We start from the raw sequence: 56016 nt of genomic DNA, 5'->3' as shown, positions 1-56016 counted from the left end.
ATCGCCTTGGTCTTTTGCAAAACCGGGGGCGGCGGCGGCGCACCTGCGGTCAGCACTTTGATGGCAGGCTCAAATACCCTCTCCGCCCCTGCCTCCGCCAGCATTTGCAGAACAATCGGCGCAGCTCCGAAATGGGTCACGCCATGGGTGCGTATGGCATCCAGGATCCGGTCCGCAGCAGGTGTTCTGGTGAACACCATGGTGCCGCCCAGCATGGCCACTGCCCAAGGGTGCCCCCAGCCGTTGCAATGAAACATCGGCACCACAGACAGGTAGACCGGGTAATGCGGCATCTGCCAGGCGGCCACCGTTCCCAGCGCCATAAGATAGGCGCCGCGGTGGTGATAGACGACCCCCTTGGGCCGTCCGGAGGTGCCCGATGTGTAGTTCAGCGCAATGGCATCCCATTCATCCTCCGGCAGGCCATGCGCAGCCGTCTCCGCGCCCTGTTCCAGCAAGTCTTCGTAAGACATGCCGCCAAGCGTTTCCGTGCATCCGGCCTCAGGGTCGGCAATTTCGATGACCGGTATCGAACGCCCCAGCAGCTTAAAAGCATTGGCCAGCAGCGGGATCAGCTCCCGGTCGGCGATCACAAGCCTGCTGTCGGCATGATCCAGAATGTAGGCAATCGTCTCTGCTTCCAGACGGGTGTTCAGCGTGTTGATCACAGCCCCGGTCAGCGGCAATGCAAAATGAAGCTCAAACAATTCCGGGATGTTCGGGCACAGCACCGACACCGTGTCGCCCTTGCCGATCCCCTGCGCCGCCAGGCCGCTGGCTATGCGCCGCACCCGGGCCGCGACGTCCGACCAGCTGCGCCGCAGCCCGCCATAGATCACCGCAGTCCGGCTTCCGTGCAGGCTTTCTGCCCGGTTCAGAAACGACACCGGTGACAAGGGCACATAGTTGGCGGCTGTCTTTTCAAGGCGGGCATAGAGCTCTTGCATGGTCTTCCCCATTCGATGAATGCGCGGCTTTTGAAATTCAATAGTTCGCCTTCATGCTTTGGGGTATAAGGAAAAAATCACTGCATGGATTGAATTTTTCAATGACAGAAACTCTGCCGCCCCTGAAAGCCCTGCGCGCGTTCGAAGAGGCATTCGCGCGCCGGAGCTACACCGCCGCCGCCAAGGCGCTGAATGTGCAGCAGCCCGCCGTCAGCTATCAGATCAAGCGCCTGGAAGAGGATCTGGGCACAGCGCTGTTCACCAAGGAGCGCGGCCGCCTGGAGCCAACGGCAGCAGCCAATGAATTGTTTGATACCCTCTCGCAGTCCTTCGATGCCATCCGCCGAACATCCGACAGGCTGCGGCAAACGGCTTCGGCATCTCCGGTGACCATCGCGACCTACCCGGGCATCGGCGCCTACTGGCTGTCCTCCCGGCTGCCGGAGCTGTCCGGCGCCCTGGGTGTCCCGGCAAGGGTGGTCACGCTGGTCAAGGATGCCGATCTGCTGCGCGAAGACGCTGATTGCCGGATCATCTTCGGCAAGGGCGATTGGCCCGGCCAGGATGCCCGGCTGCTGTTTCGCGAACAGGTCTGCGCGGTGGCTGCGCCTGCCCAGGCTGAGAGGGTCCGGCGCGCACCGCAAGGGGAATTCCCGGCGGATCTGCCGGTGATTGAACAGGAAGACCCGGAACACCGCTGGATCGGCTGGGACGACTGGCTGCGCCAGACCGAATCCGGCCTTGCCCTGCCGGCCGGGCGCACTGCTGTCAACGACCACGGGCTGGCTCTGCACATGGCCCTGTCCGGCGCTGGCATCGCGCTCGCCTGGCTTGGCGTGGTTGAGGACCTGCTGGCCGGCGGCAGCCTGGTGCGGCTGTCGGAAGACACCGCTGTCTCTGAAGCAGGCTATTGGCTGACCGGCCGCCCCGGTTTCTTTGAAACGCGAAGAGGGCGGACGATCCTGAAGGTTCTGACCGGGCCGCAGCCCGGCAGCGGCCGGACCTAGCTGTTGGGCCGGACCCGCGCCGCGGTTTTATTGGCAAAAGCCTCCAGCCGTTCGCGTGCGGCAGGCTGGGTGTTCACCACCCCGGCCACCACCGCCTCGGCATAGGCTGCATCCATTCCCGACATATTGTTCAGATGGCTGATCGCCGAACAGATGGCGTAATTGGTCAGCGGCAGGTTCTGAGCGACCTTGTCCGCCAGTTCCAGCGCCTTGTCAAAGCTTGAGCCTTCGGTGATGTATTGCGCCAGGCCCAGGTCAACGGCCTCCTGCCCCTGATAGACCCGGCCTGTCAGGATCATGTCGATCATCCGGTATTTGCCGATCATGTCAGAGACCCGGATGGTGGCGCCACCGCCGGTGAAGATGCCGCGCTGGCCTTCGGGCAGGGCAAAATAGGTGGTCTGGTCCATCACCCGGACATGCGCTGCACTGGCCAGCTCCAGCCCGCCGCCGACAACTGCGCCTTTCAGCGCTGCAATCACCGGAACCCCGCCGTACTCCATCTTGTTGAACGCCTCGTGCCAGCGCAGGCAGACATGCATGAAATCATCGGGGCTGCGGTCTTCTTTCCAATGCTCCACCAGATCGAGCCCGGCGCAGAAGTGATCGCCCTCGCCTGCCAGCACCACGGCCTTGACGCCGCCTTGATGGGCGTTGCTGAAAAAACGGACCAGTTCCTCGATCGTGGCCACGTCCAGCGCATTGCGTTTGGAAGGACGGTTCAGGGTGACGACATAGACACCGTTATCGCGCACCTCGATAGCGAGGTTTTCATAAGTCTTGGGGTCGGTTGCGTGGGACATGGGTCAGGCCTTTGCAGTGTTTGGAAGGCACTCGGCGTGCCGGTGTCTTTTGTGGGTCAGATCTCGAAATCAGCGTTCAGAACACTGGCGCTGCCGTTGATGATCCGGGAGCGTTCAGTGGCGCATTCCGCCAGGATGTGCTGGGCGAAAAACAGCGCGGTTGCGGTTTTGCGGGCCATGAACTCCCTGTCTTCGCCCTGCGCCAGCCTGGCGTCCGCCGCCAGCGCTGCGCGGCCCAGCTGCCAGCCCGCCGCGAGGGTGCCGGTCAGCATCAGGAAAGGCACGCTGCCTGCAAAACCCGCGTTGGGATCTTTCGGCGTGGCGTCCAGCAGCCAGGCAAGGCTGGCCTCGAAATGGCCGCGGGCCTCCGCCAGGCAGTCGGCGATGGCTTGCCCCGCAGCGCTGCCGCTGCGCAGGGCCGTTTCGGTTTCTGCAATCATGCCTGCAAACCTGCAGGCGGTTTCGCCGCCGTCCCGCAGCACCTGGCGGCCCAGAAGGTCATTGGCCTGGATGGCCGTGGTGCCCTCGTAGATCGGCAGAATCCGGGCGTCGCGGTAGAACTGCGCCACCCCCGTCTCTTCGATAAAGCCCATGCCGCCATGCACCTGCACCCCCAGGGACGCGGTCTCCACCGCCCGCTCGGTGCAGAAGCCCTTGACCAGCGGCACCAGGAATTCGGCCATTGCAGTGGCATCCCGCTCACCGCCGCCATGGTGTGCGAGGTCAAGCCAGCCGGCGGTTGCCATGGCCAGAGAGCGGCCGCCTTCGGTCAGCGCCCGCATCCGCAGAAGCATACGCCGCACATCCGGGTGCCCGATGATCGCAGCGGCCTCTTTGGAGCTGCCGTCCACCGGGCGGCTCTGGACCCGCTCGCGGGCATAGGCCACGGCGTGCTGGTAGGCGCGCTCGGCAACGGCAACCCCCTGCATGCCCACCGCAAACCGGGCAGCCCGCATCATCACGAACATATACTCCAGCCCGCGGTTCTCTTCCCCGACCAGGAAGCCGGTGGCCCCATCGTATTCCAGCACCGCAGTCGGGCTGGCGCGGACACCCAGCTTGTGCTCGATGCTGACGCAGTTGACCGCATTGCGGGCGCCCAGCGCGCCGTCATCGTCCACCAGGACCTTCGGCACAATGAACAGGCTCAGCCCCTTGGGTCCCGCCGGCGCTCCCGGCGTGCGCGCCAGAACCAGGTGAATGATGTTCTCGGTCAGGCTGTGCTCGCCATAGGTGATGAAGATCTTGGTGCCGGACACCGCATAGGTGCCGTCCGCAGCCGGTTCCGCCTTGCATCGCACCCGGCCCAGGTCGCTGCCCGCCTGCGGTTCGGTCAGATTCATGGTGCCGGACCAGCGGCCCGCAATCAGCGGCTCAAGATAGCGCGCCTTCTGCGCATCCGACCCGGTCAGCAGCAGCGCTTCCACCGCCCCGTCCGTCAGCAGCGGGCAGAGGCCGAAGCTCAGGTCTGCCGCGTTCAGCATCTCGGTTGCGGCGGCTCCGACGGCCTTCGGCAGGCCCATGCCGCCGAACTCCGCCGGGTGCGGCAGGCTCTGCCAGCCCATTTCAAGAAACTGCTGGTACGCCGCGCCATAGGCCTCCGGCAGCACAACATCTGTACCGTCAAAGCGTGCCCCGGTTTCGTCGCCCACGGCAGACAGCGGCGCAATCACCTCAGTGCAAAACCGCCCCAAGCCTTCCAGCGCCGCCTGCGCATCTGATGCGTCGATCCCGGCGAAGGCATCCAAAGCTGTGACATCCGGCCAGGCCGACAGGTGCTCAATGTTGAACATGACATCGCGAACCGGCGCCTGGTAGGTCATTTCCGCTGCTCCAGAAGAATTGTTTCTTCACGCCAAATACATGTTACCCTCCAGCAAATCCACGTCCATACTGGACAAGGTCCTTTCCAAAAGTGACAAACGGCAGCTCTACACGCAGCAATGGCAGTATCAGGCTCTTCAAATCTCGCCACCGTCTCATCGCAGTTTGCAGAAGACTGGATCACGGCGCTGCGGAGCTGCTGCAGCGCAAGCCAGCTCGCTTCGATCCTGCAACGCGCCGGGCTGAACCCGGAACCAGGCGGCCTGGCGCACCGCGTCACCCTCGACCAGATCGTCCGTCTCTACCAAATTGCAGCCGTCGAAACCGGCGACGAAATGACCGGGCTGTGGAGCCGCCCGGTGCGGTCCAGGGCCCTGCAGCATCTGCTGACAACGGTCAGCGCGGCCACTTCGCTGCCGTCTGCCCTGCATAGGTTTTCAACCTTCTGGAACCTGCTGCTGGATGACTACCAGCTCCATCTCAACCGCCGGAACGGCTGCATTGTCTTGCAGCTGATGCCTTGCGCCGATCTGCCGCCGCAGCGGTTTGGCCATATGCTGCTCCTAAAGCTGGCGCATGGGCTGCTGTCCTGGCTGGCAGGATATGAGGTGCCGGTCCGCGCTGTTCAGTTTGCTTTTGAACGCCCCGGATTTGCAGAGGACTACTCGGTGATCTTCCCCGCCCAGACCAATTTTCAGGCCCCCTGCTCGGCAATTGCCTTTGACACTGCAAAACTGGGACCGCCCGGCGCCCGCAGCAGTGCAGAGCTGAAAGCCTTTCTTGACCGGGCGCCGCGGGACTGGATCTTCACCAGTTTCCACGAGCACACCCAGTCGCTGCAGATCCGCGAGTTTCTTTACCGGAACAGCTGGGAGGCCTGCCATCTGGCCGGGGCCGCCCAGGCGCTGAAACTCACCCCCAGAACGCTGATACGGCGGCTGGAGGCCGAAAATACTTCCTTTCAGGCGATCAAGGACGGGCTGCGCCGGGATATTGCCATTCAGGACTTGCAGGCCGGGCAAAAAAGCATCGAGGAGATTTCACAGGACGTTGGATTTTCGTCTTCCGCGAATTTCCACCGGGCCTTTCGCCGATGGACAGGCGCAACGCCAAGTTCCTACCGGAAGCTGAAGGGGTGAAACCCGCCCCGCCGCCAGGACTGGGACGCCATGTGCGCCCCGCAGAACGCTGCCATGTCCGTTTGGGGGATCATTACCCCGCACTCATAACGCAAAGTTATATAACTCTGTTTGCTTTGAATGCTCCCGGGAATGGCAGCCGGTTAACATCCCGAAAAACATGACCCGCGCTTTGCGGGCGTGTGCATCCCTCCCGGCTTGCAGAGCAGGCTGGCTGCCCCGGGGGCAAACATCCGCCTTGGCAGCTGCCTCCTTCCGGTGCGTGATACACTGAAGCGGCGGAGCAGGCGGCGGCTTGCATTGGCGCAGCCAGCAGCAGGGCAAACACGCGCCAACCCAATGACGAACCTTAGGAGCAACCGAAGTGAGCAATTTCCTTAGCGAAGAGAATTCGGCAGAGACCGTGAACGCCCGAATGGGTGACAGCACAGATCCGCGGATGCGCCAGGTGATGACGTCTCTGGTCGAGCATCTGCACGCCTTCGTCAAAGATGTGGAACTCACCGAGCAGGAATGGGCCGCCGCGATCGGTTTCCTGACCCGGACCGGCCAGATCTGCAGCGCAACCCGGCAGGAGTTCATCCTGCTTTCCGATGTTCTGGGCCTGTCAATGCTAGTGGACGCAATCCACCACCGCCGCCCTAGCGGCGCCACTGAAAACACCGTGCTTGGCCCCTTCCATGTTGCCGGCGCGCCCGAGCGCGGGATGGGGGAAACGATCAGCCTGGACGGAGTGGGTGAAAGCTGCCTCTACCAGGGGCGGGTTCTGGATCTGGATGGCAATCCGGTTGCCAATGCCGTCATCGACGTGTGGTCGGACAATGCCGACGGCTACTACGACGTGCAGCAGCCGGACATTCAGCCGCCCATGAACAACCGCGGGGTTTTCCGCACCGGCGCGGACGGAACCTTCAGTTTCCGCGGCATCAAACCCGTCTCATACCCCATTCCGGATGATGGCCCGGTGGGGCAGCTGCTGGAACAGGTTGGACGCCACCCCTACCGGCCCGCCCATATCCATTTCCTTGTTAGCGCAGAGGGGTACGAGGGCATTACCACCCATATGTTTGTTGCCGGCGACCCCTATCTGGACTCGGATTCCGTGTTCGGCGTGAAACAGTCGCTGATTGCCGCGTTTGAAAAGCGCGCCGGCGCGGACACAGAATGGCAGGCCGCGTTTGATTTTGTCTTGAAAAAGGCCGAATAGGATTCCGCACGGCGGTCCCTGCGCTCCGTTTGCGCCAGTTCCAGCAAGGGGCTGAACCAGCTCCGGTTCTATTGGCCCCTGCCCTCCATCAGAGCTTTCTCCGCATGCAGAACAGTTGAGGCAAATTCTGAAAACGCCGCCTGAATGCTGCGGGTGAAGTTCCCCAGCACAGGCGGCTCATCAGCCGCCTTGAGCTTCAGAAGGCCCAGATTGCGCTTGGGGTGCTGCAGTTCAATCCTCAGCGGGACAACATTGAATGTCCGCCGCATGGAAAACACGACGGAAAACGGCAGCACGGTCAGCGCATCCGATTCCAGGATCATATTGAGCACCGACGTCAGCGAACCGCCGGAGAAACTGATCTTGACCTCGGTCTTGCCAAGCCCGTGCAAGGCATCCTGCAGGTCGCGGAACAAAGGGCTGCCTGCAGGCGGTGCAATCCAGGAGCAATCGCCGATATCCGCGATGGACAAGGACTTTTTCCGCGCCAGCGGATGCCCTTCCCGGCAGGCAATCACATTGCGGCCCGGCAGCAGAACCTGAAAGCCGAACTCGGGCTCTATGCTTTCGGGCTGCATCGGGCAGATGGCGACATCCAGCGTCCCGTTGCGCAAGTGCCGCTGCAATTCCGGAGAATAGGCATAGACCTGCTCCACCTGGACATCCGGAAATTCCGATTGGAAGCGTGCAATCCGCGATGCGATCACCGCATCCATGAAGAACGGCGCGCCCCCGACACGCAGAGTTCCGGACCTGCCGCTTTTGCGCCGGTCCAGCACCTTGCCGGCCGCCTGGGTTGCCTCCAGCACCTGACGCCCGTGCGCGGCCAGCAATTGGCCAAGCTCCGTTGCCTGCAACGGCCGCCTGCCGGGTACAAACAGCGGCTCCCCGACCCGCGCCTCAAGATTGCTGATGGTTCGCGACAAGCTCGGCTGCGATTTCCCAAGGGCCTCGGCACCTTCGGTCACACCTCCGCTGTCAACAACAGCAGCCAGGATTTCCAAATGGCGCGGATCCAGTTTCATAACCCGGTGATATATTGGAAAGACCGCTTTCTATCAAGCGGCCGGGCCGCTCGGGATATCCTTCCGGCAACCAAACCGGAAAGACAGCACGATGTTTCAAAACAGTTTTCAGGCCCGCACGACGGCCGTCAAGGTCCGCTTCGGCGCCGGCAGCCGGACCAGCGCTGCAGATGAAATCAGGGAGCTCGGCTGCAGCCGGGCCCTGATCCTGTCCACCCCGCATCAAAGCGGCGACGCAATGCAAATGGCGGAACTCATCGGCGATCTGGCCGGCGGCATCTACACCAAGGCAACGATGCACACGCCGGTCTCCGTCACCGAAGACGCCTTGCAGCATGTGGACAGCATTCAGGCCGATTGCCTGGTCTCTCTGGGCGGCGGCTCAACAATCGGGCTGGGCAAGGCGATCGCCTATCGCACCGGCTTGCCTCAGGTCGTCATCCCCACAACCTACGCCGGGTCAGAGGCGACCCCGATCCTGGGCCAGACCGAAAACGGCGTTAAGACCACGGTCTCGCATCCCTCCATTCAGCCGGAAGTGATCATTTACGATGCAGAACTGGTCAGCACCCTGCCAGTGCCGATGACCGTGACAAGCGCCTTGAACGCCATGGCGCATGCAGCTGAGGCGCTGTACTCCCAGACCCGGAACCCGATTTCCACGATGCTGGCGGCCGAGGGGCTGAAAGCGTTCAAGAATGCCCTGCCCCGGGTCTTGGAAACTCCCGATGACCTCGATGCCCGGGGGGAGACGCTGTACGGCGCCTGGCTGTGCGGCACGGTCCTGGGCCAGGTGGGCATGGCGCTGCATCACAAGCTCTGCCACACGCTGGGCGGAACGCTGGACCTGCCGCATGCGGAAACCCATTCGATCATCCTGCCGCATGCCATTGCTTTCAACGCGCGCGCGGTGCCGGAACAATTGCAGCCGGTCTGCGATATTTTTGGCGGCACGGATGCGGGCCAGGCGCTCTATGATTTTGCGCTATCCCTCAATGCCCCAACCGCCTTGAAAGATCTTGGCGTTTCCGAGGCTGATCTGGACCGGGCTGCAGAGCTGGCGGCAACGAACCCCTATTGGAACCCGCAACCAGTCGAAGAGGCGGCGATCCGGGCCCTGCTGCAGACCGCCTGGGCCGGGTCGCCTCCGCTTCGGTAACAGCTGTTAGGGACTGTCAGCTTCCGGTCCAGGCCATGGACCAGAGCGCTTTCAGTTCCAAAGCCGGGTCAAGTCCGTCCCTGTTCCCATCCAGCGGCCGCGCCTCTGCAAGGCTTCCGTTCTGTTCAAAGCTGAACACGCCGCCAAAGAAGGAGGTCACCGGCCGCGTCACAACCCCGAACCGCATGTCCGTCAGGACAACATCCTGCCCCCCGTCCGACGTTTCAAACACCTGCGGCCACAGCAGCCCCGTTGAAAACCAGCGGAGGATCTCCCCCTGCTCACTGCTGAGCGCCTGATCAACCAGGCTGCTTTGCTCGCTTTCATAGGGAATGAACTCAATCGGCGTCCGGGCAATTGCGCTATGGAAGCCAACCGCAAAATTCCCATCAGCGTCTTTGGCAACGATGCGCCACACAATATTGTTCGTCAGTGTCGGAATGGCCCGCAGATCAACCGGGTCAAACTGCTCTGCGGCCAATTGCCGGGATGCGGCCTCCTTTGCCTGCCAGCCGTTGAACAGGCCCAATCCCAGGTAGAGGCTGGAAAGGACAAGTGCGCCGCGTGCCCAGCGCTGATGCCCGCGCGTATTCCCCGGCCTGATCAGGCAGTAGAGCACGGCCGCCAAAAGCGGGACCGTATAGGCAGGGTCAATGATCGCAACGCCATCCAGCGCAAAGCGTTTGTTGCTGAAGGGGGCCAATATCTGTGTGCCAAAGGTCGTGAACATGTCGAGCAGCGGGTGGGTGATCAACGCCAGGAAACACAGCTGATACCACAGCCACAATTGGCTGGCAGGTGTCTCTGGCACCCCTCCTGCCGTCTTTCGCTGCCCGGCCAGTTTCATGGACAGCCAAGCCACCGGCAGTGCCGCAAAGGGCAGAACCAGCAGCGAATGGCTCCACCCCCGGTGCGTGAGCAGATAGGCGAATTCGTCCTGCCCGGCACTGAGAAGAAAGTCGAAATCCGGCAGCAGGCCGCAGACGGCCCCGACTATGAGAGACCTTCGGCCCAGACGGCTGCTAAAGCCCGCCTGCGCGATACAAGCACCAAGGGCGGCTTGGGTAATGGTATCCATGAAATGTCCTATTCGCGCGTTATCTGAAAAGCCCGAACAGGCCGGACCAGTTTTCTTACCGTTTCATGTATCTACAGGTTCGGCGCTATCAAGACTTCCATCTGCTCCCACAAGGCTGCGGATTTCCGGGCATCGAGCGCTGCGTCTGTTTCCGGCAGTTCCATCACACCGCAGGCATTATGCCAATAGCTGCCGTTCGGCAGACCCTGAGTTGCAGCAATCAGTGCAGCCTGCGCCCCCTGCCCTTCCGTGATCAGCAGCTTGGATCTGAGCCAATGGCTGACCCCTTGGCGGTCTCCGCCGGCGAAACCGCTATTCACAACACCGGGGTGCACGGCATAGGCCCGCAAATTGGGATAGCGCCTGGCCAATTCACGGGCTTGCCACAGATTGCCCAGTTTGCTGCCTGCATAGGCAAGGTTCGGACGGTAGTCCTGCGGGAAAGGCTTGCAGTGCTTCGCGATCACATAAGCATCGCCTGTGGTCATGACGATGCGTGCAGCCCCCGCAAGCTGGCCGCGCTCAATCAGCAAGCGGTAAAGAAGATGATGCCCAAGAACATTGACCGCAAAGGTTCTCTCAATCCCGTCGGGGGTCACTTCATGCACCCTTGAGACAATTCCGGAATTGCAGACAACGATATCAAACGTCCGGCCGTCCAGGCTGTTGACCGCTGCAACGATCGAGTCCGCATCTGCCAGATCGCATTTCACCGCCTCAGCACCCGGCGGCATCTCCGTGCCTTTCGAAACCCCGCGGGAAAGCGAAACCACCGCAGCGCCGCGCTCCGCCAAACCGCGCGAGACAAATTCTCCGACACCTGCCATCCCGCCGGTGACCAAAGCGGTTTTGCCCTCCAGGCGCGGCAAGTCAGGACAGGCGCGGGTCCGCGATCTTTGACGGTACAGGCATCTGAAAAGCCGTGCGGCACTTCCCTTTGCGGCCCGGTGGGCAATCATATCAAATGGCATGATGGTCTTTCAGGTTCTTCTTGCACTTTCGCGCGCCCTCGCCCCGGCACTTTGACGTCGCCGGACTGCGGCTTCTTCGTTCAGTACAGGAGCCCGGGCAGCCACAGCGCGATGACGGGGAACAGGATCAGCAGCGAGATGCTGGCCAGATGCGCCATCAGGAACGGCAGGATGCCCTTGTAGATTGCCGGCAGGGTGATGTCGGGCGCCTGCGCCCGGATCACGAAGAGGTTCATCCCCACCGGCGGCGTGATCAGGCCGATCTCGGCCACGATCACCAGCAGCACGCCGAACCAGATCCCCGAATAGCCAATGGTCTCTGCGATTGGCAGGAACACGGGAACCGTGATCAGGATCATTGAAATCGCGTCCAGAAAGCAGCCCAGCACCAGATAGACGAGGACAAAAAACAGGATGACGGCAACCGGCGGCAGGTTCTGCGCAATGATCCAATCCCCCAGCGTTGCAGGTATCCGGGACTGCACCATGAAGGCGGCAAACATGAAGGCGCCAAGGATGATGAAGAACAGCGACCCCGTGGACGTCAGCGTCTCGCCAAAGCTGTCCTTGAGCAGGCCGAAGGTCACCTCGCGGGAGGCAATGCCGATCACAATGGTCAGCAGCGCGCCAACGGCAGCCGCTTCGGTTGGAGAAAACCAGCCGGTGTAGATCCCGCCGACAACAACCGAAAAGATCAGCCCCATCTTCCAGAACCCCAGCAGCGCTTTTACCCGCTCGGCCATGGGCATTGCTTCGACAAGGGGCATATCGTCCTTGCTGCGCCAGCCCAGAAACAGGATCACAACGATATGGAGCACCGCCATCATCAGGCCGGGCAGCAAAGCCGCTGCAAACAGCTTGGGCACGCTTTCCTGGGCGATGATCGCGTAGATCACCAGAATGATCGATGGCGGGATCAAAATGCCAAGGGTTCCGCCTGAGGCCACAACGCCAGAGGTGATCGAGTCCGCATAGCCATGGCGGCGCATTTCCGGAACGGCCACCTGCGTCATGGTAGAGGCGGTGGCCAGAGACGAGCCGCAAATCGCGCCAAAGCCTGCGCAAGCTCCGACAGTGGCCATCGCAAGCCCGCCGCGCAGGCCGCTGAAAATGGCGTTTGCAGCCCGGAACAGGTCTCCGGCCATGGTTGTTTTGGCCGCGATGATCCCCATCAGAAGAAACAGCGGCACCACCGAAAGGGAATAGGCTTGCGCAAAGTTGAAGGGGATTTCGCCCAGGGTCAGCAAAGCGGTCCGGGCGCCGTCCACGGCGGCATAACCAATGACACCGATCAGCAGCAGCGCGGCCCCGATCGGGACGCGCAAAAAGACCAGGACGATCAGAATGAAAATCCCGGAAACACCATAGAATTGGGGGGTCATACGTCTTTCCAGAACCAGTTCAGGATATTGAGGAAAGCTGCAATGCAGCACAGGGCGGTGCCAATCCAGACCGGCACCCAGTAGTGGAACTTCAGGATCGCCAGATCCAAGGTGCGCTCCTGCCATTCCAGCGTATCCAGCGCCGGGCGGATGACCTGGCTGGCAAGCAGGGAAAAGATCGCAAGGGTCAGCAGCATCCCGATGAGCTTGAAGATCCGTTTACGGTCGGCACCGTCGATCAGGTCGACGGAAATCACCCGCTGCTGGAGGATTGCAACCGGGATTGCCAGGAACAGCAGCCAGTCCAGCGACAGCTCCACATAGTCGAGCACACCAAAGATGCGCCAGTTCGGGTTCAGCGACCGCAGCACCACATCTGCCACGGTCACCGCCAGCATGAAGGCCAGGCAAAGCGATCCCAATACCGAGATCACCTTGACCAGAAACTGCCGGAAGGAGGCCAGGGATTGCGTCATTGGCAGCCAGGCCCGACCGGCCCAACCTGCTCGATCAGTTCATGCATCATGGCCAGCACTTCGTTGCCGGGCAAACCCACGCCGTCCAGTTCGGCCACGTAGTTCGCGGTCAGCGTGTTGCCGATTGCCTTTGCCTTTGTCAGTTCGGCCTCAGGCAGCTCATTGATCGGCACGCCCGCGTCGGTCAGCACCTTCTTGCCCGAGGCGTTCATGGAATCCCAAACGTTCCCCACATCCCCTTCGATGCCGGTGATGCTATCGGTGATCATCTCCTGAAGATCCTGCGGCAGCCCGGCATAGGTATCCGGGTTCATCACCAGCGAAAAGCTGATCGAGTAGAGGTCCAGTTCGGTGACGCTTTCCAGAAACGGCGTCAGCTGGAACGCATAGGCTGCGCCTGAATAGTCGACAAAGGCCCCTTCGATGACGCCCTTTTGCAGCGACTCGGCAATTGAGGTCGGCGGCAGCCCCACCGATTTCCCGCCAAGCTCGGAAATCATCAGGCCAATCGCGCGGGAGGCCGGGCGGATGGCCTTGCCCTGGAAATCCTCGACAGTCCTGATCTCGCCCTTTGCCATGAAGGCCTGCCCGGGGGGCGAGCTGAACTGCAGCAGAACCTTCACGCCGCGGTGCTCGGGGTCCAGGTAGGTTTGGCGCAGTTTCGGGTGGTTCAGCACCCGGGTCGCCTGTTCGGAGGAGCAGAACAGGAAAGGCATGTTGGAGATTTCCGTCAGCCGGAACCGGCCGGGCGTTGCCCCGTGCAGGACCCAGGTCACATCTGCCTGCCCGTTGCGCGCCAGGTCATAATACTTTGGCGGCGGCCCCATCTGGGCGCCGTGCAGCACTTCGAATTTCAGGCGCCCGCCGGATTTTTCCTCCAGTCCGGCGGCCCAGTCCGTCAGCCATTGCGACATGCCGTGGCGCGGGGATACGAAGCCTGCCAGCTTCAGCTCATAAGTCTCCTGCGCCGCCGCGGCACCGGCCGTGCCGAACAAGGCCACTGCCATTGCCATCAGTGATTTACGCATGTTTTCCTCCCAGTTCGCAGACAGGCAAAGAAGGCTACCGGCCCGCAGTCTTTCAAAGTCATCAAAGCGCCGGACAGCCGCGAAGCAGCACCTGCAGCTGTCCGGTAATTGTAGGCTGAATCCGGTCTCAGGCCTGCATTGCCGCCAGGATTTTCTCCGGGCGCAGCGGCATGTCCCGAACCCGGGCCCCTGTTGCGTCAAAGATGGCATTGGCCAGTGCCGAGGCCGTCGGGCCCTGCGAGGCCTCGCCAGCGCCGACCGGCGGCATATCCGGCCGGTCGATCAGACGGATATCAACTTCAGGCGCCTGCGCCACACTCAGGATCGGATAGCTCGACCAATCCGTGCTGGTGATCCCGGCCCCGTCATAGGCCACCTCTTCCATCATCGTCCAGCTGAGCGACTGGATGATGCCGCCCTCGATCTGATTGATCACCCCGTCCGGGTTGATCACCTGGCCGACATCAACAGCCGCCGCGACCTTGGGAATGGCCACCTCGCCGCTGTCCAGATCGACATTGACGTCCACCACGATGGCAAAGATGCCTGAGCGGTTCTTGTAGCGGCCAAAGGAGAAGCCGCGGCCATATCCCTTGCGGGTTGAACGGCCGGTCCAGTTTGCCGCCTCTGCCGCTCTCTCGACAACCGCGCGGTAGCGCGGATCGCTCAGATGGCGCAGCCGGAACTCCACCGGGTCGGCATCAATGCCAAAGGCGACTTCGTCAATGAAGCTTTCCATCGCAAAGTGGTTGGCATAGGCGCCAAGCCCGCGCATCGCAGACACCCGCAAGGGCATCTTGCTCAGCAAGTACTTGGTCAGTTTCCGGTTCGGAATGTCATAGATCGGCTCACCGTTGCGCTCGGCGCCGCCGCCGAACATGGGCGGAATGTCCCGCGGGGCATACGCCTCAACGCCGTCCCCGGTCGACCAGATCGGCATGAAGCCGCTGCCTTCCTTCTCCTGCATGTAGAACTGGAAGCCCGGACGCGCCCCATGCACGCCTGACCAAACCGTGTGGTCATAGGAGCGCAGCTTGGCATCGGCGCCCAGTTCGGCGCTGATCTCGATCCGCATTGCAGATCCGAAAGGCGAATGGGCCAGCTCATCCTGGCGCGACCACATCACCCGCACCGGGCGGCCGGTGGCCCGCGCCAGCAGCGCCGCGTCCATGGCGACATCATCGGCACCGTTGTGGCCAAAGCAGCCGGCGCCATGGGCATGGATGACCCGGACGTTCTCTTCCGGCATCGACAGCGCATTTGCCATGTCCCGGCGTGCCGGGAAAACGCCCTGGGTATGCGACCAGACTGTCAGCGTTTCCCCTTCGAACTGCGCCAGAGCACAGGACGGCGAGACCGCGGCATGGGCGTGGAACGGGCGGAAATAGGCGGCTTCAAAGCGCTGGCCGCCAGCGGGGCTGACGTCCCCCTCGTTTACAAAGACTTCTTCCGTGGACGGCAGAGATTTGATCTGCTCCGGCAGATCCTCCATCGAAGGTTCGATTTTCGGAATGTCCCATTCCGCTGCCTCTGCCAAAGCCTCAGCCGCGGCCACTGCCTGATCCTCGCGCTCGGCCACTACGCCCAGGAAGCTGCCGTTGCGGACAACCGAGATGACACCTTCCATCGCCTCGACGCTGCCGGATGCAACGCTGGTCAATGAGAACACCGGCGCCGGCGGGCGCACCACCCGGCCATGAACCATGCCCGGCAAACGGATATCGCTGATGTAGGACGCTTCGCCGGTAAACTTGGCAGGCAGGTCAATGCGCGGCTGCGGCTTGCCCACAAGCTGGAATTCAGACGGCGCCTTGGGAGCAACCTCCCCGGTGATATCAAAGTTGATTTCCTGACCTTCAACCAGCGACCAATAGGTCGTGCGCACGCCATTGGACGCGGTCAGCTCTCCGTTTTCCGCACGGATGCCGGATTTTTCGACACCGGCTTTTTCCGCTGCCATGCCAACAAGATAGTCCCGGATTTCAGCGCTGGCATGGCGCAGCGCCATGCCGCTGGTTTCAATCGAGGTGCTGCCCGCGGTATAGAACTCCTCCGGCGACACACCGGTATCCGGGTCCACCATGCGGACCAGTTCCACCGGGAGGTCCAGCTCTTCGGCAACGATCTGAGTGATCGCGGTCTGAATGCCCTGGCCCAGCTCAGCCTTGCCCGAGAACACATGAACAATCCCTTCAGGGTCGATCCGGATCCAGGCATCCACGGTGGGATAGCGGCTGACGATAAAGGGGAGCTTTGTCTGCGCCGCAACCGGGCGGACCGAAACGGGCAGTGCAAAGAATGCGGTGAGGCCGGCAATGCCTTTCAGCACCGAGCGGCGGGAAAGAGTGGTTTCTTTCGAGTGGGTCATCGTCTTCTCCCGCGATTACAGCTGCGACTGGGCGCGCTTGATTGCCTTTAGAACGCGTGCCTGGGCGCCGCAGCGGCACAGCACCCCGTCCATGCCGTCGCGGATTTCCGCATCGCTGGCTGCAGGATTGGCGGACAAAAGCTCAACCGCCCGCATGATCATGCCGTTGCTGCAGTAGCCGCACTGGGCGGCCTGCTCGTCCAGAAAGGCCTGCTGGACCGCGTGCAGCGTGCCGCCCGCCGAGAGCCCCTCAAGCGACACAACTTCACTGCCCGCGGCAGCAGACAGCGGCGTTACACAGGACTGAACGGCCTGCCCGTCCACCAGCACGGTGCAGGCGCCGCATTGGCCGGAACCGCATCCGAACTTGGGTCCGTTAAGAGAGAACTCCTCGCGCAAAGCGAAAAGCAGGGGCACATCTTCGCCCGTGCCGGACGAGACCGCTTTCCCATTAAGCTGAAACTCTACCATTGCAGCACCCCTCCTTTGCTGGCGTCACGCTGACTCATTTCGACCTCCCTTAGTAACTCATGCGTTTTAAACGTTGTCAACGACTATTGATGTAAACGTATATATGCACGCAGGACGTGCAGATACATCCGGCGGCCGGTGATCAGAACCGGCCGGCCCGCAGCCGGCGGCGCATTGCGTCAGATCGCAAATGCTCCCGCCTGGCAGTGTCCCTTTCCTTTGAAACCAGCCGCGCCGCCGCGCATCCGGCTGCCGGGTACATGCCCGGACAGATCCGGCTTACCTAAGCATGCCGCCGAGCCCGAAAAGCGCTTCAGCATTCAACCGGCCGATTTTCCGCCGGTCCGCCTCGCTGATGGCCGCGGCATCAAACCAGCCGACTGCATGATCCACGTTCTCAAACGGCCAGTCCGTAGAGAACATGATCCTGTCCGGCCCGATTTCGAGCATGGCATTGATCAGCGCCTGGGTCCGGAAGTTGCCTGACGTTGTGATGTGGAAGTTGTTCTGGAAGTAATGGGCGATCTTGTGCTTGGCTTTGTGTTTGGCGGGCGCCTTGACCCAGGCATTGCAGTTGTCGATGCGCCACATGCTGTAGGGCAGACCTTCGCCCAGATGCCCCAGCACGATGTTGAGGCGCGGGTATTTGTCAAACAGCCCCGACCCCATCAGCCGCAGCGCATGCACCGCTGTCTCATGCCCGAAGGCCCAGGCCGGCCCGAGCAGCCACTCATGGCCTTCATAGATTTTTGCGTGTTCCGGCAACGGGTTGCGCGGGTGCAGATAGAACGGCATGTTCAGCTCGTGGGCCACTTCCCAGAACGGCCAGTATTCGCTCTGGTCGTAGTACCTCATAGCGCCTTCACCGCTGCCGTTGGAAAACCCGTTGACCAGCGCCCCGCAGAATCCCAGGTCTTTCTTGCAGCGCTCAAGCTCCAGTGCCGCCGCCTCCGGATCCTGCATCGGAAGGGCTGCGAAGCCTTGAAACCTGTCCGGCCGCTTGCCGATTTGCTCCGCCAGGAAATCATTGGCCCGGCGCGCCACATCAATCGCCCTGGAGACGTCAGGAATTGCCTGGACTGCCGGAGCGTTCAGCGACAGCAGCATCATCCCGATCCCGTGTTCATCCATCTGGCGGAGACGGATGTCATGGATGTCCAAAATCCTGGAGCGCAGCTCCGGCCAATGGTCGTCAGGCATGAAAACAGCCGAATCCATTACGGTATCTTCGGTGGCAAAGTGCTCTTCCAGAGCAATCTTGTCTCTCATTTGCGAACCTTCTCACTTCCTCGGTCCAGGAAAGCCTTGCAGACAAAACGCCGCTGACCAGCGCGTGACGGCCCCTCCTGGCGCAGCGATGACGCACTTGCTTCTGCAACCGCTCAGCCACCCTGCTGTCGGGGAGGAAGCTATTTGGCCAATTATACGTTGTCAACATATATCGTCATAAACGTATTTCAGATGAAACAGGCGCCCTTGGCCAAGCTGGGACGCAAACAGCTTTGAACGCCCCAAGGGATGAACCCCTAAGACGTTAATTATTATAGGATTTTTGGCACTTCCACACGCCGAAAGCCAGGTTCAGCGGGCGCTTTCACCACGTGCTTTTTTGATGAGAGTGATCAGGATTTCGATTTCAGTGTCCGCCAGGTGCCCCAGCTGCTCCCGGTGTTTCGAAATCACCGGCTCATCCAGCTGCTTGAGCAGTGCTGCCCCTTTGGCTGTCAGCGTAGCGCGGACAGCCCTGCGGTCTTCCGGATCTGTATGGCGGGATACCAGCTCCTCGCGGACAAGCCTGTCGACGAGCCGGGTGACATCCGCCTGCCTGTCTGCCATCTGAGCGCCAATCTGCGAGACCTTTACACCCTCAGGCTCACCACGGCGAATGGCGCGCAACACGTTGTATTGCTTGAAAGTCAGCCCATGTTCCGCAAGCAAATCGCTGAACGTTGATTGCAGGTACTCAGCAGTTCTCACGATATCGAGAAAGGCTTGCTGCTCAAGAATGTAATTTCCAGTTTCCTGGACCACCAATTCCGGCGTCATAAAACGACCAATCGATTGCGGCTTTGGCATTTCGTCCAAACTAGAGCCTTCAGTCAACATTAAGGTGCTAAAGGAGTAGCATTGATTGGACGCGCTGCACAATATCTGTTTTAGACAAATTTCTATGCAACACGTCAGCCCTGCCCGCATCCGCAACAGGCCTTCGAGGCAGCCAGAATGCTGTCAAAGTGCTAGGGCAGCAGCGCCAGCCGCTTGAGGAACAGCGACTTCACCGCACCCGCATCCACGGTCATGCAGACCTTGACAGGATCACGGCTGCTGTCCGGTGCGGCCAGCGTCGCGCCGGATGTTTCGCCCTCGCAGGACACCTGCAGCGGCACCTCCCGCATTCCGAACAGCTCTGGATTGGTGCAGGCGATCACCGCCGCCGGGTCATGCAGCGAGCAGCCGTTGAGGCCGGCGACCTCCAAGTAGAACTTGATATAGAAATGCGACATCTCCTGCAGCATGCCGCCCAGCTCAGGCGACTGCGCGGCGATGGCTTCGAAATCCTCGGGCAGGCAGAGGATGCGGTGGGTGACGTCCAGCCCGACAAACACCACCTTGGCACCGCCCTGGCAGACGATGTCCGCCGCATGCGGGTCGTGGTAGATATTCGCCTCGGCATGCGGGGTGATATTGCCGCCTTCCTCCAGCGAGCCGCCCATGATGACGATGGATTTCACGTTCCTGACGAAGTCCGGGTCGCGCTGCATCGCCAGCGCGATATTGGTCAGCGGCCCGATCGGGCAGACCACCAGCTCGCCCTTGTGCTCGCGCGCCATGCGGCAGAGGAAGTCTGCGGCGTCTTCTTCCAGCGGCTTGCCCTTGGGAACCGCAGCCGGGATGTCGCCGAACCCTTCTTCGCCATGCACATGGGCCGACGGTGTGAACGGAGGCAGCACCAGGGGCGCCGCAGCGCCTGCCGCCACCGGCACATCCAGCTCCGCCGCCTCCAGCAGCCGCAAGGCATTGCGGGTGGCGGTCGCGGTGGTCACATTGCCGAAGATCGTGGTCAGTCCCAGAAGATCAATATCCGGCGCCGCGGCGGCATAGAAGATCGCCATCGCATCGTCGATGCCCGGATCGGTATCGATTATCAGTTTCACCATCTGGCGGCCTCCTGGCTTGTTTGACTCTGCGCTTACTTGAATTTGTCGAGCAGTTTTTCCATCGCCGAGCGGGTGTCCGGCGCGGGATCTTCCTTGGCAGGTTTGGCAGCCTGGTCCTGCTTCGGCTTGGTGGTGGAGCTGCGCGGCGGCGCCACCCGCAGGGCAACCGCATTCATGAACTTGCCGCCATCGCCGCGGGCCAGCTCCGCCGCCCCGTCCGAGATGCCGCTCATCAGGTCGTCCAGCCAGCCCTCATCCGCCTTGGGGAAATCGCGCAGCACATAACCCGCCACCGCGTCCTTGTGGCCGGGATGGCCGATCCCCAGCCGCACCCGGGCGTACTCGGCGCCGATATGCGAATGGATCGAGCGCAAGCCATTATGGCCGGCATGGCCGCCGCCCTGTTTCACCCGTGCCTTGCCCGGCGCAAGGTCCAGTTCGTCATGCAGCACCACCACATCGGCAGGCGTCAGCTTGTAGAACCGCATCGCCTCGCCCACCGATTGGCCGGAGAGGTTCATGAAGGTCTGCGGCTTCAAGAGCAGCACCTTTTCGCTGCCCAGCTTGCCCTCGCTCAGCAGCGCCTGGAACTTGGACTTCCACGGGGAAAACCCATGGTCGGCCGCGATCTGGTCCAGCGCCATGAAGCCGATGTTATGGCGGTTGCGCTCATATTTCGGGCCGGGGTTGCCAAGGCCGACAAAGAGTTTCATGCGATCTGCCCGCTTGCGTTTCTACAGACCCCGAGTGATGCCTCATTTAGCCGCCGGAATCCAGAGGCCGGCAGGATCAGGCATAGCTCCGGTCTGCAGCAAAAGGCGCCAGGTCGATATTGGGCTGCCGCCCTTCGGCCAGATCGGTGATCAGCCGTCCGGTGATGCCGCCCAGGGTCAGGCCGATGTGCTGATGGCCAAAGGCATAAAGCACCCGGTCAGACTGCGGGCTTGGCCCGATCACCGGCAGCGAGTCCGGCAGGGTCGGGCGGAACCCCAGCCAATCGCTGGCAGGTTCCGGCAGCGGCCCCAGCATCTCTGCCCCCTTGCGGGCGATATGATCCAGGCGGCTGCGGTTCACCGGCGCGTCCAGCGCCGCGATCTCCACCGTTCCGGTCAGCCTCAGGCCTTTTGCGTGCGGCACCGCATAGAACCCCGCCTCGCCCCAGCCGACAGGCCGCGTCACCCGCTGCGCCTCGCCGTCAAACATCAGGTGATAGCCGCGTTCGGTGCCAAGCGGCAGCCTCTCAGTCCCAGCCCCTTCGATCCGCTTTGAGAACGCGCCGCTGGCGATCACCGCGCGGCCTGCCGTCAGGCTCTGCCCTCCGGCCTGCAATTCCACGCCCGTTTCCGAGGCCCGTACCGCCTCTACCGGCGCAGCCAAGGTGGTGCCGCCCAGGTCCGCAAAAGCCTTGTGCATCCGGGTGATGAACTCCAGCGGGTCCCGCAGGCTGCGGGCGGCATGGAAATGCACTGCACGCTCAACCGGCAGCCGCAGGCCGGGTTCCATTTCATACGCCTCATCCGGGTCCACTTCGCGCCATGGCACGCCCAAGGCACGGCGGCGCTCCAAGCCGGCAGTAGCCGCGCCGGCCGCCCCGCGTGTCGACCAGACCGACAGCTGGCCGCGCTCGACCACCAGGTCCTGGGCGCCCGCGGCCTCGATCAGCGGGTTGATCCCAGCGTCCGCATGGGCCAGCAGATCCGCCAGATGGGTGGCAATCCGTTGCGACGGTACGCTGCGGCAATTGGCCAGGAACGACAGCATCCAGCGCGGGTTCTTCAGCGCATGGGCATACGACAGCGACAGCGGGCTGTCCTTGGAGAACATCAGACTGGGCAGCGACCGCAGAACCGAGGGGTCATTCACCGGCAGGCAGGCGTAGGTCGCCAAAGTGCAGGCGTTGCCATAGCTGGTGCCCGAGCCCGGCGGCTCGGGGTCCAGCAGCAGCACCCGGTGCCCGCGCATCTGCGCCCAAAGCGCACAGCTCATCCCGACCGCGCCTGCGCCCGCAATGGCAATGTCGTAATCCGCCATGGCTGCCTCCCCTGCCCTTGCGGGAAATGGGGCAGCCAAGCGGCGGAAAGTCAAACGAAAAACGGGGCCCCGAAGGACCCCGTTTCCATCCAAGCCCGAAAGGGCGGAGGATTTATGCTTCAGCGGCTTCCGCTGCTTCGCCTTCTTCGCCTTCGCCCTCTTCGTCATCGGAGGAGCCAAGGCCGGCCGGCGCTGCGATGTTCGCAATCACGAAGTCGCGGTCGATGGTCGGCTTGGAGCCTTTCGGCAGATCCACGGACGAGATGGTGACAACATCGCCGATGTTCAGGCCGGTGATGTCCACGGTGATTTTTTCCGGGATGTCGCCTGCGGTCACGTTCAGTTCCACCTCGGGGCGGACAACGGTCAGCATGCCGCCTTTTTTGATGCCGGGAGCTGCTTCTTCGCCCACGAATTCAACCGGGATGAACAGGTTGATTTTCGAGGTGCGGCGCAGGCGCATCAGGTCCAGGTGGGTCGGCAGGTCTTTGACAACGTCGCGCTGAACGTCGCGGCAGATCACGCGCACGTCGTCCTGGCCTTCCACTTTCAGGTTCCACAGGGTGGACTTGAACTGGCCGGCTTTCAGCTTTTTCAGCAGCTCGTTGAACGGGATCTGGATTGCCAGCGGCTCAACGTCGCCACCGTAAACCACACCCGGAACCATGCCTGCGCGGCGCGCAGCGCGAGCGGCGCCCTTGCCCGTCCCCGCACGTTCCTGGGCTACGAGATCAGGAATCTCTTTTGCCATCTTAATTCTCCAATATGACTATCGGGGTGCCTCCAAGGCTGTCACCCCGCGTGAAGCCGTGCCTATAGACCGGTTGACGGGTTTTGGGAAGGGGCAAACACCCCTGCCTGGCCCGGTGGCAGCACTATTCCTGCCAGCGGCCTCCGAAATCCTCGGGGATCAGCAAATTATGGCGCCCCAAGGCCTCTACCGAGCGTTCGCCGCACAGTGCCATGGTGGTGTCCAGCTCCTTGCGAATCACCTCCAGCGCCTCGGTGACGCCCTTTTGGCCGCGCGCGCCCAGCCCGTAGACAAAGGCCCGGCCGATCATCGTGCCCTTGGCGCCCAGCGCCAGTGCCTTCAGCACGTCCTGGCCGGAACGGATGCCGCTGTCCAGATGCACTTCGACATCATTGCCCACTGCGTCCATGATCTCCGGCAGCATCCGGATCGAGCTTAAGGCCCCGTCCAGCTGCCGTCCGCCGTGGTTCGACACCACAATGGCGTCCGCGCCCAGTTTGGCCGCCATCTTCGCATCGTCGGCGTCCAGGATCCCTTTCAGGATCACCTTGCCGCCCCACATCTCCATCAGCTTTTCGATCTTGCCCCAGTCAAGCGACGGGTCGAACTGCTCTGCCGTCCAGGCGCCCAGCTGCGAGGTATCCGAGACCCCATGCACGTGCCCAACGATATTGCCGAAGTTGCGCCGCTTGGCACCCAGCATTTCGATGCCCCAAGCCCATTTGGTCATCAGGTTGGCAATGGTGGCCGGTGTCAGCTTCGGCGGCGCCGACAGCCCGTTTTTCAGATCCTTGTGGCGCTGCCCCAGGATCTGCAGGTCCAGCGTAATCACCAGCGCCGAGCATTTGGCATCCTTCGCCCGCTGGATCAGGCGGCGGATATAGTCCTCGTCCCGCATGGTATAGAGCTGGAACCAGAACGGCTTGTCCGTGGCCTCCGCCACCTCCTCGATCGAGTTGATCGACATGGTCGACAGAGTGAAGGGCACACCGAATTCCTCGGCTGCCTTCGCCGCTTTGATCTCGCCATCGGCGTGCTGCATCCCTGTCAGCCCCACCGGCGCCAGGGCCACCGGCATCGCCACGTCCTGGCCGATCATCTGGCTCGCAGTTGTCCGCCCCGCCATATCCACCGCCACCCGCTGCCGCAGGCGGATCTGCTCAAAGTCCGAGGTGTTCTCGCGGAAGGTCTGCTCGGTCCAGCTGCCGCTTTCGGCATAGTCAAAGAACATCCGCGGAACACGGCGTTCATAGATGCGCTTCAGGTCGTTGATATTGGTGATAACCGGCACCGGACTCTCTCCCGCTTCAATCTGGTAAAGTTTCCTTACCAATTTTAAACACACCATGCAATGCCGCCGTTGCCGCACCCTCAGCCCGGCTTTCCCGCCCTCCACCGCATGCCAAACTGCAGCTTCATCAAATCAAGCTTCAGGCATAGGGTTAGGGAGAAACACACGGCCAAAGCGTGCGGGAGAACCAGGATGGATCGGCAAGCAATCATTCCCAGCGGCATGCAGGGGATTTATCAGGAGTGGAAAATGGCGCCTGGCCATCTGTCAGGTGGCCACATCTTCCTCACGGGGTTTACAGGCGTGAACCCCGATGGCTCCATTTCAGATGATCCGGAAGCCCAGATGCGCAGTGCATTTGATCAGATTGGCAGCGTGCTGAGCGAGGCCGGCCTGGACTTCGGCGCTCTGGTTGAGATGACAAGCTATCATATTGGCCTGCGCGATCACCTCGAGCTGTTTAAGTCGGTGCGCGCGGAATATGTCAAGGAACCCTATCCGGCCTGGACTGCGATTGAGGTCGCAGGCTTTGCAAGCGAAGGCGTGACCATCGAGATCCGCGCAATTGCCCGCGCTGGCTGACACCCTCTCTCCGGCAACAAAACACCAGCCAGCAAAAAGGCTGCATCCGCGGATGCAGCCCCAGGACAAATTTTGGCAATGGGTACCGGCGGCACTCAGCCCTTGTGGGCGCCGTCCGCCAGCGATTTCACAAAGGCGAGCACCTCTGCCGGGGATTTGCCCGCGCCGATCTGGCTGACGATGGCGCTGCCAACCACCGCGCCGTCAGAGATCGAGGCGATGTTCTGCGCCTTCTCCGGCGTGTTGATGCCAAAGCCGACGATGACCGGAAGATCGGTGGCTGCCTTGATGCGGGCGACCTCGGGGCCGACATCGCCTGCCTGCGCCTCAGCCGCGCCGGTGATGCCGGTGATCGACACGTAATAGACAAAGCCCGAGGTGTTCTGCAGCACCTTCGGCAGGCGCGCGTCGTCGGTGGTGGGGGTCGCCAGGCGAATGAAGTTCAGCCCCGCCTTCTGCGCCGGGATGCACAGCTCGTCATCTTCTTCCGGCGGCAGGTCAACCACGATCAGCCCGTCGATACCGGCGGCCTTGGCGTCTTCCAGGAAGGTGTCCACGCCGCGGTTGTAGATCGGGTTGTAGTAGCCCATCAGCACGATCGGGGTGGTGTCGTCCTCTTTGCGGAAGTCCGCCGCCAGCTGCAGGGTCTTCTCCAGCGTCATGCCGCCGTCCAGCGCCCGCTGGCCGGCCAGCTGAATGGTCGGGCCATCCGCCATGGGATCGGTAAAGGGCAGGCCCAGCTCGATGATGTCAACGCCCGCGCCCGGCAGCCCTTTGACCACCTCCAGAGAGGTCTCGTAATCCGGATCGCCCGCCATCACATAGGTGACAAAGGCTTTCTTTCCGGCAGCGTTCAGTTCAGCGAATTTGGCATCGATACGGGTCATGGGCGGGCCTTTTGAAATATGTCCGCCCCGGTGTGCCGAATGTTGCCGGGGAAATCAATCCCGGGCCGCGCCTTGGCCCGGGAATGCGCCGGTCAGCCGCCCAGCGGAATATGCCAGCGCAGGGTCACCGAGTTCACACCCGGGTTCTCATCCGCGGTGGAAGCGTTTGACTTGTGGCTGAAGGCCAGCGAAACCGCCCGGCCGTTGGCAAAGCGCTTACCCAGCGCGATCAGGGTGCGGATCTCAAAGGCCGAGCCAAGATCGTTCCCGGCCGAGCTTTCGTGGTAGGCTCCCGGCATCACGCTGTTCTCGATGAACCAGTCGTTGTTCAGGTCGATCATCGCACTGATGCCGACGCCGGCAAACACGTCCCCGGTTTCCTGAGCTTCCAGTGTCGCGCCGAACCGCGCCGACAGGCGGCCCTTCTCGTGGAACGGCGAATGCAGGTAATCGATGGCAAACTGCGCCCCGTCCTCTGCGCTTTCCCGGTGATAGTCGGAATAGCCCACACCCAGGGTCACCTCCTGGGCAACGGCAGGCATGGCCATGGCAGCTGAGGCCGCAGCCGCCAGCAAAACTGTGTGTTTCATTCTAGCCCCTCGCAAAATTATATATTTCGCACCAAGATATTTTTTTGCGCTGGTTTTCCAAGACACCTCACGAAGATTCAATATGAGGGCTTACTGTGCGGCGGTGCACAAAGGGTAAATGTGGCCCTTTTGCCAGACATAGGCGGCTTGCGCGCACGCCCAATGCTGCCTAGAAGCAGCTCCCAAGTGGCATCAGGAGGCCGAAATGGGCTTTAAAATGGGAATCGTCGGCCTGCCGAATGTTGGCAAATCGACACTGTTCAACGCGCTGACCAAAACCGCCTCGGCGCAGGCGGCCAACTTTCCGTTCTGCACCATCGAGCCCAACGTGGGTGAAGTGGGCGTGCCGGACGCCCGGCTGGACAAGCTGGCGGCGATTGCGCAGTCCAAGCAGATCATCCCGACCCGGATGACTTTTGTCGACATTGCGGGCCTGGTGAAAGGCGCCTCCAAAGGTGAAGGCCTGGGCAACCAGTTCCTCGCCAATATCCGCGAAACCGATGCAATTGCCCATGTTCTGCGCTGCTTTGAAGACGGCGACGTGACCCATGTGGACGGCCATGTGAACCCGGTCGCCGATGCCGAGGTGATCGAGACCGAGCTGATGCTCGCGGACCTCGAAAGCATCGAAAAGCGCCGCGCCAACCTGGTGCGCAAGCTCAAGGGCAACGACAAGGAAGCCCAGCAGCAGGACCGCCTGCTGGCCGAAGCCCAGGCAATGCTGGAAGACGGCAAGCCCGCCCGTCTGGTCGAGGTCGACGCCGAAGACGCCAAAGCCTGGAAGATGCTGCAGCTCTTGACCACCAAGCCGGTGCTTTATGTCTGCAACGTCGGCGAGTCGGAATCGGTTGAAGGCAACGAGCACTCCGCCAAGGTGGCTGAAATGGCTGCGGCGCAGGGCAACTCCCACGTGATCATCTCAGCCCAGATCGAGGAAGAGATCAGCCAGCTGGACGCCGATGAGGCGCAGATGTTCCTCGAGGAGATGGGCCTGGCCGAAGCCGGTTTGGACCGCTTGATCCGCGCCGGTTACGAACTGCTGCACTTGGAAACCTACTTTACCGTCGGCCCCAAGGAAGCACGCGCCTGGACCATCCGCACCGGCACCGCAGCCCCGCAGGCAGCAGGCGTCATTCACGGCGATTTTGAGAAGGGGTTCATCCGCGCCGAGACCATCGCCTATGACGACTTCATCGCCTGCAACGGCGAGCAGGGCGCCAAGGAAGCCGGCAAGATGCGCGCCGAGGGCAAGAGCTACATCGTCAAGGACGGCGATGTGCTGCACTTCCTGTTCAACACCTGATCTCCGGGCACCCCGGAATTCCTGCCGCCCGCCATCCCCTTGGCGGGCGGTTGTTTTTTGACCTATTGCGGGATTGACCCGGGCAGCGGGATCGCGAACATGGGCAGCACCGGCTCCGGATTTCCCGGGACCGCCGGCGCAATCGCACTACCATTACCCCGGAACGCATTCAGGACAGCCCCCAATGGAAAAAGACGACAGCATCAATGTTCTGGGCGGCCCGCTTACGCCCTGCTCCACTGCGCCGCTGACCGGCTTTTTCCGCGACGGCCATTGCAATACCTGCGCCGAGGATCACGGCAGCCATACCGTCTGCGTGGTGATGACCGCCGAGTTTCTGGCGTTTTCCAAATATGTCGGCAACGACCTGTCAACGCCGCGTCCGGAGTTCAACTTTACCGGCCTGCAGCCCGGCGACCGCTGGTGCCTGTGCGCGGCGCGTTTCCTGCAGGCCGCCGACGAAGGCTGCGCGCCCAAGGTGCATCTGGAAGCCACCCACAGCCGTGCGCTAGAGGTCGTGCCGCTGAGCATTCTGCAAAGCTATGCCGCCGACCCGGCCTGAGCGGGCGCATTGACCTGCAGGCGGCAGTCCCGTAATTGCAGCGTTAAGCCAGCCCGCCGGACCCTCGCCGCTGCCAGCCTCCCTGTATTCCGCTACAAGATGAGGAGGCTCGCTGATGAGCTTTATTGCCATGAACCGCTTCAAGATCCGCCCGGGCCGCGAAGCTGATTTCGAGAACATCTGGAAAGAGCGTGAAAACCGCCTGAAAGAGCTGAAGGGCTTCCGCGAATTCCGCCTGCTGAAAGGCCCGGCCACCGAAGAGCACTGCCTGTACTCCAGCCATGTGATCTGGGACAGCCGCACGGACTTTGAAGCCTGGACCAAATCGCAGCAGTTCCGCGACGCGCATAAAAACGCGGGCAAACGCGACGGTGAAAGCCCGATCCTGGGCCATCCGCAGTTCGAAGGCTTCGAGACCGTCCTGTTTGAGGCTTGAACCATAGGCCGCCGGGAAAGATGCCGGCCGCAGCCCCGGCCGACATTTCCTGAAACACAAAAAAAGCGGCAGCGCCCATGCAGGCCTGCCGCTTTTCCAAATCATTTCCGGAGCTTACTGCTCCTCGAAGGTGCGGCCTTCTTCGGTGTCGGACATGTCGAAACCGAGGTGCTTGGCGACGGTGAACACGTCCTTGTCGCCGCGGCCGCACATGTTCATCACGATGATGTGGTCCTTAGGCAGATTGGGCGCGATCTTGGTGACATGGGCCAGCGCATGGCTGGGCTCCAGCGCCGGGATGATGCCCTCGGTGCGGCAGCTGAGCTGGAAGGCTTCCAAAGCTTCCTTGTCGGTAATCGAGACATACTCGGCGCGGCCGGTTTCATGCAGCCAGGAGTGTTCCGGGCCGATGCCCGGATAGTCCAGGCCTGCAGAGATCGAATAGCCGTCCATGATCTGGCCGTCAGGATCCTGCAGCAGGTAGGTGCGGTTGCCATGCAGCACGCCAGGGCGGCCGCCGGTCAGAGAGGCGCAGTGCTGGATCCGGTCGTCCACCCCCTTGCCGCCGGCCTCAACGCCGATGATTTTGACCGAGGGATCATCCAGGAACGGGTGGAACAGGCCGATGGCATTGGAGCCGCCGCCGATGGCTGCAATCACCGTGTCCGGCAGGCGGCCTTCGCCTTCCTGCTCGGCCAGCTGCCAGCGGACTTCCTTGCCGATGATCGACTGGAAATCGCGCACCATCGCCGGATAGGGGTGCGGGCCGGCCGCGGTGCCAATGCAATAGAAGGTGTCGTTCACATTGGTCACCCAGTCGCGCAGCGCGTCATTCATCGCGTCCTTCAGAGTGCCGCGGCCCGACTGGACCGGCACCACTTCGGCACCCAGCAGGCGCATGCGGAAGACGTTCGGAGCCTGGCGCTGAACGTCATGGGCGCCCATGTAGACGATGCACTTGAGGCCGAACTTGGCGCAGACGGTGGCAGTGGCCACGCCATGCTGGCCGGCACCGGTTTCGGCGATGATGCGGGTCTTGCCCATGCGCCGCGCCAGCAGGATCTGGCCCAGCACGTTGTTCACCTTATGCGCGCCGGTGTGGTTCAGCTCATCGCGCTTCATGTAGATCTTGGCGCCGCCCAGTTCAGCCGTCAGGCGCTCGGCATGATAGAGCGGGCTGGGGCGGCCGACATAGTGCTTCCACAGATCGTCCATCTCGGCCCAGAAGGAGGGGTCGTCCTTGGCTTTGTTGTATTCTTCCTCAAGGCTCAGGATCAGCGGCATCAGGGTTTCGGAGACGAAACGCCCGCCAAAGATACCAAAGCGGCCCTGTTCATCCGGACCGTTCATGAAGCTGTTGAAAAGATCGTCGGCCATGGTTGTTCCCTCACTTTCGCAGCGCCCGCAATGACTATAGCGCGGCGGTGGCTTGGTAAAGGGGGCATGGCACAAGCGGCTGCGGCCGGCCGGGGGCTCTGCCCTGCCGGTTTGCTTTTGCTGGCTGCTTGCTGCCGGTCCTGATCGTCAGGAGGCTTAAGATGGCGGCGCCGCCAAAAAGGCGGAGATGGGCAGGCATATCCGCCCGCGTGCTAAACGTTGTCTCTGCACGTCCCCTGCCAAGGGGCCCGGTTCCAAAGATGCCGGGGGTGTCAGGCCCGGCGGCAATCGCGATCGGGGACAGTATCCTTGATCCGGATTAACTTGGCGTCAGGACAGCGTACGCAGGTTGCGCAACACCTTGAACGGCATGGCTGCGGCGGCTGTCATGCAATGAGTCTTTGGACAAAGAAAAAGAGACGGGATTCGTGCTTCTTCTTTGTCTAAATACTCAAATCCTGCCGGTGCCGCATAGAAGAAGCAAACGGCAGCGGCGGAACCTCAGCCGCGGGCGGCCAAGGCTGCCTTGGTGAAACTTTCGATTAGGGAGGCATCCTTTTCGCCCGGAGCGCTCTCGACGCCTGAGGAGACGTCAACCTGGCGGGCGCCGGTCATGCGGATCGCCTCGGCCACATTGTCCGGGGTCAGTCCGCCGGCCAGCATCCAGGGTTTCTGCCAGTATTTGCGGCCTGCCAGCAGACGCCAGTCGAAGGCCAGCCCGTTGCCGCCGGGCAGTTCCGCTTCCTTGGGCGGTTTGGCATCGATCAGCAGCTGGTCCGCCACCTGCTCATACAGCGCGATCTGCGGGATATCAGAAGCATCGGCGATGCCCACAGCCTTCATTACCGGCAGCCCGTAACGGGCGCGCACCTCGGCCACGCGTTCCGGCGTTTCCTTGCCATGAAGCTGCAGCATGTCGAGCGGCACGGCGTCGTTAATGGCATCCAGTTCCGCATCCGTTGCATTCACCGTCAGCGCCACTTTGCACAGGCCGAAGGGCGCCTCCGCCGCCAGCGCCGCCGCCTGCTCCAGGCTGACATTGCGCGGGGACTTGGGGAAAAACACAAAACCAGCATAGGCCGCCCCGGCCTCAGCTGCGGCAGCGATATGCTGCGGGGTTTTCAGCCCGCAGATCTTGACCCGGATGTCAGTCATGGCACGTTACCGTCCGCGGCGTCAGCTGGCGTCTTCCAGAAGCGCCAGGACCTCGTCCTTGCCTTCGTTCTTCTGCTTCTTGAGCCGGGTCACTTCGCGGTTCAGCTTGCGGACTTCGCGCGCCTTGGCGCCCGCCTCGCTGCGGTGCTTGTGCTCGCGCAGCCACTCCCACAGGAACCCGATCACCAGACCGGCGCCAACGCCGCCCAGCACCACCGCAAACAGCGGCAGCGAGATACCGTAGTTGAAGCCGGCAAGTTCTGCAAAGGCGTCAGGCATCAATTTCAGCTCAACAGCGGCGCTGTTGGCCAAAGACACCGACACCAGCACAGCAGCCAGCACAAAAAGAACCGCGTAGCGAATGTAACGCATCAGGCTTTCCCGTTCAGGCGGTCCCTCAAGAGTTTACCCGTCTTGAAGAACGGCACATGTTTTTCCTCGACTTCGACCGTCTCGCCGGTGCGCGGGTTGCGGCCGGTGCGCGCGTCCCGTTTCTTGACCGAGAAAGCCCCGAAACCGCGCAGCTCGACCCGGTCGCCGCGGGCCATAGCATCGGTCACTTCCTCAAACACCGTGTTCACGATCCTCTCTACGTCCCGCTGATACAGGTGCGGGTTTTCGTCTGCAATCTTCTGAATCAACTCAGAGCGGATCATGATCTTTTTCCTCCCAGGGAACCGGCATGTTTTAGCTATTATTCTGAGAGTATAGGAAAATTTCCCGCCTTGGGGAAAGAAATCTGGCATCCGGGCAAGGGAAATTGAAGCCCCCTGCCCCGGTTTCCCGCCTGCCGCGGCGAATTTCCGCACCCGCAGCAGGTGCCGCGGCGCAGCAAGCGGGCGCGGGCCCCTGCGGCCCGGCCAATTGATTCGCCCGTCAGGACCGCCCGGCCAGCGCCATCAGCGAGCCGAAACCGACAAACGCCCCGCCGGTGAGACGGCGCAGCCACTTGACCCGCGGCGGCGATTGCAGAAAGCCGCGCAGCCAGCTGCCGCAGAAGGCGATCAGCACATGGTTCAACGCGCAAAGGGCGCCATAGCTGGCGGCCAGGATCAGCACCTGCTGCAGCGCGGGCCGCCCCGGGTCCAGAAACGGCGGAAACAGGGCCGCGATAGCGACCATCGCCTTGGGATTGGTGAGCGAGATGGCCAGCGCCTGCGCCGACAGCCGCCGCAGCGGCGCGGCCTGCGTGCTTTGGCCTGCGCTGACCGAAAACGCATTGCGGTCGCGCCAGATCTTGACGCCCAGCCAGACCAGATAGGCAGCTCCCGCGAGCTTGAGGATCAGGAAAGCCAGCATCGAGGCCTGCATCAGCGCGCCCAGTCCCAGCCCGACCAGGAGCCCAAGCGCTGCGATCCCCGCGCCGTTGATCAGCCCCACCAGGATGGTGACCCGGACGCCGTAGCGCAGCGCATTGGTGATCGCAAACAGCACCCCCGGCCCCGGGCTGATCACCGGAACAATGCTGACCGCGAGGAAGAGGAGCCAGGTTTCAAAGGCCATGCAGCCGGTCCTTTCGGAAAACGTCTGCGGCTTCCCCGGAAGGCGCAGCGCGGCAATCGTGAAAGCCGGGCACGGGCAGCGTTACAGCCCTGCGCCCGGGTCTGAAAAATGCTGGCCGGTCAGGTAAGTTCCTTGGACACCGCCGTGAAGCCTTGCTCGATGGCCGAGGCGGCCTTGACCAGGTTCTCCCCGCCCGACGCGATGCTGGTCACCGCGGTCGACAGGCCCAGGCTGCCAATCCAGATCGCCCATTTGGTCCAGACCGGATCCTTGTGGCGCAGCGCATCCACTGCTTTTTGCGCGTCATCGCGGAACTTCTCGGCCGGCTTGATGGAGACGTGATAGGCCTCGATGCTCTTGATCAGTTTGGCGGTCTCTTTGCGGGTGGCCTCCATGGCGGCAAACAGCCCATCGAGCTTCTTGCTCTTGTAGCCGCGGTCCTTGGCCATCTTGCCGAGCTTCTTCTCGATCTCCTTGTCGAGCTTGCTCTGCTTATCCAGGAGCTTGTTCAGCTCCTTGCCAAGACCAGCGATCTCCAGATCGATGTTCTTAAGCTTGGCCTTGTAGGTCTCCAGATGCTTGTCGACCCGGTTGAAGCCGGCGGTTTCGATCATCAGAAAGTCGGCGAGGAATTCCTTGCCGATCTCCTTGGCTTTCACCTTGGCTTTGGACTGTTTCTCATAAGCCGTGACCAGTTCCTTCAGCGCTTTTTCCAGCTGCCCGTGGACCTTGACGATGTCCGAGGTCACCTTTTGCACCGCGCGGGCGACTGAGACGATGCTTTGGGCAATGCCGTAGATGCTGGCGGCAATGGAGACGCCGCCCGTCACCGCGCCTGCTGCCAGCGAGGCGGTGGAGCCGATGGCTGCGGCACTGCCCAGCACAATCGCGCCGACCACCTTGATGCGGTATTTCTTGCGGTCCTTGTTGGCCTGTTTCCACTTGTCGAAATGCTTGTTCGTGACCTGCTCGATCGACTTCTGGTACTTGGCAAAGATCTTCTGGATGTCGGCGTCCAGCTCTTTGCACTCCTTATCGGAGAGCGGCATCACCGAGCCGAGATCATTGGCCTGGCTCACACGCAGGCTGCATTCGTTCACCAGCTTTTTGTATTCCTTGGTGGCGTCGTCATAGAGCTTGGCGACGAAACGCGCGTCGGTATCCAGCTCTTTGGCAGCGCTCTTGTCGACCTCGACGGTGGCAGTAAAGTTCATGTTTCCGAGCTGCACGAACTTGGGTTTCACCTTCTTGGTGACCTCGTTTTTCACGTCCGCCTTGATGATGGTGAGTTTCTCGGTCGCCATAATGCTCTCTCTTTTTGCCTGTCGCGGTTTGCCGGCGGGCTGAAACGGGTACTGAAATGCGGCATCCGGGGACGCCGGGAAACTGAAATAACGGGGCCAGCCCTGTGGAGGATACTTTAGCGGATGCGGCTTCGAAAGGAAGGGGGAGGTTATGCAGCCTTTTCCCAAACCCGGTCCCAGCCGGAGGCAGCTGGTCTGCTGCGTAAGGTTTTCACAAGACTTCCTTGCTACCCCGTCTATTGACGAGAGGATGTCCATGCCGAACTTTTTCCTGTTTCTCGCTGCCGCGGCCGCAGTTGTCTGTGCGCCCGCATTTGTGCTGCTGGCACAAACGCCGCCAGAGGCCGGGGAAATTGCTTTGGTGGTCGGCGCGCCCTGGGGCCCGGCTGCGGCCGACGTCGCCGCGCGTGCCGGAGTGCAGGAAATCGCACCGGGCCGGGCGCCACTGGGCGTTCTGGTGCAACTGGATAACCCTCAAAGCACAGACCGGCTTTACCGTCAGGGTGCGTGGCTGGTTCTCAACGGAAGAAAGGTTCTAGAGCTATGCGCAAATTGATTGGGGTCCGGCAACAGAGCAGCGGGAGTCTCACTGGCGCCACCGAACGGCGGATTCAGCAGGTGTCCAGCTGGATCCTGATGCCGCTCCCGGCCCTTGCGTCCTATTTCCTGAATGACACCGGCATCTGGTGGCTGCTAGCCGGACTAAGCCTGATCCTGGGCGGGCTTGCGTTCATCTCGCAGAAACTGGCGGACTCAACCCGCGACTACTTGCTGAGTTTCTGCTTTGTCGGGCACTGCATTCTGTTTGCGGCCTCTCTCAGCGGGCATCCCTGGCAGCTGGACGCCCATATGCTGTTCTTCGCCGCGCTTGCCATTGTATCGACGCTGTCCAACCCCCGGGCCCTGATCTTTGCAACAGTGCTGGTTGCCCTGCACCACCTGTCCTTCAGCCTTCTGCTGCCCAGCCTGGTCTATCCCGGCGGCAGCCTGACCGAGAATCTGCAGCGCACAATCCTGCATGCGGCCATTGTTTTGCTGGAAACGGGCGTTCTGCTGCTCAGCCAACGCAAGAGCCTGGCTGCGGATGCCGAGTTGAAACTGCAGCAGCAGGCAGCCAGGGATCAGGCCGAAGCCGCCGAACAGGCTGAAGCCAGAGCAACCCAAAGCCGGAAAGATGCCGAACGGGTGGTCGAAGTGCTGGGAGAGCATCTGGGTGAGCTGGCGGACGGCAGGCTCGACTGCCGCATAGAAGACACCTTCCCCGCTGAATACGAACGCCTGCACGTGAATTTCAACTCAACGGTCCAGACGCTGAAAGGCACCATCGATCAGGTGCTGGGCGCCACCGGCAGTATCAGCAACGGCGCAACAGAAATCAGCCGCGCCTCCGACGATCTGTCGAACCGCACCGAAAGCCAGGCGGCAACGCTGGAGGAAACCGCTGCTGCACTGGAGCAACTGACTGCTTCGGTCAAATCCGCGGCTGATGGCGCCAAAAGTGTCGAGAGCACGATGGATGAGGCGCGGCAGGAAGCCCAGAACAGCGGTGAGATCGTAAAGGAGGCGGTGTCGGCGATGAGCGCAATCGAGGATTCCTCCTCTCAGATCGCACGTATCATCAGCGTTATCGATGACATCGCCTTTCAGACCAACCTGCTGGCCCTGAATGCCGGCGTCGAGGCTGCCCGTGCCGGGGAGGCCGGCAAGGGTTTTGCAGTGGTGGCGTCGGAAGTGCGGGCGCTCGCGCAGCGCTCAGCCGATGCGGCGACAGAAATCAAAAACCTGATCGGCGAAAGTTCGCAGCATGTGGAGCATGGTGTCGAACTGGTCGGCCAGGCCGGCGAGGCCATCCAGACCATCGTCGAACGGGTGAACCACATATCCGGGCTTGTCTCCAATATCGCCGAGGGTGCGATGGAGCAGGCAACAGGGCTGAGCGAGATCAACACCGGGGTCAGCCAACTGGACAGTGTCACCCAGCAAAACGCGGCAATGGTGGAAGAAGCCACTGCAGCAGGCCATATGCTGCAGTCCGATGCCCAGCGCCTGGCCGAACTGATGGCCCGGTTTGAAACCGGCAGCAACTCCACAGCCCCCGCGCCAGCTGCATTTTCGGCTCATGGAGACGGGTTTCAGGGCGCGGCCTGAGGGGCGCCCGCCGCCGCAGCGCTGGAAGGCGAAAACGAAAAAGCCCCGCAGTTTCCTGCGGGGCTTTCTGTTTTCTGCCGTGAGGCCGGGGACGATTAGTCGCCCGACTTCAGTGCGGCGCCCAGGATGTCGCCCAGCGATGCGCCGGAGTCCGAGGAGCCGTACTGTTCCACTGCTTCTTTCTCTTCCGCGATCTCGCGCGCCTTGATGGACAGGCCCAGGCGGCGGGTCTTGGAGTCGACGTTGGTGACGCGCACGTCGACCTTGTCGCCAACCGAGAAACGCTCGGGGCGCTGGTCGGCACGGTCGCGGGACAGGTCGGAGCGGCGGATGAAGGACTTCATGCCTTCGTATTCCACTTCGATGCCGCCGTCTTCGATGGCGGTAACTTCGACGGTCACGATCGAGCCGCGCTTCACGCCGCCAACCGCTTCGGCGAACTTGTCGCCGCCCAGAGCTTTGATCGACAGCGAGATACGCTCTTTGTCGACGTCCACTTCGGAGACAACGGCCGAAACCATGTCGCCTTTGCGGTAGTTCTGGATCGCGTCTTCACCGCGCTCGTCCCAGCTGAGGTCGGACAGGTGAACCATGCCGTCGATGTCGCCGTCCAGGCCAATGAACAGACCGAATTCGGTGATGTTCTTGACTTCGCCTTCGACCTGAGTGCCCTCGGGGTTGTTCTCGGAGAACACTTCCCACGGGTTGCGCATGGTCTGCTTGAGGCCCAGGGACACGCGGCGCTTGGCACCGTCGATTTCCAGAACCATGACGTCGACTTCCTGGGAAGTGGAGACGATTTTGCCCGGGTGGACGTTTTTCTTGGTCCAGGACATTTCGGAGACGTGGACCAGACCTTCGACACCCGGCTCCAGCTCAACAAATGCACCGTAATCGGTGATGTTGGTGACGCGGCCCTTGTGCACGGAGGACAGCGGGTACTTGGCGCCAACCAGATCCCACGGATCTTCCTGCAGCTGTTTCATGCCGAGGGAGATGCGGTGGGTCTCTTTGTTGATCTTGATGACCTGAACCTTGACGGTTTCGCCGATCGACAGGATCTCGGAGGGGTGGTTCACACGGCGCCATGCCATGTCGGTGACGTGCAGCAGGCCGTCAACGCCGCCCAGGTCAACAAACGCACCGTATTCGGTGATGTTCTTGACAACACCGTCGACTGCCTGGCCTTCGGACAGGTTGCCGATGACTTCGGCGCGCTGCTCGGCGCGGGACTCTTCGAGGATCGCACGGCGCGACACCACGATGTTGCCGCGGCGGCGGTCCATCTTCAGGATCTGGAACGGCTGCTTCAGACCCATCAGCGGGCCCGCGTCGCGCACGGGGCGGACGTCAACCTGCGAGCCGGGCAGGAAGGCAACAGCGCCGCCCAGGTCGACGGTGAAGCCGCCTTTGACGCGGCCGAAGATCGCGCCTTCGACGCGCTGATCGTCTGCGTAGGCTTTTTCCAGGCGGTCCCAGGCTTCCTCGCGGCGGGCCATCTCGCGGGAGATGACGGCTTCGCCACGGGCGTTTTCTGCTGCGCGCAGGTAAACCTCGACTTCGTCGCCAACTGCGATTTCGGGCGCTTCGCCGGGGTTTGCGAATTCTTTCAGATCAACGCGGCCTTCCATTTTGTAGCCGACGTCGATGATGGCCTGGCCGGCTTCGATTGCCAGCACTTTGCCTTTGACAACCGAACCTTCGTCCGGGGTGTCCATTTCGAAGCTTTCGTTCAGGAGGGCTTCGAATTCCTCCATCGATGTTGTTTGAGCCATGAGGTCTCAGGTTTCCTTTACTAAGTGTTTTCTGGCCGGGCGGTTGTCTCCGCCGGTCTTGGTTTCGCCCTACAGAACGTGGCCCGGAGCACATCTGATCAAACAAACACAAAGGGCCGAGGTGTACCCCAGCCCTGCTCAGATATGCCGCCCGGACGTTGACCGCCCTTGTATTGACAGCGCGCGTATAGGCGGATTCCCCGGTGCGCGCAAGGGGAAAGCCCTGCAGGGCAAGGGGACGCGCAATTGCGCTAACAGGCCCGGCAGCGCCTATCCGGCACCTGGGCTGCTTCCGGCCTTGCCCGGGCCGCTGTATTCCTCTTGCAGCAGGACGACGCCAACCAGCACGTAGTCAGCGCTGCCCTGCTCCCCCCGCAGCGGAAGGTAAATTTCGGAGGTGCTTTGATAGTCCGGCAGCGGCCCGGTATATGGCAGCGACACCAGCAGCGGGCGCGGATTGGCCGCAACTTCGCAAAAACAGCTCCACATCATCGACCCGGGCCCGAAACCGGCATGATCGGACAGCCGGGTTCCGACATATTTGTTCCGCAAGGTGTTGCTGGTTCTTGTGCGCGCATAAAGCGCCTTGAAATCAGCTGGCGCCCCGGTTTCGGAGCGTTCGATTTCGTAGATGGACAGGACATCCAGAGCGATTTGCGTATTGGGCAGCCCGAAGTCCGTCAGCTTTGGGAAACGGCTGTCCTCCAAGGCGCTGTGCCAGGAGAAGAAGAGGCTCTTCAGCTCCGGCTGCAGTTCTCCTGCGGCGAAGTCGGATGTATACATCGCTTAAACCGTTCCCGGCAAATCCGCTCCAATCTGCAGCCTCCAAACAGCCGCCGAAGCCGAGCCTAACAAAGCACCTTCTGGTTAATGTAGCCTGAAATCAGAGGATTAAAGGTTTTACCTTCGATAGTTCCGCGTTCGCGGCCAGGACGGGCGGCCCAGGCGGGCAGCAAATTCCGCTGCCCGCCCCCTTTGAGCTCAGGCGATTTCGGTCACAATGGTCCCGCGGGGTTTGCGGACCTTTTTCATCGGCAGCAGCCAGTCGCCTTCCTCGGCGCGGTAGCCCAGCGGCAGCAGCAGGACCGAGCGCAAGCCTTTGTCCTTGAGACCCAGGATTTCGTCGACCTTTTCAGGCTCGAAGCCTTCCATTGGGGTGCTGTCTACTTCCAGCTCGGCGGCTGCAGCCAGCGCAAAGCCCAGCGCGATATAGGCCTGACGGGCGGCGTGATCGTGGTTGGTGCGTTCCTCGCGCGGCAGGTAGGCCGCCTTGAGGTTCTCGTAATACTGGTTCAGCAGCGGGATTTCGCCGCGTTCCTCGGTCATCTGGCGGGTCACAGCATTGATCCGGTCTTCCGAGTAGTTGTCCCAGGCGGCTAAGACGATGAGATGCGAGCCGTCGGTGATCTGCGCCTGGTCCCAGGCATGCGGGCGGATCTGCGCGCGAATCTCCGGGTTGGTGATCACAAACAGCTCAAACGGCTGGGTGCCGGAGGAGGTCGGTGCCATGCGGATCGCCTCGATAATCTGGTCGACCTTTTCCTGCGGAACGGCCTTGGCCGGGTCCATCTTCTTGGTCGCATAACGCCAGTTCAGCTTTTCGATCAGGGTGCTTTTGCTCATGTTTCCGGTCCTTTCGGGAAGCGCCTGCAGGCTGGTATAAATTTGTAACCGGCTATATAGACGGCACTGGAAGGGGCACAAGAAGGCACAAATTTTAGCCCCGGTCACACAGAGGGAACCGCCATGGCCGAAGCTGCGCATTGCCCGGATTGCAGGGGCATCAACGAGGTGCTGTCGCGGGTTGGCGACCGCTGGAGCGTGCTGGTGGTGATTTCGCTGTCGCAATACGGGGTGCTGCGGTTCAACGAGCTGAAACGCAACCTGGGAATTTCGCAGCGGATGCTGAGCCTGACCCTGCGCGGGCTGGAGCGCGACGGGCTGGTCAGCCGAACCTATTACCCGACCATCCCGCCCAAGGTCGAATACGCGCTGACACCGCTGGGTGAGTCTTTCCGTGAGCCTGTGAAGGCGCTGGGATTATGGGCGCTGGAGCATCTGCCTCAGATCGACGCCGCCCGCGCAGAGTATGATGCCGCCGGTGAGGCGGAACAGAAATCCGCCTGAGGCCCAGTCATCTGCGGAATTCCCAAACTCCGGCATCGCGCCGCAGCATAGCCTGTTCAGCGGCATCCAGCCGTGCAGCAGCCTCAGCAGGATTGCGGCTGCCGCCTGCCTTGCTCCAGAGCCTGAGCGCCGACGCCGGGCTCCAGGGCAGGCAGGCCGACGCCAGCCACTGCCGCAGGGGCGGCGGCAGGGCATCATAGGCCTGCATCGGGTTCCCGGCCCGGCGCCGCCGTTTCAGACGCGAGTTCAGGTTGCGGCGTGCCCTGCGGTCAGCCATTCCGGCGCCAGCTTGGGAACGGGTCCTCGAGCGATGCCCAGGCCGGGTCAAAGCCGCCTGCGGTTTCCGGCATCAGGCAGGCATCCAGGCGCGCGGCGGTTGCCGCCTCATCCAGGCCGGAGCCGATGAAAACCAGTTCCTGGCGCCGGTCGCCCCAGGTTTCATCCCAGTTCTGCAGGAACTCGCGCCGGGCTTCCGGGTGGCTGGGCCAGCGCTCGGTTGGCACTGCCGCCCACCACAGGCCCAGCGGGCGGACCGAGGAGATGGCGCCGGCAAGGGAAAACTCAGCGGCCCATTCAGGGCGGGTGGCCATCCAGAAATGGCCCTTGGCGCGGATCACGCCCGGCAGATCGCCGTTCAGCAGCGCATGGATTTTGGCTGGATCAAAGGGACGCTTGGCGCGGTAGACAAAGGAGGAGATGCCATATTCTTCGGTCTCGGGCACATGGTGCTCGAACCCGTACAGCTCCTTGGCCCACAGGGGATGCTCATGGGCGCGGTCAAAGTCGAACCGGCCTGTGTCGAAGATGCGGTCGCCATCCACCTCGGAGTAATCCGCATGGATCACTTCGGCATCCGGGTTCAGCGACTTGATGACCAGCATCGCGGCTTCGGTCTTGGCCGGTCCGGCTTCACTCACCTTGTTCAGGATGATGACATTGGAAAATTCGATCTGGTCGGTGAGAAGGTTGACCAGGGTGCGGTCGTCCTCCTCGCCCAGGCTTTCGCCGCGGTCGCTGAGGAAATCGTGGCTGGAGAAGTCCTGCAGCAGGTTCACCGCATCGACCACGGTGACCATAGTGTCGAGGCGGGCAACATCCGAGAGGCTCTCGCCGTCCGCATCGCGGAAATCAAAAGTCGCCGCCACCGGCAGCGGCTCGGCGATGCCGGTGCTTTCGATCAGAAGGTAGTCGAACCGGCCCTCGGCAGCGAGGCGTCTTACCTCCTGCAGCAGGTCGTCGCGAAGGGTGCAGCAGATGCAGCCATTGGTCATTTCCACCAGTTTTTCGTCCTGGCGCGACAGTTCGGTTTCACCGCGCACCAGATCGGCGTCGATGTTTACTTCGCTCATGTCGTTGACGATGACCGCCACCCGGCGGCCCGCGCGGTTGTTCAGCACGTGGTTCAGAAGGGTGGTCTTGCCGGCGCCAAGAAAGCCCGACAGCACCGTGACCGGCAGCCTGTTGTCCGTCATGCGAATCTCCGATTATGTTATATCATAACATTCTCTTTAACGGAGATAGCAGCCGGCCTGCACGTCTGCAAGATGGAAACCGGGCAAGCGCCGTCTGTCACCGCGCAATGCCTGTGGCCGGCCTTAGAATTTTGAGTATTTTTACAAAGAAGAAGGTACGGTTCCTGTGCATCTCCTCAAACCCTTCATGGCGCCGAGCCAGCGGCGCAACTTCCGGTCTGAGTGTCGGCCGCCGCCGCGGAAATCCAATCGCAAAAAACCTCGGCCGCCGCACCGGGGCGGTTTTTCAACTGGAGCCAATAGGCCCTTTTAGGCGCCGAAACGCCGGCATCCATTGCAACGAGCCGTCCGGATTGCACCTCCTCGCGGACCAGGAAAGAGGGGCACAGGGTCCAGCCGAGGCCATCTGCAGCGAGGCTGACCGCAGCGTGCACGCTGTCCACTTCGAGGATTTGACGGGCCTTGGAGGCCGTAAAGCGCGGGGTCTTGAGCCATTCTTCGAACAGGCTTTCCTGGCCGCTGATACGGATCACCGGCTTCGGGCCCTCCTCGGGGCAGCTTGGTGCGTGAACCGCAGCGATTTCGCAGTGCATGATGGCCTTGGCGGGCGCCGGCTGCACCGGGCCGCCCAGGAATATCTCGGCATCCGGGTCGTAGCCGTGCCTCTCGGGACGCCAGAGGGCAGTTCGGGTCTCCACCTGGATGTCAGGATGGAGAGCATGGAACCGCGGCATGTTGGGGATCAGCCAGCGCAGGGCGAAACTGGCGTTGCAGAGGATGCGCAGACGGCTGCTCTGCGGTTGCTGGTAGCGTTTCAGGGCGTTGCTGATCTGCTCCAGCCCGGGGGACACATCGCTGTAAAGCTGTGCGCCGGAGGCGGTGAGCGACATGCCGCGCGGCTCGCGGGTGAACAGCTGCAGTTTCAGGTGGGTTTCCAGCGCCTGCATCTGCTGGCTGAGCGCCGCCTGGGTCAGCCCGACCTCCTGCGCGGCCAATGTCATATTGCCGAGCCGGGCAACAGCTTCGAAATTGTGCAGCCACTTCAGAGGTGTCGTCATGCCTTGCCATAAATTTTCTTATCAAGAGATGGAAAATTTATCTATTGGATTGCCGCGCGGATTTCCACAACTGTGTGGCCTGGCTGCCTGGCCATTGCGGCACAGGCGGCGTTAGGGAGGATCCGATGAGCGAGCAGCCGAATTTCCTGGTCATAATTTCCGACGAGCACCGCAAGGATGCGATGGGCTGCGCGGGCCATCCGATTGTGAAGACGCCGAATCTGGATGCGCTGGCGGCGCGGGGCACGATGTTCACCTCGGCCTATACGCCTTCGCCGATGTGCGTGCCGACCCGGGCAGCGCTGGCCACCGGCAATTGGGTGCACAAGACCGGCCATTGGGACAGTGCCACGCCCTATGCCGGGAAGCCGCAGAGCTGGATGCATGCGCTGCGGGAGGCGGGCCGCGAGGTGGTGTCGATCGGCAAGCTGCATTTCCGCTCAAGCGAGAATGACAACGGGTTCTCCGAAGAGATCGTGCCGATGCATGTGGTGGGCGGCGTCGGCTGGGCGATCGGCCTGCTGCGGGAAAACCCGCCGCCTTATGACTCGGCGGCAGAACTGGCCGGCGATGTCGGCACTGGCTCCAGCACCTATACCGATTATGACCTGGCGATCACCGATGCAGCGGAGGCCTGGCTTGCCGATCCCAAGCGGCAGGAGCAGCCTTGGGCCGCGTTTGTTTCGCTGGTCAGCCCGCATTACCCGCTCACCTGCCCGGAGGAGTGGTACAGCATGTACGACCCGGCAGACATGGACTTGCCGGTAGGCTATGGCGAAGGGCTGCCGGACCACGAGGAGCTGCGCAACATAGCAGAGTTCTTCAACTACGATGATTACTTCGACGAGCAGAAGATGCGCGAGGCCAAGGCAGCGTATTACGGGCTGACATCTTTTATGGATGATTGCATGGGCCGGGTGATCAAGGCTCTGGAGGCCAGCGGCCAGCTGGAAAACACGGTGATCCTTTATGTTTCGGACCATGGCGACATGATGGGAGACCAGGGGTTCTGGACCAAACAGGTGATGTATGAGGCCAGCGCCGGGGTGCCGATGATTGCCGCGGGCCCGGGCGTGCCGGCGGGCGCAATTGTGGCAACCTGCACAAATCTGACCGATATCGCCGCCACTGCGCGCGAGGTTTGCGGTGTGGCACAGGAGACGGGCCTGCCGGGCGTCTCGCTGCGTTCAATCGCCAGTGCACCCTACGACGCGGCCCGTACCGGGTTCAGCGAGTATCACGACGGCGGCTCGAAAACCGGCGCCTTCATGGTGCGCTGGAGCAAGTGGAAATACGTCTACTACGCCGGGATGCAGCCGCAGCTGTTCGATCTGGAGGCGGATCCGCATGAGCAAATGAACCGGGCCATGGACGGGGTGAATGATCCGGAGATCAATGCTGCCCTGGCTGAGGGCGAGCGGCGGCTGCAGGCGATCTGCGATCCTGAAGCGGCAAATGCACGTGCCTTTGCGGATCAGCGCCGCAGGATTGAGGAATTGGGCGGCGAGGACGCTTGCCGCACCGCTTATGTGTTCAATCACACGCCCACCCCGTCAGAGCAGGACAAGATGCGCGAAGGATCTCCGCTGTAGCCCTTGCCGCCTCCCCTGCCCTTGCCTAGGGTTCCGGCAGGAGGGCCGCGCGCATGACTTTGGAAGAGGCAATCGCCACCCAGCCGCAATGGGTGCAGATCTGGCTGAACCTGCTGTTTTTCGGCGGTTTCGTTCTGCCGCTGGCACTGCTGATCTGGAAGCCCAGCCGGATTGCGGGAGCGGCGACCGTGGCCGTCAGCATTGCCGCCGCCGGCGGGGTCTACTGGATTTACGGCCAGCTCGGGTATGTACGGCTCCTGGGGCTGCCGCATGTGCTGCTGTGGACTCCGCTGGTCATCTGGCTTTGGCGCCAGCGTCAGCGCACGGATATGCCCGCCCTGCCCCGGCACATCATTCTGGCGGTTAGCGCAGTGCTTTCTGTTTCGCTCGCCTTTGATTATGCCGACGTTGCCCGCTATCTGCTGGGCGAGCGGCAGCCGTTCTAAGCAGCTGCCGCTACAAATCGATCTCCAGCACGCCGTCCGGCTCCAAGGCACGGGACTGGCACAGGATAATGGCATCCTCGCGCTGCTTGTTGGAGAGCACAAAGTCCCGGTGCTCAGCCTCCCCCGAAATCAGCCCGCATTTGCACACGCCGCAGATGCCGTCGGAGCATTTTACATCCACATGAAAGCCCTGCTCCAGCAGCACATCGGCTGCCGTCTTCTCAGCCGGAACAACAATCTCGCGTCCAGAGCTTGCCAGCTTCAGCGTGAAGGCGTGGTTCTCGTATTCCGGCTGCTCAGGGACTGAGAAATACTCCATATGGCAGCTCTCTTCCGGAAAGCCGTTGCCGCGCGCAGTATCGAGCACTGCCTGCATATAGGCGTCCGGCCCGCAGGTGTAGACTTGGCTGCCCGGAACGTACCGCAGCACTTCCTTCAGGTCAGCACGGGTGCCCTGATCGGAAAAATGCAGATGCACTTTATCAACCCATGGAACTCCCTTCAGATCCTCAAGGAACCCCCCATTTGACATTTTCGAACAGGAATAGCGGAATTCGAAATCTCGGCCCAAAGCATGCAGCCGGTGCGCCATGGCGATCATCGGCGTCACCCCGATACCGCCGCCCATGAGGTAGGATTTGCCGGCATCCTCAACCAGCGGGAAGTGATTGATGGGTTTTGAGATGAACACCATCCGCCCCTCTTCGAAGATCCGGTGCATGAGTTTCGATCCGCCGCGGCCCTCGTCCTCGCGCAGCACCGCGATCTGGTATTTGGAGGGGTCCGCCGGGTCGCCGGACAGCGAGTACTGACGGAGGAACTCCGGAGCCACCACCACATCGATGTGCGCACCCGCTGTGGCCGGAGGCAAAGCCGCACCGTCCGGCAGCGAGAACTCATACTTGGTGACGCTGTCCGTCATGTGCTCCACCTTCGACAGGCGCACCCGCATCACCGGCGCTTCGCCCTGATCGGCGGTATAGACATGCTCCGGCGGCAAGCCTGCGGCACGGCGTCGTTTGTGCTCCTGGGCCGTGATCAAATTCTGATAGGCCGCAATTCCGGCCTCCCGGTCCATCGGCGCAGGCCAGGCGTAGGGCGGCGGCGCCAGCGGTGCGGGATAGACCGCCAGCGTTTGGTCCTCGAACTTCAGGTCCAGATCCTTGGAGAGCTTGCGCTCATTCACCGGATGGCGGGTGGGGTCATAGGGGCCCTCGTCCTCCATCTCGAGATCCCACCACCATTTCTTGACCTTGTTGACCTCGCCGTTACCCAGCGCGTCATCGAGTTTTGCCAGCGCCTTGGCGCTGCCCGGCACATTCATGGCAGCCCAGCGGAACGGTGCCTCGGCAAACAGCCCTTCCAGGTTCCAGGGGCAGGTTTTCATGCAGCGGCCGCACATGGCGCCGCCGGGTGTGCTGACCCGGTAGGTGGTGCATTTCTGGCTGTCGGATTTCCAGATCTCGTAACCGTTGAACATCAGCTTGGGCCCGGCGGTGATGGCACCTGACGGGCATTCGCGGGCGCATTTGTTGCAGGCTTCACAGAACCGCTGCAGGCCAAAGTCCACAGGCAGATCATGGGTCATCGGCAGGTTGGTGGTGACCGCGCCGGACTTCAGCCGGGGGCCAAGGAACGGGTTCAGGATCACCTCGCCGATGCGGGAGACCTCGCCCAGGCCCGAGAGCAGCAGCAGCGGCGGCTGCAGCACCTCGCCATCCATCACTGAATGCACCCGGGCGGTATAGCCGAGGTTGCGGATCTGCTGCGCGATGACCCCGCCCAGCAGCGAGAACCGCAGGTAGGCGCGCATCGACTGGGCGCAGGCGATCCAGTCGTCGCCCGAGGCACCCTCCATGGTTTCGTGACCCTGGTCGATGATCATGCTGATGGCGTTTTCGTGGTACGGGGCCAGCGGCGCACCCGCTGCGTCGTGCGAGTAATAGGCCCAGTCCGGGCAGCGCGAGATGCCCACCGCATCGCAACCAAGGAAATAGGCGGCGGCCTTGATGCTGGCAGCATTGCGGGCGGCGTCCGCGGCGGAAGGGTCGATCTGTGGCGCGGCCTGCCCGTCCTGCAGCAGGACAAAGGCCGCCAGCGACGAGCGGAAGGCAAAGGCAGAGGAAGACTTGCGGACGTAGTTGCCATTCCTGGCAGCCTCTTGCGGTCCCTTGCCCATGTCGCCGAACAGCGCACGGGCGAACATGTCGGTGCGCTTGGGCACGCGGGCGACGTTTGCCTCGTCGATATAGGTCGTTGGATCTGACACGCGCTTGAGCGTTTCAAACGGGTGCGGCCCGTCCTTGAAGGCGCGTTTAGCATAGGGGTCGCGGCTGCCGGCGCTTTTGGCGTGGGCACCGAGGCCGAAGCGGTACTTGAGCCCCGGTATTTGGCCCGGCACCAGCGGTTGATCCGGTGCCAGCTCCAGCGTGGTGGTAATTGCGGCGATGCCGAAGCGGCTGCCCAGGAAGGGATTGGTCAGCACGCCGTTTTCATAAGTGGCAAGCCCTGCCTGAACCGCCAGCCGGCCCAGGTGCACGTCGGTAGCGGCGCCGGTGTGGGCACGGGCTTCCCAGCCCAGCAGGCGGATGTAATTGGCAAGCGTCACCACTGTTTCCGCAGCCCGCAAGCAGGCACGCTGGTCTTGCGCATCATGCAGCCAGTCCGTGCCTTCCTCCCCTGCCCCGGGGTCACGCGGGAATTCGTAGATGAAGACCAGGGCGTGCGGGTGATGGCGGCAGCTGACCGGCGGCGCCTTCATCGCCTCGCGCAAGGAAGCCAGCACCACGTCGATGCCCGAGGCAAAGGTCTGGGTCTGCTTCGAGCGCAGAGTTTCGGCCAGCGTGTCCACATCCGGGTTGACCAGCGGCTCTTCCAGCCAGGCGGCTTGCGGCACAGCACAGGCGCCCGCCAGCGAGGCATCGCAGTAGTAGCCGAAGGCCTTCAGGTGGTCAGCCCGCTCTTGCGGGCAGGCTGGGATGGCAGCGCATTCCTTCTTCACCAGCCCTTCACGGGTGGCATCCAGCATCGCCTGATAGTCGCGCATGGCGTTGACAATCGACAGCGGCGCTTCGGGGCGGCGGAAGGAGATTTGCTGCAGCGGCGGGATGGAGTCCAGACCCGCAGGCACAGCCTGGCGTGCAAGGGTTTCCAGAGGGTACGGTCCCAGATGCACCGGCCGGTTTCGGTAGGAAAACAGTTTGCCCATGGTCTTTCCTTGCAAGTTACAGCTTGGGAACGGTGCGCGGTTCGTCCTGCATCAGCTTGGCGGCAGTGCGGCGCAGTTCCTGCAGCTCTGTCTCTGCCAGTTTGGCTTCGAAATACGCCGCGTTTTCCTGCGCGATCGGCAGGACCGCGTCCAAGGCGGTTTGCCCCTGGGCGGTCAGTTCCACCCGGATCGAGCGCCCGTCCCCTGTGCCGCTGCTGCGGAGGATGAAGCCGCGTTCCTCCATCAGCCGGAGGGTGCGGGAAGTGGCGGTCCGGTCGATGCCGATGAACGCAGCAATCTCTGAGGGTGTATGCAGCCCTTCCAGGCCTGCGGCCAGAAGCACGCACCACATCGGCCGGGTGAGGCCGTAGCCGGCGATGCGCTGTTCGAAGCGGCGTTCGATCACCCGGGCCAGCATGGTGATCTGATAGCCCAGGGAGTTGTGAAGGCGGAAACGGGACTCGGTCATAGTAATTGACAGTGTCAATTATATTGCCGCGAAATGCCAGCCCTGATTTTCAAGGGCCGGATTGCCGGTCAGCGGCCGTGTTTACGGGTTCCCAGCAGCAGCAGAAAGACGAAGGCAGAGCCGACGGAGGTTGTCACGATGCCCACCGGCAGCTCTTGCGGGGCGAGCAGGAGGCGGGAGAGGATATCGGAGCCGGTGAGCAGGATAGCACCGGTCAGGGCGGCCAGCGGCAGCAGGCGGCGGTGCAGAGGCCCGGCCAGGCCGCGGGCGATATGGGGCACCATCAGGCCGACAAAGCCGATGACGCCTGCAACCGAGACAAAGGCAGCGGTGGACAGCGCAGCGACCAGGAACATGCGGAAGCGCATGGATTTCACCGGCACGCCGAGGCTGGCGGCGGTGATGTCGCCTGCCAGCAGCGCATCCAGCCAGCGGCTGCGCCACAGCGCATAGGCCAGGATCAGGCCAAGGCCTGCGGCGACCAGCGGCAGGGTCTCCCACCGGGCTAGCCCCAGCCCGCCCAGCATCCAGAAGATCACTGAATGGGCGGCGCGGTTGTCGCCGGAGAAGATCAGGTAGTTGGTGATGGCTGCAAACAGGAAAGAGACGGCAAGCCCTGCCAGGATCAGTTTCTCGGGGGCGCTGGTCTGCAGCGCCTGAACCAGCGCGAGCACGATGCCCGAGGCCACCAGCCCGCCGCAGAAGGCGGCCAGCGGCAGGGTCCAGATCCCCAGCACATCGCCAGTAACGGTGATGACCAGCACCGCTCCGGCAGCAGCGCCGGAGGACAGGCCGAACAGGAACGGATCGGCCAGGTCGTTGCGGGTGGTGGTCTGCAGCACCACGCCGACCAGCCCCAGCCCGGCGCCGATCAGCGCCGCAAACAGCGCCCTCGGCAAACGCAGATCGAAGATGATCCGGTGCATCGGTTCGGGCTCGGCAGCGCTGAACCCCAGGCCTGAGACGATTGCGGTGAAGACTTCGGAGACCGGAACATCCGTGGTGCCGTAAAGCACCGACAGCAGAAGGAGGGCGGCCAGAACGGCCGCCCCCAGTATCAGCGAAAGGCCGAAACGGCCCATATCAGAACAGGTCCGGGTGCATGGCCTGGGCGATCTTTTCGATTGCAGCAATGTTTGCCGGCCCAGGAGTCAGCTCTTCATAGCGCAGGCCGACCCAGCGGGCGTTCTTGACCGCGTCGGTATGGGCCATCACCGGGTGCTCCTGCAGGAACTTGAAGGTGTCCTCGGCGCCGTTGCCGTTCTGGTAGTCCAGCAGCACCAGGAATTCGGGGTTGGCGGCGGCAACCGCTTCCCAGGAGGTGCGCCCCCAGCTGGTGTCGAGCTCATGGGTGACGCTTTCGCCGCCCGCGGCTGCGATCATTGCATCCGGGATTGCGAATTTGCCTGCGGTGAAGGGCGCATCAGCCGGGCCGTCCAGCAGGAAGACGCGGGGCTTGTGCTGATCCGCGGTCTTGGCTTCGATGGCGGCCAGCTGCTCCTGCCAGCCGGAGACCAGGGCCTCGGCCTTGTCCTCGACATGCATCACCTGGCCCAGACGCAGCACGTCGCCGAACAGCAGGTCCATGGAGGCCGCCGGGCGTTCCTTGTCCAAGTGCACGCAGCTTTCGGTCAGCACCATGGTCTTGATGCCGAAAGGCTCCAGCGTGTCCGGGGTCACCTCGCCGCCGGGCTTCATGCCGTAGTACCAGCCGGCAAAGAACAGGTCGGGCGAGGCCGCAACCAGGTTCTCCACGGTCGGGTACTTGGGGGCCAGTTCCGGAATATCGCCGCGGGCGTCATCGAACGCGGCGCTGGTCTTGTACCAGCCGGTGATGCCTGTCAGGCCAACCATTTTGTCCTGCAGCCCCAGGGCAAAGGCCATTTCGGACATGTTGATGTCATGCACCACCAGGCGTTCCGGTGCGGCATCGAACTCCAGCGGTGCGCCGCAGTTGTCGACCGTCACCCCGGCAGCAGCGCCGGTGGCCAGGCTGGCTGCAACGGCAGCCGTCCAGATCAGTTTCATTTCACGTCTCCATCAGTCAGAATTGAATTTGGGATTTCCGGATATCGAGGGCGGGGATCATCCGCCCTTCATGAGGCAAGCGCAGGTAGCTGACACCAAAGGTGTCCTGCACGCTTTCAGGTGTCAGCACCTCGGCAGCCGGCCCAAAGGCGGTGAGGCGGGTGGCCTTCATCAGCGCCGCATGGGTGGCGAACTCGGGGATCATCACCAGATCATGCACCACCATCACCACGGTGACCCCCAGCGAGGCGACCAGCGACAGCATCCGCCCCTTTGCGTCCGGATCCAGGTGGTTGGTCGGCTCATCCAGCACCAGAAGGGCAGGCTCCTGCGCCAGAGCGCGGGCAATATGAGCGCGCTGGCGCTCGCCGCCGGAGAGCTGGGCCATTGGCTTGCCGGCCTTATGCGCCAGGCCGGTGAGATCGAGAATGCGGGCCAGCGCCGTGGCATCCTGCTCAGCCGGGCGCGTCCGGGCCAGCGGCATCTGCCCCAGCGCCACGTAGTCGCGCAAGAGCAGCCGCCCGTCGGGTGCGGACTGCTGGCTGACGATGGCGATCATCCGGGCACGTTCCCCGGCCTTCATCTGCCGCAGGCTTTGCCCGCCGACCAGCACATCGCCAAGCGCCAGCGGCTCGATCCCGGACAGGAGGTTCAACAATGTTGACTTGCCTGCTCCGTTGGGACCGGCGATGGCAAGAACAGCGCCCTTGTCCAGATCGAAGGAGACATCGCTTACCAGGGCGTCGCCGTTCAGCGCGTAATATTCCAGGCCGCGCACGCTGAGGAAAGGCTGCGAAGCGGTCATGGCGCGGCCTCCGCCTTGATCCTCGGCAGCCGGGCCAGGGTCTTGTCATAAAGCTGCGCCGGGCGTTCGCTGGCATTGGTCCAGCCGGTCTCGCTTGCCAGGTACTGGTGCGCAAAGCGGGCCAGTGCTTCGGTGTCCGCCGGGGACTGGATGCCGCCAAAGAGGTATTGGGCTTTGCCCTCAGCCTGAAAGCCCACCGTCACCGGCTGGCCGCAACCGGCCATGCAATCAACAGCCCGCAGCGCAAAGCGCCCGGGGATGCGGTCCGAGAGGGCTGCGCGCAGCCGACTGGCTTCAGCCGCTCCTTTGCAGGTGGCGCAGATCAGAATCGTGTGGTCACAAAACTCCAGCATGATCCGCCTCGCACATTTGCGCGCGCGGAGAGAAGCTGCCAGTCATGACGGCACAGGAAACACGTGCCATAGAAGCCTCCTTCCAGGACGCCCCGCCCCGGGTTGGTTGAACATCTGATGGCAGGTCTCCTGACTCGCGGGTCGAGGCTTTGCTGCGCCTTCCCGCCCTTCTGTGGGGCAGTGGCTTGTGGCAGCATTGCTCTCCGCACACAGTTGCGGGGGCAGTCACGGAATTGGCGCCTGATGGCTACACCTCACCGTGTTCCCTTTTCATCCCCCCGGAGTGGCCCCGGGGAAAACCATCACCGCCTTGTAAAAGCCCCGTCTCTGCTGTGTCAAGCGCGGGAAACGGCTGGCCTCAGGCCACACCCCACCAGCGCAGGGTTTGCTCGCAATGGTATCGGATCGCTGCAGCTGCGGCGCTGGCATCCCGGTTTTCCAGGGCGCCGATCACGGCCAGGTGCTCTTCCATGGCGGAGACGATGCGGACCTGCAGGAAGGGGCGTGCGTTCTGAATGATCGCGATACGCATCCGGTTGGCGTTGTAAGCCGCAGAGAGCTGGGCGTTTTCCAGCCCCGCTGCCAGGAAGTCATGCAGCGACAGATCGACTTGAATGGCCTGCGGCGGCAGATCGCTGCCTGCATTTGCGCGGGCGGCCTCCAGCATCTGCTGGTGACGCTCCTTCAGAGCGTCCAGACCGTCATAGCGGCCATCCGAAACCCGGCGCCGCGCGCCCTCCTGATCCAGCACCATGCGGAAATCGAGACAGTCGCGGATGATGTCCGGGCTTGCCTCCATCACCTGGATGCCACGCTTCGGCAATGTGATCAAAAGGCCCTGGGAACTGGCCTGTTTCACGGCCTCGCGCACCGCAGCCAGGGGGTAGTCCAGCAGCGTCACCAGCTGCGGCATCGACAGGAACTGCCCGGCCCGCAGCGTCCCGCTGCGCAGGGCAGCCCATAGCGCATCCTGGGCCCGGTCCGCCAAAAGCTGAACATCCTGCGCCTTGCTCATTGCCTGCTCTCCCGCTGTCATTTCCCGCACTTGCCTTAAGGTGCTATCTGAAATTCTTTATAGTCTATTTTATAGAATACTTCGTAACATGTTAGGTGCAAGCTCAATTTCGGCACAGTTTGGCGGCCCGCCCGCAGCAGGCCCCGCAAATGCCATCCAAGGGGCTCTAGGGAGGAAGTTATGACCGCAACTGATGAAATGCATGTGCATCACGGGGGGACAATGGACCCTGAGGGCAATGCGCTGAACCCCGTCGGCAGCGACGAGAAAACATGGGGATGGTTCGCCATCTTCAATATCTGGGCCAATGACGTGCAGTCGCTGTTCGGCTATTCGCTGGTGGCATCGCTGTTCATCTCCTACGGCGTTGGCGGCTGGACCGCCTTTGCCGCGCTGATCGCGGCCGGGCTGTTCGTGATGTGGATGGTGAACCTGTCCGGCGCTGCAGGCGAGAAATACGGCATCCCCTACCCTGTTCTGGCCCGCGCCAGCCTGGGCACGGAAGGCGCCAAGCTGCCCGCAGTGCTGCGGGCCACGGTCGCGGTGTTCTGGTACGGGGTGCAGGTCTATTTCGCCTCCACCGCGCTGGCCCTCCTGATCCGCTCGGTCACCGGCCTCAGCGGCGGCACCGAGATCCTCGGCCTCACCGGCATCGACTGGCTGTCCTTTGTCATCGTCTGGGGGTTTCACATCGTGATCTTCTGGCGCGGCATGGGCTGGGTGGAGACCTTCCTGAACATTGCCGGCCCCTTCGTCTATCTGGTGATGATCGGCCTGGTCGTGGTGCTGTGGCAGCGCTCTGACGGGCAGCTGCTTGAGGCCACCGCCACCATTTTTGCCAACCCCGAAGGCACGGTCTGGACCGAAATCAAAGGCTTCGTCGCCATTGTCGGCACCATGGTGGCCTATTTTGCAGCGGTCATGATCAACTTCAGCGACTTCTCGCGCTATGCCAAAGACAAGCCCGCGATGGTCCTGGGCAACCTGGCCGGGCTGCCATTCAACATGATCCTGTTTTCGGCGTTGGCGCTGCTGACCACCGGCGGCGCGGCCGTGGTCTTTGGCGAAGAGATCATCAACCCGACCGAGATCGTCGAGCGCACCGACAGCGTAGTGCTGGGCATCATCGCGGCAATCACCTTCTTTGCCGCCACCGTCGGCATCAACCTTGTGGCCAACTTCATCCCCGCGGTGAACGGCATCGCCAGCCTGGCTCCGGAAAAGATCAGCTTCCGCAAGGCCGGCCTGATCACGTCGCTCTTTGCCCTGGTGATCGGCGGCTTCTGGAACAGCTTCATCAGCCAGTTCGGCATCAGCGGCTTTGTCAACACGCTGGGCGCAACCTTGGCGCCGGTCTTTGGCATCATGATCGTGGATTACTATCTGCTGCGCAAAGAACAGCTGAACGAGAATGACCTCTACAATATGGAGAGCGGCATCTACCATTACAATAACGGCTGGCACGGGGCAGCGGTGAAAGCCTTCGGTCTGGCAGCAGTGTTCTCGGTCGCAACCGTCTGGGTGCCATGGCTCGGCTTCCTGTCCGGCTACAGCTGGGTGATCGGCGCCGTGCTGGGCGGTGCGATCTATCACTCTCTGGCCAAAGGGCAGATCAAAACCTGACGGGATCCCGTCATCCGAAACCAAAAAATCCGGGCCGGTGGAAGCTATGCTTCACCGGCCTTTTTTGCGCACTCCTGCGGGGGCAAATCCCCCCGCCATTGTTTCGCCTCAGGATCGTGCGCCATGCGGCGCAAACCGGCACAATCCAACCGGCTGCGCCCGGATTTTGCCGCAATGCCGACACATTCACGCTGATGCTGCGCCGGCCGCGCCCGGGCATTAACCGTAAATTCAGCTCCTTACAGAGGGGCGGGCAAGATCTTGCTTACCCGGCGGAAAGGCTTGGATTGCCCAAGTCTGGCCACGATAGACTCGTGCCTGAGCAGTAACTTTTACAAGAACAAAAGCCATAGCAAGGAGGACCCTAAGCGTGGCAGCCACATCATTCCCGGAGCCGGTATTTTCGCAGTTGAATTCCCGGCAGTTTACAGGTGCCCAGGAAGACCTCCTCAACCTTGATCACTCAAACACCCTTGCGCTCCGGTCGGGCACGGTTTCGATGAGTTTTTCGCTGGACCGCCTGCCAGGGGAAGTGGCGCTGGTGTCCAAGGATGGCAGCGGCGCCGGCGAGGGCGACTTCACGCTCTGGGTCAAGGACGGCACCCTGGTGGCCACCCAGTCCGGCGGCGGCGAGACCGAATACCTGAAAGTCCCGGACCTGGTGCTGTCGGCCAATACCACCTACCATATCTCGCTGACTTTCGGCCGGGACGGGCTGATGATCTGGCTTGACGGCGCGCTGGTTGCAGCCGAGCCGCAGTTCAAGCAGGGCATCCAGGACAACACCAATGCGCTGGTCATCGGCGGCTCCCGCGCCTGGCGCAGCGACCAGGAGGATGAGGCCCATTCGCTGTTCAAAGGCACCATCAGCGACATCCGCATCTTTGACCGCCAGCTCGGCGAAAACAGCCAGATCGAGCTGGCCCGGGCCTCGGAGGCCGGGCTGAAGGACAGTGTCAGGATGCAGGACGCAATGGCCGACCTGGCGCCGGCCTTCGGCCAGCTGCACGGCGCCAGCGACACTTTCCTGGAGATCCTGGAAGACTACGGCGTCAGCCATCACGGCCATCTGGACCGCAGCCTCAAGATGATGATCCGCAACGGCGGCGACGATACGGTCGACGGCTCGGCCCTGGACGAGGGCATCGACGGCGGCCTTGGCGACGACCGGCTCGACGGCAAGGGCGGCCATGACGTGCTGCAGGGCAATTACGGCAACGACAGCCTGCTGGGCGGCTTCGGCGCCGATGTGCTGGATGGCGGCCACGGCGAGGACACGCTGATCGGCGGCAGCGGCAACGACCTGCTGATCAGCCGCGCCGACGGCCGCGAGGGCGCCATCGCCTATGACCCCGACCGCGACGAGGGCGACCCGCTGAACGAGCTGACAAACGGCAAGCTCTACCCCAACCAGCCGGTGCCGGCGGACGACCTTCTGGTCGGCGGGCGGGGCGCAGATATCTTTTATTTCCAGACCCTTATCAACGCCAAGAAGCGTTATATCGAGAAGCACACCCGCGATGACGGCAGCATCAACTGGCACGGGGTTGCCGGCGAGAACGACAAGCTGCACGACCATTGGGTCGATGTCCTGGGCAATGATGTGATCAAGGACTTCAGCCGCGCCGAGGGCGACCGCATCGTGATCGAGGGCCACACCACCGAGATCGCCTCGATCACCTATGGCGACCGGAACCGCGACGGGGTGATGGATCATTCGGTGATCGAGCTGTATTCCGACCAGGGCCGCAACGGCGGCGCCCACAACGGCGACCGGCTGGGCAGCATCACGGTCTATGGCGATCTGGTGAAGCTCTCCGACATCGAGCACACCGCTGCCCCGGCCTATGGCATCGTCCAGAGCGTCTCCGACCTGCAAGAAGCAATCCGCCCCAAGGCCGTCTCCGAAGACACCGGGCCAATCAGAATACCAGGGGCAATCCTCCAGGATGCCGCAGATTTTGCCATTCCCGGCGTCCGGGCTCCGGTGCTGGCCCTGCCTGGCCAGCATGTGCTCTCAGGCGCCGAGGGCGACTATCTGAATGCAGGCCATCAGGACGCGCTTGCGCTCCGGTCGGGCAC

Annotated in this window: 54 protein-coding genes and 1 riboswitch (1 of these 55 only partly in view); of the genes, 15 read left to right on the top strand and 39 right to left on the bottom strand. The window is 62.4% G+C overall.

Going from position 1 to position 56016, the window contains the following annotated elements; translation table 11 throughout:
- A protein-coding gene (locus RA20_RS03940; protein ID WP_152618428.1) for an AMP-binding protein crosses the window boundary here: on the bottom strand, positions 1-947 show its 5' portion. It extends 673 nt beyond the left edge of the window; 947 of the gene's 1620 nt are visible here — the first part of the coding sequence; it begins with the start codon at positions 945-947; its stop codon lies off the left edge, out of view.
- A gap of 101 nt (positions 948-1048) precedes the next feature.
- Here RA20_RS03940 and RA20_RS03935 point away from each other — a divergent pair, with 101 nt between their 5' ends.
- Positions 1049-1954, top strand: a complete 906-nt coding sequence (locus tag RA20_RS03935) for a LysR family transcriptional regulator (protein WP_052248810.1) — start codon at positions 1049-1051, stop codon at positions 1952-1954.
- Here the strand turns inward: RA20_RS03935 and dmdD are convergent.
- Both dmdD and RA20_RS03925 read right to left on the bottom strand, forming a co-directional pair.
- Positions 1951-2757, bottom strand: coding sequence for a methylthioacryloyl-CoA hydratase (gene dmdD / locus RA20_RS03930; RefSeq protein WP_039124842.1), 807 nt, complete (start codon positions 2755-2757; stop codon positions 1951-1953). The genes RA20_RS03935 and dmdD overlap by 4 nt on opposite strands.
- 56 nt (positions 2758-2813) lie before the next feature.
- Positions 2814-4580, bottom strand: a complete 1767-nt coding sequence (locus RA20_RS03925; protein WP_039124840.1) for an acyl-CoA dehydrogenase — start codon at positions 4578-4580, stop codon at positions 2814-2816.
- Positions 4581-4700: 120 nt separating this feature from the next.
- On the opposite strand from RA20_RS03925, the gene RA20_RS03920 reads away from it, so the two are divergent.
- Complete coding sequence (locus RA20_RS03920) at positions 4701-5720, top strand: helix-turn-helix transcriptional regulator (protein WP_039124838.1); 1020 nt, start codon at positions 4701-4703, stop codon at positions 5718-5720.
- A gap of 364 nt (positions 5721-6084) precedes the next feature.
- A complete protein-coding gene (locus tag RA20_RS03915; protein WP_039124836.1) occupies positions 6085-6927 on the top strand; it encodes an intradiol ring-cleavage dioxygenase in 843 nt (280 codons plus the stop codon).
- A 68-nt stretch (positions 6928-6995) separates the two neighbouring features.
- Here the strand turns inward: RA20_RS03915 and RA20_RS03910 are convergent, their stop codons facing one another.
- On the bottom strand, positions 6996-7952 hold the full coding sequence (locus tag RA20_RS03910) for a LysR family transcriptional regulator (protein ID WP_039124834.1): 957 nt from the start codon (positions 7950-7952) through the stop codon (positions 6996-6998).
- 91 nt (positions 7953-8043) lie between these two features.
- On the opposite strand from RA20_RS03910, the gene RA20_RS03905 reads away from it, so the two are divergent.
- Entirely contained in the window at positions 8044-9111 is a 1068-nt protein-coding gene (locus tag RA20_RS03905) for a maleylacetate reductase (RefSeq protein WP_039124832.1), read from the top strand.
- A 16-nt stretch (positions 9112-9127) separates the two neighbouring features.
- On the opposite strand, the gene RA20_RS03900 is transcribed toward RA20_RS03905, so the two are convergent.
- The 14 genes from RA20_RS03900 to RA20_RS03835 all read right to left on the bottom strand — a co-directional run bounded on the left by RA20_RS03900 (position 9128) and on the right by RA20_RS03835 (position 24116).
- On the bottom strand, positions 9128-10189 hold the full coding sequence (locus tag RA20_RS03900; protein WP_052248809.1) for a metal-dependent hydrolase: 1062 nt from the start codon (positions 10187-10189) through the stop codon (positions 9128-9130).
- A gap of 71 nt (positions 10190-10260) precedes the next feature.
- The gene (locus tag RA20_RS03895) at positions 10261-11148 is read right to left on the bottom strand and encodes an SDR family NAD(P)-dependent oxidoreductase (RefSeq protein WP_275041454.1); all 888 of its coding nucleotides are present in this window, start codon (positions 11146-11148) and stop codon (positions 10261-10263) included.
- Positions 11149-11240: 92 nt separating this feature from the next.
- Positions 11241-12542 carry a TRAP transporter large permease gene (locus RA20_RS03890; protein ID WP_039124828.1) on the bottom strand — a complete coding sequence of 434 codons (1302 nt, stop codon included), beginning with the start codon at positions 12540-12542 and terminating at the stop codon, positions 11241-11243.
- Entirely contained in the window at positions 12539-13018 is a 480-nt protein-coding gene (locus RA20_RS03885; protein WP_039124826.1) for a TRAP transporter small permease, read from the bottom strand. The genes RA20_RS03890 and RA20_RS03885 overlap by 4 nt, the downstream gene beginning before the upstream one ends.
- Complete coding sequence (locus RA20_RS03880; RefSeq protein WP_193748763.1) at positions 13015-14046, bottom strand: TRAP transporter substrate-binding protein; 1032 nt, start codon at positions 14044-14046, stop codon at positions 13015-13017. Before RA20_RS03880 ends, RA20_RS03885 begins: the two co-directional genes overlap by 4 nt.
- 127 nt (positions 14047-14173) lie before the next feature.
- On the bottom strand, positions 14174-16414 hold the full coding sequence (locus RA20_RS03875) for a xanthine dehydrogenase family protein molybdopterin-binding subunit (RefSeq protein WP_039124822.1): 2241 nt from the start codon (positions 16412-16414) through the stop codon (positions 14174-14176).
- A gap of 15 nt (positions 16415-16429) precedes the next feature.
- Entirely contained in the window at positions 16430-16885 is a 456-nt protein-coding gene (locus RA20_RS03870) for a (2Fe-2S)-binding protein (protein WP_039124821.1), read from the bottom strand.
- Between the two features lie 279 nt (positions 16886-17164).
- Positions 17165-18154, bottom strand: coding sequence for an amidohydrolase family protein (locus tag RA20_RS03865; RefSeq protein ID WP_039124819.1), 990 nt, complete (start codon positions 18152-18154; stop codon positions 17165-17167).
- A gap of 312 nt (positions 18155-18466) precedes the next feature.
- Positions 18467-18961, bottom strand: a complete 495-nt coding sequence (locus RA20_RS03860) for a MarR family winged helix-turn-helix transcriptional regulator (RefSeq protein WP_052248808.1) — start codon at positions 18959-18961, stop codon at positions 18467-18469.
- Between the two features lie 161 nt (positions 18962-19122).
- Positions 19123-20043, bottom strand: a complete 921-nt coding sequence (locus RA20_RS03855) for a nucleoside hydrolase (RefSeq protein WP_039124817.1) — start codon at positions 20041-20043, stop codon at positions 19123-19125.
- A 32-nt stretch (positions 20044-20075) separates the two neighbouring features.
- Entirely contained in the window at positions 20076-20756 is a 681-nt protein-coding gene (pth, locus tag RA20_RS03850) for an aminoacyl-tRNA hydrolase (protein WP_039124815.1), read from the bottom strand.
- A 76-nt stretch (positions 20757-20832) separates the two neighbouring features.
- Positions 20833-22074 carry an NAD(P)/FAD-dependent oxidoreductase gene (locus tag RA20_RS03845; protein ID WP_039124813.1) on the bottom strand — a complete coding sequence of 414 codons (1242 nt, stop codon included), beginning with the start codon at positions 22072-22074 and terminating at the stop codon, positions 20833-20835.
- A 112-nt stretch (positions 22075-22186) separates the two neighbouring features.
- Positions 22187-22825 carry a 50S ribosomal protein L25/general stress protein Ctc gene (locus RA20_RS03840; RefSeq protein ID WP_039124811.1) on the bottom strand — a complete coding sequence of 213 codons (639 nt, stop codon included), beginning with the start codon at positions 22823-22825 and terminating at the stop codon, positions 22187-22189.
- Between the two features lie 124 nt (positions 22826-22949).
- Positions 22950-24116, bottom strand: coding sequence for an alpha-hydroxy acid oxidase (locus tag RA20_RS03835; protein ID WP_039124810.1), 1167 nt, complete (start codon positions 24114-24116; stop codon positions 22950-22952).
- Between the two features lie 192 nt (positions 24117-24308).
- Between RA20_RS03835 and RA20_RS03830 the strand changes: the two genes are divergently transcribed.
- Complete coding sequence (locus RA20_RS03830) at positions 24309-24698, top strand: RidA family protein (protein WP_039124808.1); 390 nt, start codon at positions 24309-24311, stop codon at positions 24696-24698.
- 95 nt (positions 24699-24793) lie between these two features.
- Here RA20_RS03830 and trpA read toward each other — a convergent pair whose 3' ends face one another.
- Positions 24794-25585: a tryptophan synthase subunit alpha gene (gene trpA, locus RA20_RS03825; RefSeq protein ID WP_039124806.1), complete on the bottom strand. Its 792-nt coding sequence runs from the start codon at positions 25583-25585 to the stop codon at positions 24794-24796.
- A gap of 92 nt (positions 25586-25677) precedes the next feature.
- The gene (locus RA20_RS03820; protein ID WP_052248807.1) at positions 25678-26175 is read right to left on the bottom strand and encodes an acyloxyacyl hydrolase; all 498 of its coding nucleotides are present in this window, start codon (positions 26173-26175) and stop codon (positions 25678-25680) included.
- Between the two features lie 205 nt (positions 26176-26380).
- Here RA20_RS03820 and ychF point away from each other — a divergent pair, with 205 nt between their 5' ends.
- The 3 genes from ychF (at position 26381) to RA20_RS03805 (ending at position 28476) form a co-directional block, all read left to right on the top strand.
- Positions 26381-27478, top strand: coding sequence for a redox-regulated ATPase YchF (gene ychF, locus RA20_RS03815; protein WP_039124802.1), 1098 nt, complete (start codon positions 26381-26383; stop codon positions 27476-27478).
- Positions 27479-27662: 184 nt separating this feature from the next.
- Positions 27663-28040: a DUF2237 family protein gene (locus tag RA20_RS03810; RefSeq protein ID WP_039124800.1), complete on the top strand. Its 378-nt coding sequence runs from the start codon at positions 27663-27665 to the stop codon at positions 28038-28040.
- 115 nt (positions 28041-28155) lie between these two features.
- The gene (locus RA20_RS03805; RefSeq protein ID WP_039124798.1) at positions 28156-28476 is read left to right on the top strand and encodes an antibiotic biosynthesis monooxygenase family protein; all 321 of its coding nucleotides are present in this window, start codon (positions 28156-28158) and stop codon (positions 28474-28476) included.
- Positions 28477-28590: 114 nt separating this feature from the next.
- Here the strand turns inward: RA20_RS03805 and trpB are convergent, their stop codons facing one another.
- From trpB to RA20_RS03775, 6 genes are all read right to left on the bottom strand, one after another.
- Positions 28591-29853, bottom strand: a complete 1263-nt coding sequence (trpB, locus tag RA20_RS03800) for a tryptophan synthase subunit beta (RefSeq protein ID WP_039124796.1) — start codon at positions 29851-29853, stop codon at positions 28591-28593.
- Positions 29854-30354: 501 nt separating this feature from the next.
- Positions 30355-31008 carry a phosphoribosylanthranilate isomerase gene (locus RA20_RS03795; RefSeq protein WP_039124795.1) on the bottom strand — a complete coding sequence of 218 codons (654 nt, stop codon included), beginning with the start codon at positions 31006-31008 and terminating at the stop codon, positions 30355-30357.
- A 21-nt stretch (positions 31009-31029) separates the two neighbouring features.
- Positions 31030-31380 carry a LapA family protein gene (locus RA20_RS03790; protein ID WP_039124792.1) on the bottom strand — a complete coding sequence of 117 codons (351 nt, stop codon included), beginning with the start codon at positions 31378-31380 and terminating at the stop codon, positions 31030-31032.
- The gene (ihfB, locus tag RA20_RS03785; RefSeq protein ID WP_019298084.1) at positions 31380-31664 is read right to left on the bottom strand and encodes an integration host factor subunit beta; all 285 of its coding nucleotides are present in this window, start codon (positions 31662-31664) and stop codon (positions 31380-31382) included. The genes RA20_RS03790 and ihfB overlap by 1 nt, the downstream gene beginning before the upstream one ends.
- Before the next feature lie 220 nt (positions 31665-31884).
- Entirely contained in the window at positions 31885-32511 is a 627-nt protein-coding gene (locus RA20_RS03780) for a LysE family translocator (RefSeq protein WP_039124787.1), read from the bottom strand.
- Between the two features lie 119 nt (positions 32512-32630).
- Positions 32631-33815: a hypothetical protein gene (locus tag RA20_RS03775; protein ID WP_039124785.1), complete on the bottom strand. Its 1185-nt coding sequence runs from the start codon at positions 33813-33815 to the stop codon at positions 32631-32633.
- A gap of 256 nt (positions 33816-34071) precedes the next feature.
- On the opposite strand from RA20_RS03775, the gene RA20_RS03770 reads away from it, so the two are divergent.
- Positions 34072-34371 (top strand): hypothetical protein, encoded by a 300-nt coding sequence (locus tag RA20_RS03770; RefSeq protein ID WP_039125006.1) that lies wholly within the window; start codon positions 34072-34074, stop codon positions 34369-34371.
- Complete coding sequence (locus tag RA20_RS26330; protein ID WP_039124782.1) at positions 34359-35963, top strand: methyl-accepting chemotaxis protein; 1605 nt, start codon at positions 34359-34361, stop codon at positions 35961-35963. The genes RA20_RS03770 and RA20_RS26330 overlap by 13 nt, the downstream gene beginning before the upstream one ends.
- Before the next feature lie 95 nt (positions 35964-36058).
- Here the strand turns inward: RA20_RS26330 and rpsA are convergent, their stop codons facing one another.
- From rpsA to RA20_RS03750, 3 genes are all read right to left on the bottom strand, one after another.
- On the bottom strand, positions 36059-37738 hold the full coding sequence (gene rpsA, locus RA20_RS03760; RefSeq protein ID WP_039124780.1) for a 30S ribosomal protein S1: 1680 nt from the start codon (positions 37736-37738) through the stop codon (positions 36059-36061).
- Between the two features lie 270 nt (positions 37739-38008).
- Entirely contained in the window at positions 38009-38521 is a 513-nt protein-coding gene (locus RA20_RS03755; RefSeq protein ID WP_039124779.1) for a hypothetical protein, read from the bottom strand.
- A gap of 198 nt (positions 38522-38719) precedes the next feature.
- Entirely contained in the window at positions 38720-39361 is a 642-nt protein-coding gene (locus RA20_RS03750) for an NAD(P)H-dependent oxidoreductase (protein WP_039124777.1), read from the bottom strand.
- Between the two features lie 123 nt (positions 39362-39484).
- Here RA20_RS03750 and RA20_RS03745 point away from each other — a divergent pair, with 123 nt between their 5' ends.
- Positions 39485-39865 carry a winged helix-turn-helix transcriptional regulator gene (locus tag RA20_RS03745; RefSeq protein WP_039124775.1) on the top strand — a complete coding sequence of 127 codons (381 nt, stop codon included), beginning with the start codon at positions 39485-39487 and terminating at the stop codon, positions 39863-39865.
- 7 nt (positions 39866-39872) lie between these two features.
- Here the strand turns inward: RA20_RS03745 and RA20_RS03740 are convergent, their stop codons facing one another.
- The 3 genes from RA20_RS03740 to RA20_RS03730 form a co-directional block, all read right to left on the bottom strand.
- The gene (locus tag RA20_RS03740) at positions 39873-40142 is read right to left on the bottom strand and encodes a DUF6525 family protein (protein WP_039124773.1); all 270 of its coding nucleotides are present in this window, start codon (positions 40140-40142) and stop codon (positions 39873-39875) included.
- Positions 40135-41337 carry a GTP-binding protein gene (locus RA20_RS03735; RefSeq protein WP_039124771.1) on the bottom strand — a complete coding sequence of 401 codons (1203 nt, stop codon included), beginning with the start codon at positions 41335-41337 and terminating at the stop codon, positions 40135-40137. Before RA20_RS03735 ends, RA20_RS03740 begins: the two co-directional genes overlap by 8 nt.
- A 185-nt stretch (positions 41338-41522) precedes the next feature.
- Positions 41523-42395, bottom strand: coding sequence for a LysR family transcriptional regulator (locus RA20_RS03730; protein ID WP_039124769.1), 873 nt, complete (start codon positions 42393-42395; stop codon positions 41523-41525).
- A gap of 125 nt (positions 42396-42520) precedes the next feature.
- On the opposite strand from RA20_RS03730, the gene RA20_RS03725 reads away from it, so the two are divergent.
- The gene (locus tag RA20_RS03725; RefSeq protein WP_039124767.1) at positions 42521-43987 is read left to right on the top strand and encodes a sulfatase-like hydrolase/transferase; all 1467 of its coding nucleotides are present in this window, start codon (positions 42521-42523) and stop codon (positions 43985-43987) included.
- Between the two features lie 53 nt (positions 43988-44040).
- Positions 44041-44433, top strand: a complete 393-nt coding sequence (locus RA20_RS03720) for a hypothetical protein (protein ID WP_039124765.1) — start codon at positions 44041-44043, stop codon at positions 44431-44433.
- A 10-nt stretch (positions 44434-44443) separates the two neighbouring features.
- Here the strand turns inward: RA20_RS03720 and RA20_RS03715 are convergent, their stop codons facing one another.
- The 7 genes from RA20_RS03715 to RA20_RS03685 all read right to left on the bottom strand — a co-directional run bounded on the left by RA20_RS03715 (position 44444) and on the right by RA20_RS03685 (position 52311).
- Positions 44444-47641, bottom strand: coding sequence for a 2Fe-2S iron-sulfur cluster-binding protein (locus RA20_RS03715; RefSeq protein WP_039124764.1), 3198 nt, complete (start codon positions 47639-47641; stop codon positions 44444-44446).
- Positions 47642-47657: 16 nt separating this feature from the next.
- Entirely contained in the window at positions 47658-48110 is a 453-nt protein-coding gene (locus RA20_RS03710) for a MarR family winged helix-turn-helix transcriptional regulator (protein ID WP_039124762.1), read from the bottom strand.
- Between the two features lie 68 nt (positions 48111-48178).
- Positions 48179-49192, bottom strand: a complete 1014-nt coding sequence (locus RA20_RS03705; RefSeq protein ID WP_039124760.1) for a FecCD family ABC transporter permease — start codon at positions 49190-49192, stop codon at positions 48179-48181.
- 1 nt (position 49193) lies between these two features.
- The gene (locus RA20_RS03700) at positions 49194-50138 is read right to left on the bottom strand and encodes an ABC transporter substrate-binding protein (RefSeq protein WP_039124758.1); all 945 of its coding nucleotides are present in this window, start codon (positions 50136-50138) and stop codon (positions 49194-49196) included.
- A 16-nt stretch (positions 50139-50154) separates the two neighbouring features.
- Positions 50155-50943 (bottom strand): ABC transporter ATP-binding protein, encoded by a 789-nt coding sequence (locus RA20_RS03695; protein WP_039124757.1) that lies wholly within the window; start codon positions 50941-50943, stop codon positions 50155-50157.
- A complete protein-coding gene (locus RA20_RS03690; protein WP_039124755.1) occupies positions 50940-51296 on the bottom strand; it encodes a DUF1636 family protein in 357 nt (118 codons plus the stop codon). Before RA20_RS03690 ends, RA20_RS03695 begins: the two co-directional genes overlap by 4 nt.
- A 102-nt stretch (positions 51297-51398) precedes the next feature.
- Positions 51399-51615: riboswitch (cobalamin riboswitch) on the bottom strand.
- 39 nt (positions 51616-51654) lie between these two features.
- Positions 51655-52311 carry a GntR family transcriptional regulator gene (locus RA20_RS03685; RefSeq protein WP_039124753.1) on the bottom strand — a complete coding sequence of 219 codons (657 nt, stop codon included), beginning with the start codon at positions 52309-52311 and terminating at the stop codon, positions 51655-51657.
- 180 nt (positions 52312-52491) lie between these two features.
- On the opposite strand from RA20_RS03685, the gene RA20_RS03680 reads away from it, so the two are divergent.
- Together RA20_RS03680 and RA20_RS24530 are read left to right on the top strand one after the other, a co-directional pair.
- Positions 52492-53934: an NCS1 family nucleobase:cation symporter-1 gene (locus RA20_RS03680; RefSeq protein ID WP_039124751.1), complete on the top strand. Its 1443-nt coding sequence runs from the start codon at positions 52492-52494 to the stop codon at positions 53932-53934.
- 370 nt (positions 53935-54304) lie between these two features.
- Positions 54305-56016, top strand: a 1712-nt coding sequence (locus RA20_RS24530) for a LamG-like jellyroll fold domain-containing protein (protein WP_342586143.1), incomplete at its 3' end; no start/stop codon positions are given.

This window comes from Leisingera sp. ANG-Vp, assembly GCF_000813725.1.
Lineage (GTDB): Bacteria > Pseudomonadota > Alphaproteobacteria > Rhodobacterales > Rhodobacteraceae > Leisingera.
This window is presented reverse-complemented; position numbering and strand designations above follow the sequence as displayed.

Coding starts and splice junctions, on each gene's coding strand:
- RA20_RS03935 (WP_052248810.1), top strand. CDS start 1,049: ATGACAGAAACTCTGCCGCCCCTGAAAGCCCTGCGCGCGTTCGAAGAG.
- dmdD (WP_039124842.1), bottom strand. CDS start 2,757: ATGTCCCACGCAACCGACCCCAAGACTTATGAAAACCTCGCTATCGAG.
- RA20_RS03925 (WP_039124840.1), bottom strand. CDS start 4,580: ATGACCTACCAGGCGCCGGTTCGCGATGTCATGTTCAACATTGAGCAC.
- RA20_RS03920 (WP_039124838.1), top strand. CDS start 4,701: ATGGCAGTATCAGGCTCTTCAAATCTCGCCACCGTCTCATCGCAGTTT.
- RA20_RS03910 (WP_039124834.1), bottom strand. CDS start 7,952: ATGAAACTGGATCCGCGCCATTTGGAAATCCTGGCTGCTGTTGTTGAC.
- RA20_RS03905 (WP_039124832.1), top strand. CDS start 8,044: ATGTTTCAAAACAGTTTTCAGGCCCGCACGACGGCCGTCAAGGTCCGC.
- RA20_RS03900 (WP_052248809.1), bottom strand. CDS start 10,189: ATGGATACCATTACCCAAGCCGCCCTTGGTGCTTGTATCGCGCAGGCG.
- RA20_RS03895 (WP_275041454.1), bottom strand. CDS start 11,148: ATGATTGCCCACCGGGCCGCAAAGGGAAGTGCCGCACGGCTTTTCAGA.
- RA20_RS03890 (WP_039124828.1), bottom strand. CDS start 12,542: ATGACCCCCCAATTCTATGGTGTTTCCGGGATTTTCATTCTGATCGTC.
- RA20_RS03885 (WP_039124826.1), bottom strand. CDS start 13,018: ATGACGCAATCCCTGGCCTCCTTCCGGCAGTTTCTGGTCAAGGTGATC.
- RA20_RS03880 (WP_193748763.1), bottom strand. CDS start 14,046: ATGCGTAAATCACTGATGGCAATGGCAGTGGCCTTGTTCGGCACGGCC.
- RA20_RS03875 (WP_039124822.1), bottom strand. CDS start 16,414: ATGACCCACTCGAAAGAAACCACTCTTTCCCGCCGCTCGGTGCTGAAA.
- RA20_RS03870 (WP_039124821.1), bottom strand. CDS start 16,885: ATGGTAGAGTTTCAGCTTAATGGGAAAGCGGTCTCGTCCGGCACGGGC.
- RA20_RS03865 (WP_039124819.1), bottom strand. CDS start 18,154: ATGAGAGACAAGATTGCTCTGGAAGAGCACTTTGCCACCGAAGATACC.
- RA20_RS03860 (WP_052248808.1), bottom strand. CDS start 18,961: ATGCCAAAGCCGCAATCGATTGGTCGTTTTATGACGCCGGAATTGGTG.
- RA20_RS03855 (WP_039124817.1), bottom strand. CDS start 20,043: ATGGTGAAACTGATAATCGATACCGATCCGGGCATCGACGATGCGATG.
- pth (WP_039124815.1), bottom strand. CDS start 20,756: ATGAAACTCTTTGTCGGCCTTGGCAACCCCGGCCCGAAATATGAGCGC.
- RA20_RS03845 (WP_039124813.1), bottom strand. CDS start 22,074: ATGGCGGATTACGACATTGCCATTGCGGGCGCAGGCGCGGTCGGGATG.
- RA20_RS03840 (WP_039124811.1), bottom strand. CDS start 22,825: ATGGCAAAAGAGATTCCTGATCTCGTAGCCCAGGAACGTGCGGGGACG.
- RA20_RS03830 (WP_039124808.1), top strand. CDS start 24,309: ATGGATCGGCAAGCAATCATTCCCAGCGGCATGCAGGGGATTTATCAG.
- trpA (WP_039124806.1), bottom strand. CDS start 25,585: ATGACCCGTATCGATGCCAAATTCGCTGAACTGAACGCTGCCGGAAAG.
- RA20_RS03820 (WP_052248807.1), bottom strand. CDS start 26,175: ATGAAACACACAGTTTTGCTGGCGGCTGCGGCCTCAGCTGCCATGGCC.
- ychF (WP_039124802.1), top strand. CDS start 26,381: ATGGGCTTTAAAATGGGAATCGTCGGCCTGCCGAATGTTGGCAAATCG.
- RA20_RS03810 (WP_039124800.1), top strand. CDS start 27,663: ATGGAAAAAGACGACAGCATCAATGTTCTGGGCGGCCCGCTTACGCCC.
- RA20_RS03805 (WP_039124798.1), top strand. CDS start 28,156: ATGAGCTTTATTGCCATGAACCGCTTCAAGATCCGCCCGGGCCGCGAA.
- trpB (WP_039124796.1), bottom strand. CDS start 29,853: ATGGCCGACGATCTTTTCAACAGCTTCATGAACGGTCCGGATGAACAG.
- RA20_RS03795 (WP_039124795.1), bottom strand. CDS start 31,008: ATGACTGACATCCGGGTCAAGATCTGCGGGCTGAAAACCCCGCAGCAT.
- RA20_RS03790 (WP_039124792.1), bottom strand. CDS start 31,380: ATGCGTTACATTCGCTACGCGGTTCTTTTTGTGCTGGCTGCTGTGCTG.
- ihfB (WP_019298084.1), bottom strand. CDS start 31,664: ATGATCCGCTCTGAGTTGATTCAGAAGATTGCAGACGAAAACCCGCAC.
- RA20_RS03780 (WP_039124787.1), bottom strand. CDS start 32,511: ATGGCCTTTGAAACCTGGCTCCTCTTCCTCGCGGTCAGCATTGTTCCG.
- RA20_RS03775 (WP_039124785.1), bottom strand. CDS start 33,815: ATGGCGACCGAGAAACTCACCATCATCAAGGCGGACGTGAAAAACGAG.
- RA20_RS03770 (WP_039125006.1), top strand. CDS start 34,072: ATGCCGAACTTTTTCCTGTTTCTCGCTGCCGCGGCCGCAGTTGTCTGT.
- RA20_RS26330 (WP_039124782.1), top strand. CDS start 34,359: ATGCGCAAATTGATTGGGGTCCGGCAACAGAGCAGCGGGAGTCTCACT.
- rpsA (WP_039124780.1), bottom strand. CDS start 37,738: ATGGCTCAAACAACATCGATGGAGGAATTCGAAGCCCTCCTGAACGAA.
- RA20_RS03755 (WP_039124779.1), bottom strand. CDS start 38,521: ATGTATACATCCGACTTCGCCGCAGGAGAACTGCAGCCGGAGCTGAAG.
- RA20_RS03750 (WP_039124777.1), bottom strand. CDS start 39,361: ATGAGCAAAAGCACCCTGATCGAAAAGCTGAACTGGCGTTATGCGACC.
- RA20_RS03745 (WP_039124775.1), top strand. CDS start 39,485: ATGGCCGAAGCTGCGCATTGCCCGGATTGCAGGGGCATCAACGAGGTG.
- RA20_RS03740 (WP_039124773.1), bottom strand. CDS start 40,142: ATGGCTGACCGCAGGGCACGCCGCAACCTGAACTCGCGTCTGAAACGG.
- RA20_RS03735 (WP_039124771.1), bottom strand. CDS start 41,337: ATGACGGACAACAGGCTGCCGGTCACGGTGCTGTCGGGCTTTCTTGGC.
- RA20_RS03730 (WP_039124769.1), bottom strand. CDS start 42,395: ATGACGACACCTCTGAAGTGGCTGCACAATTTCGAAGCTGTTGCCCGG.
- RA20_RS03725 (WP_039124767.1), top strand. CDS start 42,521: ATGAGCGAGCAGCCGAATTTCCTGGTCATAATTTCCGACGAGCACCGC.
- RA20_RS03720 (WP_039124765.1), top strand. CDS start 44,041: ATGACTTTGGAAGAGGCAATCGCCACCCAGCCGCAATGGGTGCAGATC.
- RA20_RS03715 (WP_039124764.1), bottom strand. CDS start 47,641: ATGGGCAAACTGTTTTCCTACCGAAACCGGCCGGTGCATCTGGGACCG.
- RA20_RS03710 (WP_039124762.1), bottom strand. CDS start 48,110: ATGACCGAGTCCCGTTTCCGCCTTCACAACTCCCTGGGCTATCAGATC.
- RA20_RS03705 (WP_039124760.1), bottom strand. CDS start 49,192: ATGGGCCGTTTCGGCCTTTCGCTGATACTGGGGGCGGCCGTTCTGGCC.
- RA20_RS03700 (WP_039124758.1), bottom strand. CDS start 50,138: ATGAAACTGATCTGGACGGCTGCCGTTGCAGCCAGCCTGGCCACCGGC.
- RA20_RS03695 (WP_039124757.1), bottom strand. CDS start 50,943: ATGACCGCTTCGCAGCCTTTCCTCAGCGTGCGCGGCCTGGAATATTAC.
- RA20_RS03690 (WP_039124755.1), bottom strand. CDS start 51,296: ATGCTGGAGTTTTGTGACCACACGATTCTGATCTGCGCCACCTGCAAA.
- RA20_RS03685 (WP_039124753.1), bottom strand. CDS start 52,311: ATGAGCAAGGCGCAGGATGTTCAGCTTTTGGCGGACCGGGCCCAGGAT.
- RA20_RS03680 (WP_039124751.1), top strand. CDS start 52,492: ATGACCGCAACTGATGAAATGCATGTGCATCACGGGGGGACAATGGAC.